Source organism: Frankia sp. BMG5.23, from assembly GCF_000685765.2.
Classification (GTDB): Bacteria; Actinomycetota; Actinomycetes; order Frankiales; family Frankiaceae; genus Frankia; species Frankia casuarinae.
In genome coordinates this window covers 1-41,306 of sequence record NZ_JDWE01000040.1, presented here as the reverse complement: position 1 = coordinate 41,306, position 41,306 = coordinate 1, and the positions used below count along the sequence as shown (strand labels likewise).

General features: G+C 71.6%; 31 protein-coding genes and 1 pseudogene. 20 read left to right on the top strand and 12 right to left on the bottom strand.

What is annotated here, in order from left to right; translation table 11 throughout:
- From BMG523DRAFT_RS16345 to BMG523DRAFT_RS16320, 6 genes are all read left to right on the top strand, one after another.
- Positions 1-925, top strand: a 925-nt coding sequence (locus BMG523DRAFT_RS16345) for a GDP-mannose 4,6-dehydratase (RefSeq protein WP_043591510.1), incomplete at its 5' end; no start/stop codon positions are given.
- Positions 926-1,032: 107 nt separating this feature from the next.
- On the top strand, positions 1,033-2,220 hold the full coding sequence (gene wecB / locus BMG523DRAFT_RS16340) for a non-hydrolyzing UDP-N-acetylglucosamine 2-epimerase (protein ID WP_011435751.1): 1,188 nt from the start codon (positions 1,033-1,035) through the stop codon (positions 2,218-2,220).
- A gap of 21 nt (positions 2,221-2,241) precedes the next feature.
- The gene (locus BMG523DRAFT_RS16335) at positions 2,242-3,588 is read left to right on the top strand and encodes a nucleotide sugar dehydrogenase (protein ID WP_035958200.1); all 1,347 of its coding nucleotides are present in this window, start codon (positions 2,242-2,244) and stop codon (positions 3,586-3,588) included.
- Between the two features lie 135 nt (positions 3,589-3,723).
- The gene (locus BMG523DRAFT_RS16330; RefSeq protein WP_043591504.1) at positions 3,724-4,914 is read left to right on the top strand and encodes a glycosyltransferase; all 1,191 of its coding nucleotides are present in this window, start codon (positions 3,724-3,726) and stop codon (positions 4,912-4,914) included.
- Positions 4,915-4,980: 66 nt separating this feature from the next.
- On the top strand, positions 4,981-6,339 hold the full coding sequence (locus BMG523DRAFT_RS16325; RefSeq protein WP_023841689.1) for a glycosyltransferase: 1,359 nt from the start codon (positions 4,981-4,983) through the stop codon (positions 6,337-6,339).
- A gap of 272 nt (positions 6,340-6,611) precedes the next feature.
- Complete coding sequence (locus tag BMG523DRAFT_RS16320; protein ID WP_011435755.1) at positions 6,612-9,395, top strand: aconitate hydratase; 2,784 nt, start codon at positions 6,612-6,614, stop codon at positions 9,393-9,395.
- A 311-nt stretch (positions 9,396-9,706) separates the two neighbouring features.
- Here the strand turns inward: BMG523DRAFT_RS16320 and BMG523DRAFT_RS16315 are convergent, their stop codons facing one another.
- A complete protein-coding gene (locus BMG523DRAFT_RS16315; RefSeq protein ID WP_011435756.1) occupies positions 9,707-10,513 on the bottom strand; it encodes an inositol monophosphatase family protein in 807 nt (268 codons plus the stop codon).
- A 273-nt stretch (positions 10,514-10,786) separates the two neighbouring features.
- Between BMG523DRAFT_RS16315 and valS the strand changes: the two genes are divergently transcribed.
- Positions 10,787-13,462: a valine--tRNA ligase gene (valS, locus tag BMG523DRAFT_RS16310; protein WP_035941878.1), complete on the top strand. Its 2,676-nt coding sequence runs from the start codon at positions 10,787-10,789 to the stop codon at positions 13,460-13,462.
- A gap of 19 nt (positions 13,463-13,481) precedes the next feature.
- Here valS and BMG523DRAFT_RS16305 read toward each other — a convergent pair whose 3' ends face one another.
- The 3 genes from BMG523DRAFT_RS16305 to BMG523DRAFT_RS16295 all read right to left on the bottom strand — a co-directional run bounded on the left by BMG523DRAFT_RS16305 (position 13,482) and on the right by BMG523DRAFT_RS16295 (position 16,039).
- The gene (locus BMG523DRAFT_RS16305) at positions 13,482-14,864 is read right to left on the bottom strand and encodes a NarK/NasA family nitrate transporter (RefSeq protein ID WP_023841687.1); all 1,383 of its coding nucleotides are present in this window, start codon (positions 14,862-14,864) and stop codon (positions 13,482-13,484) included.
- A gap of 203 nt (positions 14,865-15,067) precedes the next feature.
- Positions 15,068-15,586, bottom strand: a complete 519-nt coding sequence (locus tag BMG523DRAFT_RS16300; protein WP_023841686.1) for a gamma carbonic anhydrase family protein — start codon at positions 15,584-15,586, stop codon at positions 15,068-15,070.
- Between the two features lie 126 nt (positions 15,587-15,712).
- Positions 15,713-16,039 (bottom strand): DUF4235 domain-containing protein, encoded by a 327-nt coding sequence (locus BMG523DRAFT_RS16295; RefSeq protein WP_043591502.1) that lies wholly within the window; start codon positions 16,037-16,039, stop codon positions 15,713-15,715.
- Between the two features lie 248 nt (positions 16,040-16,287).
- Between BMG523DRAFT_RS16295 and dut the strand changes: the two genes are divergently transcribed.
- From dut to BMG523DRAFT_RS16275, 4 genes are all read left to right on the top strand, one after another.
- Positions 16,288-16,878, top strand: coding sequence for a dUTP diphosphatase (gene dut, locus BMG523DRAFT_RS16290; protein ID WP_011435761.1), 591 nt, complete (start codon positions 16,288-16,290; stop codon positions 16,876-16,878).
- Positions 16,859-17,572 carry a DUF3710 domain-containing protein gene (locus BMG523DRAFT_RS16285; protein ID WP_011435762.1) on the top strand — a complete coding sequence of 238 codons (714 nt, stop codon included), beginning with the start codon at positions 16,859-16,861 and terminating at the stop codon, positions 17,570-17,572. Before dut ends, BMG523DRAFT_RS16285 begins: the two co-directional genes overlap by 20 nt.
- Positions 17,573-17,732: 160 nt before the next feature.
- Entirely contained in the window at positions 17,733-18,119 is a 387-nt protein-coding gene (locus tag BMG523DRAFT_RS16280) for an OB-fold nucleic acid binding domain-containing protein (protein ID WP_011435763.1), read from the top strand.
- 40 nt (positions 18,120-18,159) lie between these two features.
- Positions 18,160-18,855 (top strand): DUF3159 domain-containing protein, encoded by a 696-nt coding sequence (locus BMG523DRAFT_RS16275; protein WP_043591500.1) that lies wholly within the window; start codon positions 18,160-18,162, stop codon positions 18,853-18,855.
- Positions 18,856-18,884: 29 nt separating this feature from the next.
- Here BMG523DRAFT_RS16275 and BMG523DRAFT_RS16270 read toward each other — a convergent pair whose 3' ends face one another.
- Both BMG523DRAFT_RS16270 and BMG523DRAFT_RS16265 read right to left on the bottom strand, forming a co-directional pair.
- Positions 18,885-19,616 (bottom strand): TrkA family potassium uptake protein, encoded by a 732-nt coding sequence (locus BMG523DRAFT_RS16270; RefSeq protein WP_255353887.1) that lies wholly within the window; start codon positions 19,614-19,616, stop codon positions 18,885-18,887.
- A gap of 30 nt (positions 19,617-19,646) precedes the next feature.
- Positions 19,647-20,318 (bottom strand): TrkA family potassium uptake protein, encoded by a 672-nt coding sequence (locus BMG523DRAFT_RS16265; protein WP_035908790.1) that lies wholly within the window; start codon positions 20,316-20,318, stop codon positions 19,647-19,649.
- A 129-nt stretch (positions 20,319-20,447) separates the two neighbouring features.
- Between BMG523DRAFT_RS16265 and BMG523DRAFT_RS16260 the strand changes: the two genes are divergently transcribed.
- The 5 genes from BMG523DRAFT_RS16260 to BMG523DRAFT_RS16240 all read left to right on the top strand — a co-directional run bounded on the left by BMG523DRAFT_RS16260 (position 20,448) and on the right by BMG523DRAFT_RS16240 (position 28,089).
- Positions 20,448-22,454, top strand: coding sequence for an APC family permease (locus tag BMG523DRAFT_RS16260; RefSeq protein WP_011435767.1), 2,007 nt, complete (start codon positions 20,448-20,450; stop codon positions 22,452-22,454).
- Positions 22,455-22,513: 59 nt separating this feature from the next.
- The gene (locus BMG523DRAFT_RS16255; protein WP_035958210.1) at positions 22,514-23,917 is read left to right on the top strand and encodes a class I SAM-dependent RNA methyltransferase; all 1,404 of its coding nucleotides are present in this window, start codon (positions 22,514-22,516) and stop codon (positions 23,915-23,917) included.
- A gap of 301 nt (positions 23,918-24,218) precedes the next feature.
- Entirely contained in the window at positions 24,219-26,186 is a 1,968-nt protein-coding gene (gene dxs, locus BMG523DRAFT_RS16250; RefSeq protein ID WP_011435769.1) for a 1-deoxy-D-xylulose-5-phosphate synthase, read from the top strand.
- 245 nt (positions 26,187-26,431) lie between these two features.
- Entirely contained in the window at positions 26,432-27,430 is a 999-nt protein-coding gene (locus BMG523DRAFT_RS16245; RefSeq protein WP_051623898.1) for a lysylphosphatidylglycerol synthase domain-containing protein, read from the top strand.
- Between the two features lie 23 nt (positions 27,431-27,453).
- Entirely contained in the window at positions 27,454-28,089 is a 636-nt protein-coding gene (locus BMG523DRAFT_RS16240) for a hypothetical protein (protein WP_023841681.1), read from the top strand.
- A gap of 31 nt (positions 28,090-28,120) precedes the next feature.
- Here the strand turns inward: BMG523DRAFT_RS16240 and BMG523DRAFT_RS16235 are convergent, their stop codons facing one another.
- The 6 genes from BMG523DRAFT_RS16235 to BMG523DRAFT_RS16210 all read right to left on the bottom strand — a co-directional run bounded on the left by BMG523DRAFT_RS16235 (position 28,121) and on the right by BMG523DRAFT_RS16210 (position 35,145).
- Positions 28,121-30,268 (bottom strand): 3-hydroxyacyl-CoA dehydrogenase NAD-binding domain-containing protein, encoded by a 2,148-nt coding sequence (locus tag BMG523DRAFT_RS16235; RefSeq protein ID WP_011435772.1) that lies wholly within the window; start codon positions 30,266-30,268, stop codon positions 28,121-28,123.
- Positions 30,269-30,357: 89 nt separating this feature from the next.
- Positions 30,358-31,566: an acetyl-CoA C-acyltransferase gene (locus tag BMG523DRAFT_RS16230; protein WP_011435773.1), complete on the bottom strand. Its 1,209-nt coding sequence runs from the start codon at positions 31,564-31,566 to the stop codon at positions 30,358-30,360.
- Positions 31,567-31,814: 248 nt separating this feature from the next.
- On the bottom strand, positions 31,815-33,155 hold the full coding sequence (locus BMG523DRAFT_RS16225) for an HRDC domain-containing protein (protein ID WP_049760860.1): 1,341 nt from the start codon (positions 33,153-33,155) through the stop codon (positions 31,815-31,817).
- A 173-nt stretch (positions 33,156-33,328) separates the two neighbouring features.
- Positions 33,329-33,982, bottom strand: coding sequence for a DUF3000 domain-containing protein (locus BMG523DRAFT_RS16220; RefSeq protein WP_011435775.1), 654 nt, complete (start codon positions 33,980-33,982; stop codon positions 33,329-33,331).
- A 137-nt stretch (positions 33,983-34,119) separates the two neighbouring features.
- Complete coding sequence (locus tag BMG523DRAFT_RS16215; protein WP_023841679.1) at positions 34,120-34,371, bottom strand: hypothetical protein; 252 nt, start codon at positions 34,369-34,371, stop codon at positions 34,120-34,122.
- A gap of 288 nt (positions 34,372-34,659) precedes the next feature.
- The gene (locus tag BMG523DRAFT_RS16210; protein ID WP_083494844.1) at positions 34,660-35,145 is read right to left on the bottom strand and encodes a DUF3817 domain-containing protein; all 486 of its coding nucleotides are present in this window, start codon (positions 35,143-35,145) and stop codon (positions 34,660-34,662) included.
- Between the two features lie 302 nt (positions 35,146-35,447).
- Here BMG523DRAFT_RS16210 and hemE point away from each other — a divergent pair, with 302 nt between their 5' ends.
- The 4 genes and pseudogenes from hemE to BMG523DRAFT_RS16190 form a co-directional block, all read left to right on the top strand.
- A complete protein-coding gene (gene hemE / locus BMG523DRAFT_RS16205) occupies positions 35,448-36,557 on the top strand; it encodes a uroporphyrinogen decarboxylase (protein ID WP_011435777.1) in 1,110 nt (369 codons plus the stop codon).
- A gap of 101 nt (positions 36,558-36,658) precedes the next feature.
- A complete protein-coding gene (gene hemG, locus BMG523DRAFT_RS16200; protein WP_011435778.1) occupies positions 36,659-38,074 on the top strand; it encodes a protoporphyrinogen oxidase in 1,416 nt (471 codons plus the stop codon).
- A 51-nt stretch (positions 38,075-38,125) separates the two neighbouring features.
- Positions 38,126-38,821 carry a hydrogen peroxide-dependent heme synthase gene (gene hemQ / locus BMG523DRAFT_RS16195; protein ID WP_011435779.1) on the top strand — a complete coding sequence of 232 codons (696 nt, stop codon included), beginning with the start codon at positions 38,126-38,128 and terminating at the stop codon, positions 38,819-38,821.
- Positions 38,822-39,747: 926 nt separating this feature from the next.
- Positions 39,748-41,306, top strand: a pseudogene (locus BMG523DRAFT_RS16190) (sugar transferase); the annotation flags it as partial.

Genomic DNA, 41,306 nt, shown 5'->3' with positions numbered 1-41,306 from the left:
TCTGACGGATCTTCCGTCGTTGATCGGGGCGGTGGAGATCTCGCAGCCGGACGAGGTGTACAACCTGGGGGCGATCTCGTTCGTGGGGTTGTCGTGGAAGCAGGCGGAGCTGACCGGGGAGACGACGGGGATGGGGGTGCTGCGGGTTCTGGAGGCNTTGCGGATCGCGGGTGGTAACGACATGTCGGGGGTGCGGTTCTATCAGGCGTCGTCGTCGGAGATGTTCGGGAAGGTGCGGGAGACGCCGCAGCGGGAGTCGACGCCGTTTCATCCGCGGTCGCCGTACGGGGTGGCGAAGACGTTTGGTCACTATCTGACGGTGAATTATCGGGAGTCGTACGGGGCGTTCGCGTGTTCGGGGTTGTTGTTTAATCACGAGTCGCCGCGGCGGGGGATCGAGTTCGTGACCCGGAAGATCTCGCGGGCGGTGGCGCGGATTTCGTTGGGGTTGCAGGACTCGTTGTCGTTGGGGAATCTGGAGTCGCGGCGGGACTGGGGTTTCGCGGGGGATTACGTGGAGGCGATGTGGCGGATGCTGCAGCAGGACGCGCCGGACGATTATGTGGTGGCGACCGGGGAGACGCACAGTATCCGGGAGTTGTTGGATGTGGCGTTCGGGCGGGTGGGGATCTCGGACTGGTCGGGGTTCGTGCGGCAGGATCCCCGGTTTTTCCGGCCGGCTGAGGTGGATGTGCTGGTGGGGGATTCGTCGAAGGCGCGGGAGGTGTTGGGGTGGAAGCCGCGGGTGGGGTTCGAGGAGTTGGTGGCGATGATGGTGGACGCCGACGTCGCCACCGAGACGGAATCGGCCGCGCGCGACGGGCTCGCGGCCCCCGCCGGGCGGGCTGGGGCGGCCCGTCCCGCCGGGCCTACCGTCGTCGACCAGCCGCGCGGCGGATCGGATCGTTCCGGGGTCCGCTCGTGACCGGCGTACCTGCGGGTGGTGAGCCCGTCGCCGGTGTACCGGTGGATGGTCTGCCCGCGCCGCGGGCTCCACTCGCGGCCGCGCGCCGCCGGTCCGGACCGGTCCCGATGCTCGCCGAGTCCGGGCTCGCGCCGAGGCCGCACGCGGTGGTCGTGGCCGGGGCGCGGCCGAACTTCATCAAGATCAAGCCGATTCTGGACGCCCTCGACGCGGAGGGTTTCCGGACCACGCTCGTGCACACCGGACAGCACTATGACGAGGCGATGAGCGAGGTGTTCTTCGCCGATCTCGGGCTGCGCCCCCCTGACCATCACCTCGCGGCCGGATCGGGCTCCCACGCCGTGCAGACGGCCGCGGTCATGACGTCGTTCGAGCCGTTGCTCGACCGGCTTGCCCCGGAGATCGTCGTCGTGGTCGGCGATGTCAACTCAACTCTGGCCTGTGCGCTCGTCGCGGCGAAGGCGGGCGTGCCCGTTGCCCACGTGGAGGCGGGACTGCGTAGCGGTGACCGGTCCATGCCCGAGGAGATCAACCGTGTTGTCACCGACCACGTGTGCGACCAGCTGTTCGCGACCTCACCGGACGCGGTGGAGCATCTGTACCGGGAGGGCCTGCCCCCCCGGGCGGTCCATCTCGTCGGCAACGTCATGGTGGACACCCTCCTGGCGTGCCGGGACGAGGCGCTGGGCCGGCCGACGCTGACCGAGCTCGGCCTGCACCCGGGCGGGTACGGCCTGGTGACCATGCACCGGCCCGCCAACGTCGACGATCCGGACGTGCTCGCCGGGCTGCTCGGGGCGCTCGGGGAGATCGCGGTGCGCTGCCCGCTGGTCTTCCCGGCGCATCCCCGTACGGCGGCGCGGCTGGCCGGGATGCTCCCTCCGGGGGTTCGGCTGCTCGGACCCGTGGGCTATCTCGACTCCCTGGCGTTGCAGGCCGGGGCGCGTCTCGTGCTCACCGATTCCGGCGGCGTGCAGGAGGAGTCCACCGTGCTGGGAGTACCATGCCTGACGCTCCGTGACTCGACGGAACGTCCATTGACTGTTACCGAGGGTACCAACCGGGTGGTGGGTCGGGACCGGAGGGTGGTGGTCACGGCCGCGTTCGACACCCTGGAGCGGCCGCCTGCGCCCCGGCGTCCGGCCTTGTGGGACGGCCACGCCGCCCGCCGCATCGCGCGAATTCTGGCCCGGGTGGTCGCCCCCCCGCCGGAACCGGGCCGTCCGGGCGCACCGGATCCGGCGATCCGTCCGCCGACCCAGGACACAGCTAGCCACCTACCTCTCTCTATGTAAACAATCTGACACACTATGTGTATGACTTCGAAGAAGCTGGTGGTCGTCGGGCAGGGATACGTCGGTCTCCCGCTCGCGATGCGGGCGGTCGATGTGGGTTGGCGGGTCGTCGGGGTGGACGTGGACGAGAGCCGTGTCGCCCGGCTGGCCGCCGCGCGGTCCTACGTCGAGGACATCCCCGACAGGCAGCTCGTGGCAGCGTTGGGGTCGGGCCGGTACGAGCCGACGTCGGACTACGCCCGCGCCGCGGCGTTCGACGTCGCGGTGATCACTGTCCCTACCCCGTTGCGGGAGGGGGCTCCCGACCTGTCCTACATCGTGGGCGCGGCGCGCAGCCTCGCGCCGCTGGTCCGGCCGGGCGTGACCGTGATCCTGGAGTCGACGACCTATCCGGGGACGACCGAGGAGCTGTTCGCCCCGCTGCTCACCGAGGGTTCCGGTCTGCACCCTGGTATCGACTTCCATCTCGGCTACTCGCCGGAGCGGATCGATCCGGGTAACCGGGTGTGGAACCTGGTGAACACCCCCAAGGTCGTCTCCGGGGTGCACGAGGACTCCCTGGCGGCCGTGAGCGCCTTCTACGACACCGTGGTCGAGCGGACGGTTCCGGTCGGCTCGACCCGGACCGCCGAACTCACCAAACTGCTGGAGAACACCTTCCGGCATGTCAACATCGCGCTGGTGAACGAACTGGCGATGTTCGCGCACGAACTCGGCGTCGACGTGTGGGAGGCGATCGACGCGGCCTCCACCAAGCCGTTCGGGTATCTGCGGTTCACTCCCGGCCCGGGGGTCGGCGGCCACTGCCTGCCCATCGACCCGTCGTACCTGTCCTGGCGGGTGCGCCGCAGCCTCGGCCGCAGCTTCCGATTCGTCGAGCTCGCCAACGACATCAACGACCACATGCCTGACCACGTGGTGCGGCGGGTCACCGAGATGCTCAACACCCGGCGACGGTCGGTCGCGGGCAGCCGCATCCTGCTGCTGGGACTCGCCTACAAGAAGAACACCGGGGATGCGCGCGAGTCGCCCGCGACGCGGGTGGCCACCCTGCTCGCCGACCTCGGTGCCCACGTGCGAGCGGCGGACCCGCACGTCGACGCGGCCCGGCTGCCGCCCCGGGTGACCCTGGTGGAGGTGGATGCGGGAGAGCTTGCGGCCGCGGATCTGGTGGTGCTCCTGGTCGACCACGACGCCTTCGACCGTGACCAGGTGGCACGGCATGCCTGTGCGGTCCTCGACACCCGGCACTGGCTGCCCACGCACGACCGGGGCCGCCGGCCGGTGGCGGCAGGCGGGGGACACCCGCTGATACCGGCGCAGGTCGCGCGGCACGACGAGCTTGCGTTCGCCGTGGAACCCCTGTGACCCCCTCCCACCTTCTGACGCCATCCCACCCTCGCGGCGTCCCGCATCTTCCCGTATCTTCTCGTATCTTTATGTAGTTGAATGATAACTGAAAATTATCGTCATCGAGAGGGTGCGGGCGGAGGGGCGGGTGCCATGCGGGTCGTCGCCACCGACGCGTGGTTCCATCACCGGCCGAGTGGGTGGCGGCGCCGGGGCCCGATAACGGTGCTGAAGGTGCTGAACCGGATGGAGCGCTCCGGCATTCATCCGGGGGCCGTGAACCTGCTCCGCCGCCTCGACCAGGACGAGTTCCGGCTGTTGTTCGCGGTGACGTCCGGCGCGGCAGGAGCGTTCGACGGTGAGATCCGGGCGCTCGGCGGCGAGGTGTACCACTGCCGGGCCGACTGGCGCTTTCCATGGTCCTTCCTGAGGCTGCTGCGCCAGGTACGCCCGGACGTGGTGCAGGCGGAGGTGGTGCAGGCGGACGTGACGATCCTCTCCGGGGTGGTCCTCGCGCTGGCCCGGCTCGGGGGGGTTCGGCGCCGCGTCGCCTACCTCGCCGATGCCCCGGACCGGCACGGCGACAGCCTGGGCGGCCGGGTGCGGCGGATCGTCGGCCGGTTGCTGCTCGACCGGTTCGCCACCCATCTGGTCGCGGTGAGCGAGGCGGTGATGCGGGGTCTGTGGCGGGAGAACTGGCGGCTCGACTCCCGTTGCCGCGTCATCTACCACGGCGTCGAGCTGGAACCGGTCGGCGTCGCCATCGCGGCCCGCCGCCGCGCGGAGGAACTCGCCGAGGACGATCAGGAGCTTGTCACCATCGTCCACGTTGCCTGCCCGGATTCGGCGAAGAGCCGGGACCGGGCCGTGGAGATTCTCGCGGCGCTGCGGGGGCGGTCTGTGAACGCCCGGCTCCTCTTCGTGGGTCGTCAGGATGCCTCCGAGACGGCCCGGCTGGTCGCGCTGGCGTCTCGACGTGGCGTCGCTGACCACGTCGAGTTCATCGGCGAGGTTCTTGAGATCCCACGCCTGCTGGTCGCGGCCTCGCTGCTGCTGGTCACCTCCCGCCACGAGGGCCTGACCGGCATCGTGCTCGAGGCCTGCGCGGTCGGGACGCCCGTGCTCTGCGCGGACCTGCCCGGGGTCGACGAGATCGCCCGGCTGCTCCCCGGCGTGACGATCCTGCCGCTGCGTATCTCCGACGCGGTCTGGGCCGACACCGCCGAGATGCTCACCGCCGTTCCCCCGACCATTGATCAGCGCCGGGAGGCGATGCGTCTGCTGCGCCGGTCCCCGTTCACGATGGAGCACTGGCAACGCGACATCACGGCGGTGTGGTGGTAGCCGGCGTCCCCGCCCGTCCGGGTACCGCCACCGTCCGGCCACGACCAGGAAGGACGACCGCCCACGATGAAGATAGTCACCTTGCTCGAGGCGGGGGACGGCCCGCGGTGGCCCGTCGCGCACGCCGTAGCCGAAAGGGAGAGCGGGGACCGCGTCATCGTCCTGATGCCCCCGCCTGACCACGTCGACAGTCCACTGGCCCGGGAGTTGACCGCGGGCGGCGTGGAGGTCGTCGCGAGCCCCGTGCCGCACCGGGGAGCGTCGATCCGCCGTCAGGCCGGTGGGATTCTCCGGCTGCGGGCGGAGCTGGCCGCGCTCGGGGCGGACGTCGTCCACTACCACCACTACGCCTCGGCGGTGGCCGCCCGCCTCGCCACCGTGGGCACCACGATCACCCGCGTGTACATGGTCGCGAACCCTCTGCACCTGGACCACCCGCTGATCCGGCCGGTCGAGCGGGTGCTCTGTCGGCTCGATCACCTGCTGATCGCGCCGACCTCCGACGTCCGGTGCCGCTACGCCGCGCTCGGCCAGCCGGTGCGCCGCCTGCGCACCGTGTCCTACGGCGTGGATCTGGACCGGTTCACGCCGGCGGACGACCGGGAGCGCCGGGGGGTCCGGACGGATCTCGATCTGCCCGAGAACGGGTTCGTGGCGGTGCGGGTGGCGCACTTCCACCCGCCCGGTCGTCTTGTCCATCCGGGCCGGGGGGTGGCGGGCCACGAGGTACTGCTGGCGGCCTGGTCGCGGTTCGTCGAGCTGGGCGGTCGCGGCACCCTGATCCTCGTTGACGGGGCTCCCGAGGGCGGGGAGGACGTCGCCGGTCGGCGCAACGAGGCCGCGGTCCGTTACCGCGAGCGGGTCCGGGTCTGGGCCGGGGCGCTTCCCGGCGCGGCGGCGGTGCGCTGGGTGCACGGTGTCCGCGACGTGCGGCCGTACTACGCCGCCGCCGATGTGAACGTGGTGTCCTCCTGGGTGGAGGACTACGGCGCCATCGGGGTGGCGTCGGCCTGCGGGGTACCGACCGTGGCGACGCGGGTCGGGGCGATCAGCGAGCTGGTGGACGACGAGACCGGCTGGCTGGTGGCACCCGGCGACGCGGTGGCGGTGGCGGAGTGTCTCACCGACGCCGCGGCCGGCCGGCGGACACCCGCCGCGCGCGACCGAGGCTTCGCCGCGCGGGCACGGGCCGAGAAGCTGCTGGATCGCCGGTCGTTGAGCCAGGACGTCGTCGCTGCCCTGCACGAGGCCGTGCGCGGCGCGCGGTCGTGGCACGCGTGCTCCGGCCCGGGCCGGAGCGTGCCGGGATGCACCGGGGACCGAAAGAACGAGTTCACCCGCAGGTGGGGTGATTATTGCCGAACATTCCGCCGTTGTGGGCAGGGGCCGCCGGCAGCTTCCGCTACTGTTAGCAGTGTTAAGTAATTGCTGGAGTCGGGCGTGACGACCTTGTTCGGGAGGCCCTGGCGGTTCCCGCCGACCCGGAGGGTCGGCGGGGTCACAGCGTCGCGGGCGCGGTGCGAGACGCGCCGGAATGCCAGGATGGGACGGAGCTGGCCGAGGCAGGCAGGCGCCGGATGCGTGCCCACCCGGGGCCGTGGGTCCGGTGTCACCATGGTGCGGCCAGCCGGGCGGGGCCATGGGAGCGAGCCCCGCCGCTCGCGGGTGGCGGGCGGCGGGCGACGAGGAGGAGAACGATGGACACCTTCGGCAGTACCGGATCGCTCGTGGTGGGTGATCGCACCTACACGATCAGGCGGCTGGACGCGGTGCCCGGGGCCGATCGACTCCCCTACAGCCTCAAGGTGCTGTTGGAGAACCTTCTGCGTACCGAGGACGGCGCGAACATCACCGCGGACCACGTCCGGGCGCTGGCGAACTGGGATCCCTCGGCCGCCCCCAGCCAGGAGATCCAGTTCACGCCCGCCCGCGTCATCATGCAGGACTTCACCGGTGTGCCGTGTGTGGTGGACCTTGCCGCCATGCGGGAGGCGATGGCCGCCCTCGGCGGCGACCCATCGAAGATCAATCCGCTGGCCCCCGCCGAGCTCGTGATCGACCACTCGATCATCGCCGACCACTTCGGCCGGCCGGACGCGTTCGAGCTCAACGCGGCGCTGGAGTTCGGCCGCAACCGGGAGCGTTACCAGTTCCTGCGCTGGGGTCAGGAGGCGTTCGACAACTTCACCGTCGTCCCGCCGAACACCGGCATCGTGCACCAGGTCAACCTGGAGCACCTCGCCCGGGTCGTCTTCACGAAGCAGACGGCCGATGGGACGCTGGCCTACCCCGACACCCTCGTGGGCACGGACAGCCACACCACGATGATCAACGGTCTCGGCGTGCTCGGCTGGGGCGTCGGCGGCATCGAGGCCGAGGCCGCCATGCTCGGCCAGCCGGTGAGCATGCTTATCCCCACTGTGGTGGGCTTCAAGCTGACCGGCGAGCTGCCGACGGGCACCACCGCGACCGACATGGTGCTCGTCATTACCGAGATGCTGCGTCGGCACGGCGTCGTCGGCCGGTTCGTCGAGTTCTACGGCGACGGCGTGACGAACGTCCCGCTGGCGAACCGGGCGACCATCGGCAATATGAGCCCCGAGTACGGCTCCACCTGCGCGATCTTCCCGATCGACGCGGAGACACTGAACTACCTCAGGCTGACCGGCCGTCCCGCGGAGCTGGTGGCGTTGGTCGAGGCGTACGCCAAGGAGCAGGGCCTCTGGCACGACCCGAGCCGCGAGGCCGCTTACACGACCACCCTTGAGCTGGACCTGTCCACCGTCGAGCCGTCGCTTGCCGGGCCCAAGCGCCCGCAGGACCGGGTGCCGCTGGCGAGCGCGAAGCAGGCCTTCCGGGCGGCGTTGGTCGACTACGCCCAGCCCCTGGTGCTCACGAACGGCGGCGCGGACGAGGCGGATGCCGAGTCCTTCCCGGCCTCCGACCCGGCGGCCGCATTCGCCGACAAGCCCTCCGACGCCCCGATCTCGGTGAACGCCGTGGTCGGGGACGTCGCCGCCCGCCCGTCCAACCCGACGGCGGTCACCCTCGCCGACGGCACGGGCGTCGAGATCGACCACGGCGCCGTCGCCGTCGCGGCCATCACCTCCTGCACCAACACGTCCAACCCGCAGGTCATGATCGGCGCTGCCCTGCTGGCCCGCAACGCCGTCGAGAAGGGGCTCACCCGCAAGCCGTGGGTGAAGACCACCCTCGCGCCGGGCTCGAAGGTGGTCATGGACTACTACGAGCGGGCGGGGCTCGTGCCCTACCTGGACAAGGTCGGCTTCAACCTGGTCGGGTTCGGCTGCACCACCTGCATCGGTAACTCCGGGCCGCTGCCGGAGGAGATCAGTGCCGCGGTGAACGACGCGGACCTGGCGGTGGTCAGCGTGCTGTCGGGCAACCGCAACTTCGAGGGCCGGATCAACCCCGACATCAAGATGAACTACCTGGCGTCCCCGCCGCTGGTGGTCGCCTACGCGCTGGCCGGCACCATGGACATCAACCTCGACACCGACCCGCTGGGCACCGGCACCGGCGGGGAGCCCGTCTACCTGCGTGACATCTGGCCGAGCGAGGCCGAGGTCGCCGCGGTCGTCGGCGACGCCATCCAGTCCGAGATGTACGAGTCCGACTACGCCGACCTGTCCGGTGACGAGCGCTGGCGTTCGCTGCCGCTCGGTGATGGCGGGGAGGTGTCGCGGACGTTCGCCTGGGCGCCCGACTCCACCTACGTCCGGCACCCTCCGTACTTCGAGGGGATGGCGGCGAAGCCGGAGGCCCGGACCGACATCATCGACGCCCGGGTGCTGGCGGTGCTCGGCGACTCGGTCACCACCGACCACATCTCCCCGGCTGGTTCGATCAAGAAGGACTCGCCTGCCGGCCGCTACCTCACCGAGCACGGGGTCGCGCCCGCCGACTTCAACTCCTACGGGTCGCGGCGCGGCAACCACGAGGTGATGATCCGCGGCACGTTCGCCAACATCCGGTTGCGCAACCGGCTGGCGCCGGGCACCGAGGGCGGCGTCACCCGGCACCTGCCAGACGGCGAGCAGCTGGCCATCTACGACGCCGCGCAGAAATACGCCGCCGAGGGTGTGCCGCTGGTGATCCTGGCTGGTAAGGAGTACGGCTCGGGTTCCTCCCGGGACTGGGCGGCGAAGGGTACCTCGCTGCTCGGCGTGCGGGCGGTCATCGCCGAGTCCTACGAGCGCATCCACCGGTCGAATCTGATCGGTATGGGCGTGCTGCCGCTGCAGTTCCCCGCCGGCGAGTCGGTGGAGTCGCTCGGCCTGACCGGGGAGGAGACGTTCACCATCACGGGCCTCGCCGAGGTGGACGAGAGGACCCCGCCCATCACGGTACGTGCCGGCGACAAGACCTTCGAGGCGGTCGTGCGGATCGACACCCCCGGCGAGGCGGAGTACTACCGCCACGGCGGGATCCTGCTGTACGTCCTGCGCTCGTTGCTGTAGCCCACGACCGATGATCCGGGGCCGGCGGGTTCGCTCCCTGCCGGCCCCGCCCGCCGGTCCGCATGCCGCGCGCCCCCGTTCCCGTTTCCCGGACTGAGAAGCGACACGCCGTCAGCGGTATCAGTTGGGGAGGAACACCGTCATGCCCGGACAGTGGGACGCCACCGTCAAGTCGGTCTACGCCGTCGACAGTGGTACCTCGGGATCCGCTCCCGCGGCGGTCTCAGTCGGGCGCTCGTCGCAGCCGGAATCGACGACGTCGTGCCCTGGCCGTGAGCGGGGCCGGTGGTGGGCTCGCCCGGTCGGGGACCTCAGTCGCGGTCGGCGGGGGGATCCTCGGCGAGCAGGGCGGTCAGCGCCGGGAACAGGGCCGGCGGGGCGGCGACGGTGAGATCTTCGCCCGCCGGGCGGCCGTGCAGCCCACCGACCCGCAGCCCGGCCTCCACCGCCACCAGGCCGCCGGCGGCCTGGTCCCAGGGCTTCAGCCCACGCTCGTAGTAGGCGTCGACGAGGCCGCCGGCCGCCGCGCACAGGTCCAGCGAGGCCGCACCCATCCGACGGAGGTCGCGCACCCGGGGCACCACCCGGCTGGCGACAGCGGCCTGCGCGGCCCGGCGGGACGCCGTGTAGCCGAAACCCGTTGCGACGAGGGCGCCGGCCAGCGTCGTCACCGTGGAGCCGGTCAGCGGTTCCCCGTCCCGGTACGATCCGCCGCCCCGCGTGGCGGTGTAGGTCGCGCCCAGCGCCGGGGCGTGCACAACCCCGGCGACGACCTCCCCGTCGACCTCGGCGGCGATCGAGACCGCCCAGTTGGGCAGCCGGTAGAGGAAGTTCACCGTCCCGTCGAGCGGGTCGACGATCCAGCGCACCCCGGTCGTGCCGGCGGAGTCCGAACCCTCCTCGCCGAGCAGTCCGTCGCCGGGGCGCAGTTCGGCGAGCCGCCGGGCGACGAGCGCCTCGGAGGCGCGGTCGAGAGCGGTCACGACGTCGGTGGGAGACGACTTCGTCGTCTCCGCGGCCACGGTGCCCTCCCGGCCCCGCGCGAGCAGGTCACCCGCCGCACGGGCGATCGTCAGCGCAATGGCGAGCAGTTCGTCCGGGTCTGGCAGGTCGCTCATCGTCCGGCGCTCCAGGGATCGGCACGAAGTGGGGATCGGCACGGGAGTACGGTCCGTTCAACGGTTCATCCTGCCAAGACGGCCGGTCGTGTACTCCCCATGGAACGTGAGAGGTGTCACGTCCGTCGACCTCTTCCGCTTCCCGTTTCCGTTCCGTTCCGGCTCCGGCTCCGGCCCAGGGGCGCCTGCCCGGGCCGGAACCTCGCCGGTCCGCCGACCGGGGGACCTCGGCGGTCGATGACCACGATCGAGGCGCCCGTAGGATCGTTACTTGTGGTTGCGACAGACGGTACGGAACGGTCCACCCGCGCGGTCCCGGCGAAGCCGAGCCTGGACGGCATCGAGGCGCGCTGGTCGACGGTATGGCAGGACGAGGGCACCTACGCGTTCGACCGGACGGTCGACCGCGGGCAGGTCTACTCCATCGACACCCCGCCGCCGACCGTCAGCGGTTCCCTGCACGTGGGGCACGTCTTCTCGTACACCCACACCGACCTGATCGCCCGCTACCAGCGGATGCGGGGTCGCGAGGTCTTCTACCCGATGGGCTTCGACGACAACGGGCTGCCGACCGAGCGCCGGGTCCAGAACTACTTCGCTGTCCGCTGCGAGCCGTCGCTGCCCTACGACCCGGGTTTCACTCCGCCGGACAAGCCCGGCAAGGAGCAGGTCCCGATCTCGCGACGCAACTTCGTCGAGCTCTGCGAGCGGCTGACCCTGGAGGACGAGAAGGGCTTCGAGCAGCTCTGGCGCAGGCTGGGGCTCTCCGTCGACTGGTCGTACACCTACGCGACGATCGACGCCCGGTCGCGGACCGTTGCGCAGCGGGCCTTTCTGCGCAACCTCGCTCGGGGGGAGGCCTATCTTGCCGAGGCCCCGACGCTGTGGGACGTCACCTTCCGTACCGCGGTGGCCCAGGCCGAGCTGGAGGACCGGGACCGCCCCGGCGCGTACCACAGCCTGGCCTTCCCCCGGTCGGGCGTCTCCGCCCCGAGCAGCGGGCTGGACCCGGCGGGCTCCGGGGATCTGGCGGGCTCCGGGGATCTGGCGGACCCGATTGTCATCGAGACGACCCGTCCCGAGCTGCTGCCCGCCTGCGTCGCCCTGGTCGCCCATCCGGACGACCCGCGTTACCAGTCGTTGTTCGGCGCCACGGTGCGGACCCCGCTGTTCGACGTTGAGGTCCCGGTGGTCGCGCACCGGTTGGCCGACCCCGAAAAGGGATCCGGCATCGCGATGATCTGCACCTTCGGCGACCTCACCGACGTGACGTGGTGGCGCGAGCTGCGGCTGCCGGCGCGTGCGGTGATCGGCCGTGACGGCCGGTTCATCCCGGACCCACCGGGCGCCGTCACCTCCGCGGCCGGCCGGGAGCGGTACGCCGAGCTCGCCGGAAAGACCGTGCACAGCGCCCGGGCGCGGATCGTCGAACTGCTCGCCGGGTCCGGCGCGCTGCTCGGCGATCCGCGGCCGATCACCCATCCGGTCAAGTTCTACGAGAAGGGCGACCGGCCGCTGGAGATCGTGACGACCCGCCAGTGGTACCTCCGCAACGGCGGGCGGGACGAGCCGCTGCGGGCCGCGCTGCGTGGACGCGGCCAGGAGCTGCGCTGGTACCCGGACTACATGAAGGTCCGCTACGAGAACTGGGTCGACGGCCTCAACGGCGACTGGCTGATCAGCCGGCAGCGGTTCTTCGGCGTGCCGTTCCCGGTGTGGTACCCGCTGGACGCCGCCGGTGCGCCGCGGTATGACGCGCCGATCGTGCCCGACGAGGCCTCGCTGCCGGTCGACCCGTCCAGCGACGTCCCGCCCGGGTACGCCGCCGAGCAGCGGGGCGTGCCCGGCGGGTTTGCCGCCGACCCCGACGTGATGGACACCTGGGCGACGTCTTCGCTCACCCCACTGATCGCCAGCGGCTGGGAGCACGATACCGATCTGTTCTCCCGGGTCTTCCCGATGGACCTGCGTCCGCAGGCGCACGAGATCATCCGGACCTGGTTGTTCTCGACGGTGGTGCGCACCCACGCCGAGTTCGACGTGCTGCCCTGGTCGAACGCGGCGATCTCCGGTTGGATCCTCGACCCGGACCGTAAGAAGATGTCGAAGTCCAAGGGCAACGTGGTGACCCCGATGGGCCTGCTCGAGGAGCATGGGTCGGACGCGGTCCGTTATTGGGCGGCGTCCGGGCGGCCGGGTACCGACACCGCCTTCGATGTCGGCCAGATGAAGAACGGCCGCCGGCTCGCCATCAAGATCCTCAACGCCAGCCGGTTCGCGCTCGGTCTTGCCGTGACCCCCGACGCCGGGGTCTCCGACGCCGAGGTCTCCGACGCCGGGGCGGCCCCCGCCCCGGCCAGTGAACCGCTGGACCGTGCCCTGCTGGCCGCCTTGGCCGACGTGGTCGACGCCGCCACCGCGGCCTTCGACGGCTACGACTACGCCCGGGCCCTCGAGGTCACCGAGTCGTTCTTCTGGCGGTTCTGTGACGACTACGTCGAGCTTGTGAAGGGCCGGGCGTACGGCTCCTCCGGGGCGGCGGGCGCGGCCTCCGCGCACACCACGCTCTCGGTGGCCCTGTCAGCGCTGCTCCGGCTGTTCGCCCCGGTCCTGCCGTTCGTCACCGAGGAGGTCTGGTCCTGGTGGCGTCCCGGTTCGGTGCACCGGGCGAGCTGGCCGGACGCCGCCGAGATCCGCAAGCTCGCCGAGGGCGCCCGCGTGGAGCTCCTCGGTGCCGTCGGGGCGGCGCTGTCCGGTGTCCGCCGGGCCAAGTCCGAGGCGAAGGTGTCGCAGAAGGCCGAGGTCGCGAGCGTCCGGATCAGCGGCGAGGCCGACCTCGTCGCCCTCGTCGAGTCGGTGGCCGCGGACCTGCGCAGCGCCGGCAGCATCCGGGAGCTCACGCTGAGCCCGACCGGCGGCGAGATCGCCGTCGCCGTCGAACTGGCCTGAACACCGGGCACAGCCGGGATCAGATGCCGGCAAGACGCCTGGCCGAGGGCCGCAGATACACGAACCAGGTCACCACGAAGCACAGCGCGTAGAAGGCGATGAAGGAGATGTACGCCGCGTTGCCGGTCCGGTAGCTCAGGAACGACTGCCGGAAGGCCAGGTTCACCAGCACCCCGCCGAACGCGCCGATCGCGCCGGCCAGGCCGATGAGGGCTCCGGACAGCCGCCGGGCCGAGTGCTGCGCCGCGACCGGGTCGCCACCGGCGTCGATGCTGGCCTGGGCCTTCGCCCGGAAGATCGCCGGGATCATCTTGTACGTCGACCCGTTCCCGACGCCACTGAAGACGAACAGCGCGATGAACCCGACCAGGAACAGAGGAAGCGACTCCGTCAGCGAGGCGACGAGCACGATCGCGGCCGCGGCCGCCATCGCCACGAAGTTGACGAAGGTGACCTTCGCTCCGCCGACGCGGTCCGCCAGGATGCCGCCGGCCGGGCGGATCAGCGAGCCGAGCAGCGGACCGAGGAAGGTCAGGTAGGCGGCCTTGATCGGGGTGCTGAACTGGTCGTGGAACTGCACCTGGAGCACCTGGCCGAACGCGAAGCCGAACCCGATGAACGACCCGAACGTGCCGATGTAGAGCAGCGACATCACCCAGGTGTGACCGTCACGGGCGACGTCGCGCATCGCCCCCCGGTCGTTCTTCGCGCTCGACAGGTTGTCCATGAACAGCGCCGCGCCGAGCGTCACCAGGACGATCAGCGGGATGTAGACGGCAAGGACGACCCGGGGGTGGTCCTTGCCGGCGGTGGCGAGGACGAGCAGGCCGACAAGCTGGATCGCGGCCACCCCCAGGTTTCCGCCGCCGGCGTTCAGCCCCAGGGCCCAGCCCTTCAGCCGCTCCGGGTAGTAGGCGTTGATGTTGGTCATCGAGGAGGCGAAGTTACCGCCTCCGACCCCCGCGACCGCGGCGACGATCAGCAGGGTGGGGTAGGAGACGCCGGGGGAGAGAACGACGGCCGCGAGGATCGTCGGCACGAGGAGCAACGCCGCGCTGAAGATGGTCCAGTTACGCCCCCCGAACCGGGCGACGGCGAAGGTGTAGGGGATCCGCAGCGCACTGCCGACGAGCGCGGGCAGCGAGGTCAACAGGAACTTGCCGGCCGGGTCGATGTGGTAGGCCGGTCCGAGGAACAGGACCGTCACCGCCCACAGCGACCAGATCGAGAACCCGATGTGCTCGGCCAGGATCGAGAAGATCAGGTTTCGGCGGGCGATGCGGGAACCGCCGTTGTTCCAGAAGGTGCGGTCCTCGGGCCGCCAGTCGTCGATCCAGTGGCCGCGTCGGGACGGACCGGTCACGGTGCCGGTAGTCGGGACGCCTTCCAGCGTGGCGCTCATAGATGATCCTCCGAGGTGCGGGTGATGCCACGACGGTAGGAACGCGCCGTTACGTGGCGCGGCGTCGGCTGTGACACTCTCTGAGACATCCGCTCACCTGGGTGGGGACCCAACGGTGAGACCTCGGGCGCACCGGCCGTCGGGCCGTCGGCGGACCCGCCGGGAGGGCTGGGCGAGGCGTGGGTGGCCCGGCGGTCGACCGGTCAGTCGATCCGGCGTAGCTGCTCGCGGTAGTGCTTGCCGTTCGCCACGTAGATCGCGGCCCCGGCGGCGAGGGCACCCGGGGCGACGGAGTCCGGCAGGATCTTCGCCGGCACGCCGAGCGCCCTCGCGCCCGGCGGCACGACCGTGCCGCCCACGACGACCGCGCCCGCGCCGACCAGCGCGCCCCGGCCGATCCGGACCCGGTGGAGTACCACCGAACCGGAACCGACCAGGGCGCCGTCCTCGACGACACAACCCTCCAGGTGAGCCAGATGCCCGACGGTGCAGTCGTCGCCCACTACCGTGGTGAGCTCCTCGGTGGCGTGGATCACCGTGCCGTCCTGGATGGACGTGCGGGCACCGATCTCGATCGTCCCGTAGTCGCCACGCAGCACCGCGCCCGGCCACACCGTGGACTCGGGCCCGATCGTCACCGTGCCGATGACCGTCGCGTCCGGATGGACGTAGGCCGTGGGATCGATGGTGGGGACGGCGTCCCCCAGGGCGTACACGGCCATCCGAGCCTCCCGCTGATCGCGACGCCGCCGATCCGGACGGCGCACCGGTTGATCCCATCGTGCCTGGAAAGGAGCAGCCGGGTACCCCGGAGAGCGGCTCGTGGTCGGTGCTCGTCGGTCACGCGTTCAGTCCTCGGATGCCGTCCGCTCCTCGGAGAAGGAGGTCTTCGGGTGGAGCATGCCGGGCGGCGGTGAACCCGTCGCCCGGGCCCATCCGCGCGCGGCCGCGCGCTCGGCCGCCAACCGGCCGATCCCGATCGCGAGACCCGAGATCGCCGCCCAGGCGACGGCCTCCGTCCAGGCGGTGTCCGGGTCCGCCGGGTTGGCCGGCGGGTCGGACTTGCGTACCTTGCGGTACAGGGCGTTCACGACTCGGCTCGCGGCCATGCCCGCGAGCGCGGTCGCCCCTCCGCCGACGATCTTCCATCCCAGCTTTGACGCTGCTTTCGCCACCCCACACCTCTCGTTCCTCGGCGAGGACCATGTCGGTCCGCCCGCCCCCTGCTTACCCCGACCGGCCTGCTTGGCCCCTCGGATCGTCTTGGCCTCTCGGATCATCTGCTATCCGATCACGCCGGGATACGCCCGCCGGAGTCCGGGGCTTGCTGCGGCCCGTCGGACCGGCAGGCCGATGGCGGGACGAGGGCCATGGCCTAGCGTGGGGGTCACGCCCGGACCGGGCACCCTCGACCAGGAGAGCCATGACCGCCACCGATCCGACGACGCCCACCGCCCCGCCCACCGCCCCGCCTCCCGCGTCCGCGGTGCCACTCGCCGTGCAGCCCGCGCCCGCCGTACCGGGTCGGGTGGAGATCCTCGTCCGCCGGTCGGACCGCGAGCTGGCGCTGCCGGCGTACGCCCAGCCGTCGGACGCGGGGGCGGACCTGGTGACGGCCCAGGACGTGACGCTCGGCCCGGGGGAGCGGGCGACGGTCGGAACCGGTCTGAGCATCGCCCTGCCGGCCGGGTACGCGGCGTTCGTCCATCCGCGCAGTGGCCTGGCCGCGCGGCACGGCCTGTCCGTGGTCAACGCCCCGGGAACGGTGGACGCCGGTTACCGTGGAGAAATCAAAGTCGTTCTGATCAATACCGACCGATCTGACACGATCATCCTGCATCGGGGCGACCGGATCGCCCAGCTGGTCGTGCAGCGCGTGGAGCACGCCGTGTTCCGGGAGGTCGATGAGCTGCCGGCCTCGGTGCGCGGAAGCGGCGGGTTCGGCTCCACGGGGGGTTTCGGGTCCGCCGGGGGGGCAGGAAAGGAGACCACCGGTGTTCGGACGAGGACGTAGGGAGTTCGACCGTCGCGGGGCCTCCGAGATGGACGTCCCCGAGAAGGTCACCTCGCGGGGCTCGTCGGAGCCCGATGGTCCCTACGACATCGCGCAGGCACCCGATGACGACGTGCATCGCCTCGATCTCGGGTCGTTGCGGATTCCGGCGCTCGACGGCATGCAGGTGCAGTTCCAGGTCGAGGAGTCGACCGGCAAGCCGCTGACGGTGCTGGTGACCGACGGGCGCAGCGCGATGGAGCTCTCCGTCTTCGCGGCGCCGAAGAGCCGGGGCCTGTGGGACGAGGTGCGGGCCGAGATCCTGGAGACCATTCAGGGGGGCGGTGGGTCGGAGGCGGACGGTCGCTACGGCCCCGAACTGCGGATGAGCTTGCCGACCGGGCGGCCGGGCGAGACCGTGCCGGGCCGGATGATCGGTGTGGACGGTCCGCGCTGGTTTCTGCGGGCGGTGGTGACTGGCGCGGCCGGACAGGATCCGGCGGCCGGCCCCCTCCTGGACGCCGCGTTGCGCAATCTGATCATTTCTCGTGGTGACGGCGCGATGCCGGTGCGGGATCCGTTGCCCCTGAGGCTGCCTAAAGAGATCACCGATCACCCCGATCACCCCGATGGTTCCGGCGGACCGGTCGCCTCGGCGACCAGCGGACGGCCCGAGATGCCCGTGCGCGGTGCGCGTATAGCCGAGATCCGCTGACCGCCCTGTGCCCGGGGTCCCCGCATTGCGCCGAAGGCGCCATGCGGGGCGGGCACATTGAGTACCGGTCATGCGTTGCATGAGACGTGTTGAACGTGCTGGACGTGCTCGAGCCGCAGTTGCTTGCGCCGAGTCGCCGGCGAGCCGGATCGGAGGAGCCGTGGGCGAGTCACGCGGCTGGTTGGGGCGCAAGCTCCACAGACTGACAGCAGGGACGAGCGAGCTCGACGCCGAGGACCTCCAGGCGGCCTCGGCGGCGGCGGGTGCCGCCCCGATGAGCGGCTGTCGTGACCGGGACGAGATCTGCGTCGCGGGTACCATCCAGGCCGTGACGGTACGTGCGCGGTCGGGTGCACCGGCCCTGGAGGTCGACATCTACGACGGTAGCGGCACCGTCACGTTGGTCTTCCTCGGCCGCCGGGACATCCCGGGCCTGCGGGCTGGCGCGTCGGTCAAGGCCTCCGGGCGCGTTACCGTGCAGGAGAACCGTCCGATCATCTTCAACCCGCGTTACGAACTACTCCCCGTTCCGTCGGCGAGCGCCTAGGTCGGCGGGTCCGCCCAACCCGACGGGATCCCAACCAGACATGCCACGTACGCCATCTCCCGACACGCCGCCGATGACGATGTCCGAGGCCATCGGCGGCCCACGGGGGATCATCGACAGCTCCGTGCCCACCGTGGCGTTCGTGACGGTGAACGCCGAGGCCGGACTGACCGCCGGCATCGCGGTCGCCATTGCCACGGCGGCCGCTCTGCTGGCGCTGCGCATCGTGCGCCGTGAGCCGACCCAGCAGACCTTCTCGGGGTTGTTCGCCGTGGCGGTCGCCGCATTCGTGGCCTCTCGTACCGGGAATGCGAAGGGGTTCTTCCTGCCCAGCATCGCGAAGAACGCGCTCTGGGGGGTGGTGGCCCTGCTGTCGATCGTCCTGCGCCGGCCGGTGGCGGGGTATCTCATGGCCGGTCTGGACAGCCGCTATGCGAGCTGGCAGCGGGTACCCTGCCAGCGGCGGGCCGCGGTGTGGGCGACGGTGGTCTGGATCGCTGTGTTCGGTGTGCGGTTCGTCGTGCAGGGGGTGCTCTACCTCGCCGACCAGCCCGGCTGGCTGGCCGCGGCCAACATCGCCCTGGGACTTCCGCTGTTCGGTGTCGCGGTGTTGGCCAGCTTCGCCATCGTCCGCCGGATCGCACCGCTGCCCCCCGCCGCCACCGACTCGACGGTCGTGGCCGGCGAGGTGCTGGCCGAGGACGCCCCGCGCGGCGAGCGGCGGCCTGCCGGCTGACCGCCTCCGCATCGCCAGCCTGTCGCGCGTCAGCCCGGCGCGCCCGCGCCTGCCGGCGCCTGACCGAGCAGCACAGCGAGCTTCTCCTCGGCCTCGGCATTTGTCGTGACCGCGAGAATCTCGTCGCCGTCTTCCAACGTGGCGTCGGGCGAGGGAACGACCGCCCGTCCGTCACGCAGGATCACCACCAAGGCGCTGTCCGCCGGCAGGGTGATCTCGCTGAGCCGCTGGCCGATCACCGGCGCGTTCTCGGCCAGCGTCAGCTCGACGAGGGATGCATCGCTCTGCCGGAACCGCATCAGCTGGACGAGGTCGCCGACGCTGACGGCCTCCTCGACCAGAGCCGTGATTAGGCGCGGCGCGGACACCGCCACGTCCACCCCCCACGACTCGGTGAACAGCCACTCGTTCTTGGGATGGTTGACCCGCGCCACTACCCGGGGCACGCCGAACTCGGTCTTCGCGAGCAACGAGACGACGAGGTTCACCTTGTCGTCCCCGGTGGCGGCCACCAGGACGGTGTACTCATTCAGCCCGGCCGCGTCGAGTTGGGACAGCTCGCAGGCGTCCGCGAGCAGCCACCGGGCCTCCGGTAGCGCGTCGGTCCGGATCTTCTGCGGATCCCGCTCGATGATGAGCACCTCGGAGCCGTTCTCCAGCAGTTCGGCGGCGATGGACCGGCCGACCTTGCCCGCCCCCGCGATCACCACCCGGCGCACGCTCATCGCTTCTCCTCTTCGCGCGGCATCGTCTACCCGGATCTACCCGGATCTGCCCAGATCTGCCCGGATCTACCCGGAGTCCTTGCCGTCCGGCCCGGTGCGCAGCACCGTGTCCGCCTCGGAGGCGTGCGCCTTCGTCACCGCCACGTGCACCACGTCACCGTCCTGGACGAGGGTGCGGGCATCGGGCAGGACACCCTCGCCGAACCGGGTCACGCAGGCCACCCGTACCCCGGCGGACTCCTCCAACTCCCGGATCCGGCGGCCCACCCAGGCGGGTCCGGGTGGGATAGCGGCCAGCAGCACCGAGCCCGACGGGTCGGACCACTGCGGCGTGACAGCGTCGGGTAGGAGCCGGTCGAGGATCTGGTCCCGGGTCCAGCGCACCGTGGCGACGGTGGGGATACCGAGCCGCTCGTAGACCTCGGCCCGGCGGGGATCGTAGATCCGCGCGACGACCCGCTCGACCCCGAACATCTCGCGGGCCACCCGGGCGGCGATGATGTTCGAATTGTCCCCGCTGGAGACGGCGGCGAACGCGGCGGCCTGCTCGATGCCCGCCTCGATGAGGGTGTCGCGGTCGAAGCCCATCCCGGTGACCCGCAGACCGGTAAAATCCTGCGGTAGCCGCCCAAACGCGGCGGGGTTCTGGTCGATGATTGCCACTGAGTGGCCGAACCGTTCGACGCTGCGGGCAAGCGCGGAGCCGACTCGGCCGCAGCCGAGGATCACGACGTGCACAAGGGTTGAGGGTAGTCCGATCCGGGCTGACCGGCGCAGGTCACGTGGCCGGATCTCCGGATACGGAGTATCTGTGTGCCACGTCACACTGATACTGAACTGCGTGGCTGGCGTCGGTAGCATCGCCGCGTGGCGCTCACGGACCGCCTCAAGCGCGGTTTCGTCGGTCGACCGATCGGGAGCGACCGGCTTGGGGAGACATTGCTCCCTAAACGCATCGCTTTGCCCGTCTTCGCGAGCGATGCCCTTTCCTCGGTGTCGTACGCGACCGAGGAGATCCTGCTTGTCCTGTCGCTGGGTGGGCTGGCCTTCTACCACATCTCGCCCTGGCTTGCTGGAGCCGTCGCCATCCTGATGCTGACGGTGGTGGCGTCCTACCGGCAGAACGTGCACGCCTACCCGAGCGGCGGCGGCGACTACGAGGTCGTCTCGGTCAACCTGGGCCCGCGGGCCGGCCTGCTGGTGGCCAGTTCCCTGCTGGTTGACTACGTCCTCACGGTCGCGGTGTCGGTGTCGGCCGGTGTCGCGAACCTGACGTCCGCTATCACCGGGCTCGCCGCGCACAAGGTGCTCCTCGCGGTCGTCATCGTCGTCCTACTGACGATAATGAACCTGCGTGGGGTGCGCGAGTCCGGCACGGCGTTCGCCATCCCGACCTACGGCTTCGTGCTCGGCATCTTCGTAATGATCGTCACCGGGCTGGTCCAGGCGGCCGTCGGTCATCCGCCGCGGGCCGAGAGTGCTGGGTACCAGGTGGTCGCCGAGCGTGACTACGCGGGATTCGCCCTGGTGTTCCTGGTGTTGCGGGCGTTCGCCTCGGGATGCACGGCGCTCACCGGGGTCGAGGCGATCAGTAACGGGGTGCCCGCGTTCCGGAAGCCCAAGAGCCGCAACGCCGCGACCACCCTGCTGATGCTGGGGCTTATCGCAGTCACGATGTTCGGCGGCGTCACCGCGCTGGCTCTGATCTCCGACGTGCATGTCGCTGAGCACACCGGGGACCTGATCGGCGCCAGTGGTGAGCAGCGGACCGTGATCGCCCAGGTCGCCGCCGCCGTCTTCGGGGACGGATCGCCCGGCTTCGGCTACATCGCCGTCGTCACCGCTCTCATCCTGATGCTGGCGGCGAACACCGCCTTCAACGGCTTCCCGGTGCTGGGTTCGATCCTCGCCCGCGACGGCTACCTGCCGCGTCAGCTATACACCCGCGGTGACCGACTGGCCTACTCCAACGGGATCGTGCTGCTCGCCGGCTTCGCGATCCTGCTGATCGTCGTGTTTGACGCGCAGGTCACCGCCCTGATCCAGCTCTACATCCTCGGGGTCTTCATCTCGTTCACCCTCAGCCAGACCGGGATGGTGCGGCACTGGGCACGCATCCTGCGCTCGGACGACCCGGCGGCGTCCGATCCGGCCGCCCGCCGGCGGATCCGCCGGTCTCAGGCGATCAACTTCTTCGGCGCCTGCCTCACCGGCACCGTGCTGATCCTCGTGCTGGTCACGAAGTTCACCCACGGTGCCTGGATCGTCTGTCTGGCTATCCCGATCATCTTTCTCGGGATGCGGGGGATCAGGGCTCACTACGACCGGGTCGCGGTCGAACTCACCCCGGAACCCGGGCCGCCGACCCTGCCCTCCCGGATCCACGCCGTCGTCCTCGTCAGTAAGATCCATGCCCCGACACTGCGGGCCCTGGCCTACGCCAAGGCGTCGCGGCCGCACAGCCTCGTCGCGGTCACGGTCGCCGTCGACCAGGCGGAGGCCGATCGGCTCCGCAAGGCGTGGACGGAGCGGGGGATCACCGTCGATCTCGTGGTGCTGGCCTCCCCCTACCGGGAGGTGACCCGCCCGGTGCTGGACTACGTCGCCCGGATCAGGCGGGAGAGCCCCCGCGACGTCGTCGCCGTCTACGTCCCGGAGTACGTCGTCGGTCACTGGTGGGAGCATCTCCTGCACAACCAGAGCGCGCTGCGGCTCAAGGCCCGGCTGCTCTTCCAGCCCAGCGTCATGGTCACCAGCGTGCCCTGGCAGCTCGCCTCGTCCAGGCTGGCCGAGCAGCGGTTCGAACGAACCGGGGCGGGCGCGGTGCGACAGGGCCGGGCCACGCTTCCCGGCCCGTTGGAGCGGAAGCGGTGAGTCGACAGCGTCGGCCCGCGCGATCGCGCGTCTTCGGGGGCACCGCACGGCAGGCCCGCGTGCCGGGGATCGCGGTCGGCTCGCTGCTCGACCTCGACGTCGGGCCGGTGGCCCACGGCGGCTTCTGCGTCGCCCGCTCGGGCGGTCGGGTGGTGTTCGTCCGCCATGCCCTGCCCGGCGAACGGATTCGTGCCCGAGTTACCGACGCCTCCCACGAGCGGTACTGGCGGGCGGACGCGGTCGCCGTCCTGACGCCCTCGCCGGACCGGGTGGTCGCGCCCTGCCCGCACGCCGGTCCAGGGTTGTGCGGGGGGTGCGACTGGCAGCATGCCGGCCTCGCGGCGCAGCGGCGCGGTAAGGCCGAGGTCGTGGCCGACGCCCTTCGGCGGTTCGGCGGCCTCGACGCCCGGGTCAGCCCCGCGCACGCCGGGTCCGGCCTAGGGACGGCGGCCGAGGCCGGACCCGGCGCCGAGCCGGCGCTGGAGGTGCTGGTCGAGGCGGTGCCCGTCGGCGGTCCGGAGCGGCTGACCGGATCCGACCGGCCCGGTGGCGCCGACGACGGACTGGCGTGGCGGACCCGGATGCGCTTCGCGGTGACGGCCGGCGGCGAGGTCGGGCTGCGGGCGAGCCGCTCGCACGAGGTGGTGGCGACGCCGGACTGCCGCATCGCCCACCCCCTCGTCCTCGCGGCGCTCGCCGGCCGGCGGTTTCCTGGGGCCGACGCCGTCGAGGTCGCGGCCAGCCCGGCGACCGGGCAGGTGGCCGTGGCGGTGCATCCCGCCGGTGCCGGGACGGTCGTCAACGACGAGCACGCCGGGACCGGCGAGGATCCCGGGGAGGTCGGAGCCCCCGGGGAGGTCGTCGAGGTGGTGGGGGGGCGGAGGTTCCGGCTCGGGCCGGAGGTGTTCTGGCAGGTCCATCCGGCGGCTCCCGGCGTGCTGGTGGACGCGGTCCGCGAGGCCCTGCGTCCCCGAGCCGGGGAGACCGCGCTCGACCTGTATGCCGGGACGGGCCTGTTCGCGGCGTTCCTCGCGGAGGATGTCGGCGCCGCTGGCCGCGTCATCGCGCTGGAGTCCGACGCCGCGTCGGTCGCGGCCGCGGCGAACAACCTCGCCGATCTGCCATGGGTCTCGCTGCGGGCGTTGCGGGTGACGCCGGCTACCGTTCGTGGGGTGGTCGGTACGGGCGGGCCGGCCGGCCGGGTCGATCTCGCGGTGCTCGACCCGCCGCGCACCGGGGCGGGCCCGGCGGTGGTGGCCGCGCTGCTCGCCCATCGCCCCCGCGCGGTCGCCTACGTCGCCTGCGATCCTGTCGCGCTGGGTCGGGACCTCGCCGCCGCGGCGGCCGCGGGCTACGACCTCGTCGTGTTGCGCGCCTTCGACCTGTTTCCGATGACCGCCCACGTCGAGTGCGTGGCACTGCTCGAGCCGCGCGGCGCGGACCGGAATCCGAACCTGGTGTGATTGCGTCGGTACCAGAAGTGTCGCCGGAAGGCCGTGGACTCCACTTCCGGCCGCTCCCGACACGACCTGGTCGTGCCGGCGTGTCGCCCGCGCGCCACGCCGACAGAGTGTGTGCATCCGCGTACTCGGATCCGGACCAATAGTGGACAACCGGGGAGGTGGATTCTACCGCGATCAGGCCTATTGCCTGACGGTCTACGAGGAACTCACATGTCGGGTGCCCGTCTGCAAGGGGCCAGACGGGCTGCGTAGACTTTGCCGGACCCGGACCGATCCCCTTTCGGGAGAGGGAGTTCACGCCGTGTCGCTTCTGTCCACGATCAGTAGTCCGCAGGACGTCAAGCGCCTCGACCACGAGGAGCTCGCCACCCTGGCGGCCGAGATCCGTGATTTCCTCATTCACGCAGTCGCGCGTACGGGAGGTCACCTCGGGCCGAATCTGGGGGCTGTCGAGCTGACGTTGGCAATACATCGTGTGTTTGATTCGCCATTCGACCGCATCCTTTGGGACACCGGCCATCAGTCCTATGTGCACAAGATTCTGACCGGCCGGGCGGACGATTTCTCCGGGCTGCGCCAGCGGGGTGGCCTTTCCGGCTACCCCAGCCGGGCCGAGTCCGAGCACGACATCATCGAGAATTCGCACGCCTCGACCGCCCTGTCCTACGCCGACGGGCTGTCGCGTGCCTACGCGCTGCGTGGTGAGGACCGGGCCGTCGTCGCCGTCGTCGGTGACGGCGCCCTGACCGGCGGGATGTGCTGGGAGGCGCTGAACAACATCGCCGCCGACGACCGGCCCGTCGTCATCGTCGTCAACGACAACGGCCGCTCCTACGCACCGACGATCGGCGGCCTCGCCGACCACCTCGCCGCGCTGCGGCTGGCGCCCGAGTACGAGCAGGTCCTCGACGTCGTCAAGCAGGTCCTCGGCCGCACCCCGCTGGTCGGCCCCCCGCTGTTCGACGCGCTGCACGGCATCAAGAAGGGCATCAAAGACGTCGTCCAGCCGCAGGGCATGTTCGAGGACCTCGGCCTGAAGTACGTCGGCCCGGTCGACGGCCACGACGTCGTCGCGGTCGAGTCGGCCCTGCGCCGGGCTCGGGATTTCGGCGGGCCCGTCATCGTCCACTGCGTGACCCGCAAGGGCTTCGGCTACCCGCCGGCGGAGCAGGACGACGCCGACAACTTCCACGGCGTCGGCATCATCGACCCGGCGACCGGCAAGCCGGTGTCGACGTCGAAGACCATCAGCTGGACGAGCATCTTCTCGGACGAGATCGTGCAGATCGGTTCCGAGCGGCCCGACGTCGTCACGCTGACCGCCGCGATGCTCCAGCCGGTTGGTCTCGGCGCCTTCGCCAAGGCCTACCCGGACCGGGTGTTCGACGTCGGTATCGCCGAGCAGCACGCCGTCACCTCGGCCGCCGGGCTCGCGATGGGTGGGCTCAAGCCCGTCGTGTGTCTCTACGCCACGTTCCTCAACCGCGCGTTCGACCAGGTCCTGATGGACGTCGCCCTGCACCGCCAGCCCGTGACGTTCGTGCTCGATCGGGCCGGCATCACCGGGGAGGACGGGGCGTCGCACAACGGCATGTGGGACCTGTCGTTCCTGCAGGTCGTCCCGGGGCTCGCGATCGCCGCCCCGCGGGACGCGCCGACCCTGCGGGCGGAGCTGCGTGAGGCCGTGGGTGACACCGACGGCCCGACCGTCGTGCGTTTCCCCAAGGGCAAGGTCGCCGTGGACGTGCCGGCGATTGACACGGTCGGCGGGGTGGACGTGCTCTACCGTTCGCCGAAGGTGGCCCAGCGCCGCGAGGTGCTGCTGGTCTCCATCGGCGCGATGGCCGCCACCTGCCTGGAGGTCGCGGAGCGGGTCGCGAGCCAGGGCATCGGCATCACCGTTGTCGACCCGCGGTGGGTCAAGCCACTGGACCCGGCGCTGATCGATCTTGCCCGCGCCCACGACCTCGTCGTCACCGTCGAGGATAACGGCCGGGTCGGCGGGGTCGGGGCGGCGCTGGCCCAGCTGCTGCGCGACGCCGACGTTGACGTGCCCCTGCGGGACTTCGGCATCGCCCAGCGCTTCCTCGACCACGGCAAGCGGGACGAGGTCATGGCCGAGGTCGGGCTTGCCCCGCAGGACCTCGCCCGCAAGGTCGTCGAGGCCGTCGCGAAGCGCCAGCCGGCGATCGAGGACGACCCGACCTCGCCCGGCGAAGCGGCCCCGGCGGGCGAGCGGGCCGGCGAGGCCATCGGCGACCAGCGCTGACCGCGGCGCGCTGACCCCGGTGCTCTGACTCGGGTGCGCTGATCCCGGTGCTCTGACTCGGGTGCGCTGATCCCGGTGCTCTGACTCGGGTGCGCTGATCCCGGACGCACCCGGGTGCCGCCCGGTCATCGGGGTCCGACGGGCAAGGACCCGCCACCGTGTCGGGATCCGCCACCGTGTCGGGATCCGCCACCGTGTCGGGGCCCGGCGCGGTGGCGGCCCGACCGCCGTCCTAGGCTGACCAGGTGGGTGAGCACACCGTGTCGGCGCGCCAGGGCGCCGCCTCCCGCCGCCGGGCTGGGCACGGCCCACGCTGGTGGGCCGTGCGTGGTGCGCTTCTGGTGGCCCTCGGGCTACTGGTTCTCGCCATGGTCAGCCAGTGGAACGAGATCGAGGAGTCCGTCCGCTCGCTCACCGTGGGCGGCGTGGTGGCCTCGGGTGTGGTCACCGTGCTTGCCGTCGGTACCACCGTGTTGTCCTGGCGGGCGTTGCTGGGGGGGTTGGGCGCCGCGCTTCCCCTGCGGGCCGCTGTGCGGATCTTCTTCGTCGGGCAGATCGGCAAATATATCCCGGGCAGCGTGTGGCCGGTGCTCGCGCAGATGGAGCTCTCCCGCGACCACGGCGTCTCCCGGCCGAAGGCGGCTTCGGCGAGCCTGGTCGTGTTGGCGCTCGCGGTGCCGAGCGGGGGGCTCGCCGCGGCGGTCACCCTGCCGTTCGTCTCCGCGCAGGCGCTCGCCGACTACTGGTGGGCGCTGGCGGTCGTGCCCGTCTTCGTCGTCGTGCTCTGTCCCCCGGTGCTGTCCCGCCTGCTGGCGCTGGCATTCCGGCTGCTGCGCCGCCCACCGCTGACCGAACCGCTGCCCCCGCGGGCCGTCGCCGCCGGAGCCGGCTGGTTGCTGCTCAGCTTCTGCTGCTATGGGGTGGCGACCTGGCTGCTCGTCCGGGATCTGCATCCGGCGGTCGGTGGCGGCCGGCTGTTGCTGCTCTCCCTCGGGGCCTATGCCCTGGCCTGGACCGCCGGATTCCTGGTACTGGTGCTGCCCGCCGGGGCGGGGGTGCGGGAGGCGGTGCTGGTGCTGGCGCTGGCGCCGGCGGTCGCCAGCGGGTCGGCGACCCTGGTCGCGTTGGTGGCGCGGCTTCTCGCCACGATCGCCGACCTGGTCTGGGCGCTCGTCGGTGTCGCCCTACGGCAGCGGGGTGCTCGGCTGTTGTGTACTGATGATGCGATGCAGGAGCGAATGTGAGGAAAGTGGGAGGAGGGTGGGGGGTGCACCATGACCCGCAACGGCCACCCGGGTGGCCCCCGCCCGTCCCGCCGATCTCGTGGGGCGGCCCCGGGTGGCCGGGCGGGCCGCCGGCACCCCGCCGTAGTCGGGCCCGGTGGCTGATCCCGCTCGTCCTCGTGCTCGCCCTCCTGACCGGCGCGGGCGGAACCGGTCTGTTCCTGCTCCTCCGCTCCACCGACGGCCCTGCCAACGCCGTCCGCGCCTACCTGATGGAGGTCAGGGACTCGCGCTACGAGGCCGCTTACGTCCGCCTCTGCCCGTCGGTCCAGGAACGCCGCCCAGCGTCCGAGTTCGCCATCATCATGCGGGCTCTGGACGATGTCCAGGGCGGTATCGCCTCGTTCGCCGTGCGAAGAGTGCAGATCCACCGGTCCGTGGGTTCCCCGACGGTCCGGGAGGTTCAGGTCGACGTCCGGCGCGGCAGCGCCGCGGCGAGCCACGAGACGTACCAGGTGGGAAAGGAATCCGGAAGCTACTGCCTGCTGACGCCCGGCGCCCCGTTCTCCTTGGACCCGTCGCTGCCCCCGGATCTTCAGCAGCCGGGCCCGTTCGATGATTCCCCCGGCGATGGCCGACGCGGCGGTGGCGACGACGAGCCACCGGTCCGCACGGCCTGACCGGCGCCGATGGTCAGGGCGGCCGATTGGATCAGCGCAGGGTGGCGACCCCCGGCGGGGCGAAGCGCTGCCCGGTGACGGCCTCGCTGATGCCGCTACGGTCCAGGTAGGGCGTGATGCCGCCGAGGTGGAACGGCCAGCCGGCGCCGAGGATCATGCACAGGTCGATGTCGGCGGCCTCCGCGACGATCTTCTCGGTCAGCATCAGATGGATCTCCTCGGCGAGCGCCCGCAGCGCCGCCTCGCGTACCTCGTCCCCGGTCAGCGGGGTGGCGGCCGGGGACGGCGTGAAGATGAGCGCGGCGGCGTCCGGGTCGACGGTCTGGACGCCGTCCGGGCCCGTGGTGTAGACGCCGCTCCGGCCCGCCTCGACCAGCCGGGCGAGAGCCGTCGGCCGCCGGAACCGGTCCGGGAACGCCGCGTGCAGTGTCTCCGCGACGTGCAGGGCGACCGGCGGCCCGACGAGGGCGAGCAGGGTCATCGGGGACATCGGCAGCCCCAGCGGATCGAGGGCGTGGTCGGCCTCCTCGAGCGGCGTACCGCCCTCTGTCGCGCCGAGCACCTCCCCGAGGAACCGCGTCAGCAGCCGGTTGACGACGAACGCCGGGGCATCGGCGACCAGGACCGCGTTCTTCTTCAGGTTCTTCGCCACGGCCAGCGTCGTCGCGATGGTGGCGTCGTCGCTGCGGGCAGCGCGGACCACCTCGACCAGGGGGAGGACCGACACCGGATTGAAGAAGTGCAGCCCGGCTACCCGTTCGGGATGATCGAGCCCAGCGGCCATCTCGGTGACCGACAGCGCCGAGGTGTTCGTCAGGAGCACGGCCGTGGGCGCCACGACGGCCTCGAGCTCCGCGAGCACGGTCCGCTTGACGGCCAGGTTCTCGAAGACGGCCTCGATGACGAGGTCCGCGTCCGCGAAGGCGTCCTTGGTCAGGGATCCGGTGACGTTCGCCTTGTAGCGGTTCGCCTGGTCGGGGGTGATGCGGTGGCGCAGCAGGAGGTTGTCGACCTCCTGGTGGACCCCCGCGACCCCGGCGTCGAGCCGGGCCTGGTCGATGTCGGTGAGCACCACCGGCACCTCGAGCCGGTGCGCGAACACGAGGGCGAGCTGGCTTGCCATGAGGCCGGCGCCGACCACCCCGACCTTCGTCACGGGCCGGGCCAGCGCCGGGTCCGGCCCGCCCACCGGCCGCTTCGCCCGCTTCTGCACGAGGTCGAAGGAGTACAGGCTGGCGGCGAGTTCGTCGCTGACGGACAGATCGGCGAGGGCCTCGGTCTCGGCCGCGTACCCGGTGGCGCGGTCGGCGGTCTCGGCGAGCGCGAGGAGGTCCAACGCCCGGTAGGCGGCCGGCGCGGCCCCGTGCAGCTTCGCGTCGGCGAGCGTCCGGCCCCGTGCGATCGCCTCCGCCCAGCCCGCCCCCCGCTCGACCGGCGCGCGGGCGGCCACCGGGTCGACATCGCCGCGCAGCACCTGGCCCACCCAGCGCAGCGCCTCCGCCAGGAAGTCCGCCGGCTCCAGCAGCACGTCCCCGAGACCCAGCTCGAACGCCTGCCGGCCGCGCAGCATGCGGTTCTGGCTGAGCGCGTTGCCGATGACGACGGACACCGCCCGTTCGGCGCCGATGAGGTTGGGCAGCAGCTGGGTGCCGCCCCAGCCCGGGACGAGGCCGAGGAAGACCTCTGGGAAGGCGAGTGCGGGAATGCCGGCGGACAGCGCCCGGTAGTCGCAGTGCAGGGCCAGCTCCAGCCCGCCGCCCAGCGCCGCCCCGTTGACGAGGGCGAAGGTCGGGACCTTCCGGTCACCCAGGCGACCCTCACCCACCCGGGCGAAGGCCTCGTGCCCGAGGCGGCCGAGCGCCGCGAGCGAGGGGCGGATCCGCTCCGGGTCGGTGAGCGATGAGCGGAAGGACAGGTCCGCACCCACGCTGAAGATGAACGGCTTGCCGGTGACGGCGATCGCGGCGACCGGCGGGTCGTGCGCCTCGATCTCGTCGACGGCGGCGAGCAGGGACCGCAGGCCGGCCGGGCCGAAGGTGTTCGGCCGGGTGTGGTCATGACCGTTGTCGAGGGTGATCAGGGCGACGGGCCCGGCCACCTCGGGCAGCCGCGCGTAGCGGACGTGGGCGGCCGTGACGACCTCGCCCGGGAAGGACAGGGTCACCTCGTCGATGGTCATGGATCTCCCCTCGGTTCCGCCGCGGGCCCGGTCGTGTCGGACGGGTCGTCCCGGGTCGGTCGTCGTGCCTGCTCGGTCGTCGTACCTGCTCAGTTGGCCGCGGCGTGGTGCGGATTCGCCCAGATCGTGGTGGCGCCCATGCCGAGACCCACGCACATCGCCGTCATGCCATAGCGCACCTCGGGATGCTCGGCGAACTGCCGGGCGAGCTGGGTCATCAGGCGCACCCCGCTGGACGCCAGTGGGTGACCGAACGCGATGGCCCCGCCGTACGGGTTGACCCGGGGATCGTCCTCGGCGATGCCGAAGTGGTCGAGGAAGGCCAGGACCTGCACGGCGAAGGCCTCGTTCAGCTCGAACAGGCCGATGTCGTCGATGGTCAGGCCGGTGCGGGCCAGCGCCTTCTCCGTCGACGGGATCGGCCCGACGCCCATCACCTCGGGGGGGACTCCGGCGAACGCGAAACCCACCAGGCTCATCTTCGCCGGCAGGCTTAGCTCGGCCGCCACCTCGGCGGCGGCGAGCAGGCAGCCGGTGGCGCCGTCGTTGAGCCCGGCGGAGTTGCCCGCGGTCACCCGCCCGTGCGGCCGGAACGGCGTGCGCAGCCCGGCGAGCCCCGCCTGCGTGGTGTCCGGTCGCGGCGGCTCGTCGACGGTGACGAACTCCCAGCCCGTCTCGACGTGCCGGGCGGCCACCGGGACGAGGTCGGGCTGGATCTGACCGTTCGCGTACGCCTTGGCGACCTTCTCCTGGGAGGCCAGAGCGAAGGCGTCCGCCCGCGATTTGGTGATCTTGGGGTACCGGTCGTGCAGGTTCTCGGCGGTCGAGCCCATCACCAGCGCGGAGGTGTCCACGAGCCGTTCGGCGACGAACCGGGGGTTGAGGTCGGCGCCTTCGCCCATCGGGTGGCGGCCCATGTGTTCCACCCCGCCGGCCACGGCCACGTCGTAGGCGCCGACGGCGATCGACGAGGCCGTCGTGGTCACCGCCGTGACGGCGCCTGCGCACATCCGGTCGATCGCGAAGCCCGGCACCGTTTCCGGCAACCCGGACAGGATGGCGGCGACCCGGCCGATGGTCAGGCCTTGATCGCCGATCTGGGTGGTGGCCGCGATCGCCACCTCGTCGATCCGCTCGGGGGGGAGGGAAGGATTGCGTCGCAGCAGCTCCCGGATCACCCGCACGATCAGATCGTCGGCACGGGTCTCGGCGTAGACGCCCTTGGCCTTCCCGAACGGGGTTCGGACCCCGTCGACGAACACGACGTCGCGTACGAAGTTTCTGGATGATCCGAACACGGGACCTCCCGACCCGCGGCCGCCACCGACCGCCGGTTCGTCGCCGTCGAACGTCGGCCGTTGTCCGAAACCCGGTTCCAGGGCCTGGACAGCCAGCCGGCACCGGCGCGGATACCGCCGGCACGGCTAGCCTACGGCAGCGGTTACCAGCCGGTAGACATCCCGGAGCCATGGATGCCGGATGCCCGGGGAGGCCGATGCCGTGATGCGCCGGTCCGTCCCTGGCCTACGACCCGCGGATCCGGTCGTCAGCCCGCCGGCTCGGCTGCCGGTTCGGCCGGTTCGGCCGGTTCCGTCGGTTCGGCCGGCGGCTCGGCGAGGACGGTGAGCAGGGGAGCGGCCGTCAGCTTGATCTGCCAGGGGCGTGCCCCGCCGGTCCGCAGCGCCCCGGCGACGGCCGTGTCCGTCAGGGGATTCGGCGGGGACCAGGCGAGCCGCCGGGACAACGCGGGCTCGAGGAGGTTTTCCACCGGCATCGTGTGGGCGGCGGCGAGGGCGGCCAGCGCGGCCCGCACCCGGGCCAGCCGCGACGCGGCCACCGGGTCGCGCTCGGCCCAGCGGTTGGGCGGCGGCAGACCGTCGCCGCCCGGTCCGGCCGGGGCGGGCAGCTCCTCCTCGGGCAGTGCGGCGGCGCCACGCAGGGCGTCGAGCCAGACGTTCGCGGTGCGGCGGATCCGTGGTCCGGAGAAGATGGGCAGCCGGACCAGCGCGGCCGCGTCGGTGGGGGCGTTCAGCACGGCGTCCATGATCGCGCTGTCCGGGAGGACGCGACCCGGCGCGACGTCACGGGTACGAGCTAGCCGGTCCCGGGCGGTCCACATCGCCCGGACCGCCGCCAGCTGGCGGCGGGACCGGGCTCGGTGGATCCCGCTCGTCCGGCGCCACGGCTCGGCCCGTGGCTCGCGTGGCGGGGCCGCGACGATCGCGGCGAACTCCTGCCGGGCAAACTCGATCTTGTTCTGTTCGATCAGCTCCGCCTCGAGCGCGTCGCGCAACTCCACCAGCAGCTCGACGTCGAGTGCCGCGTAGCGCAGCCACGGCTCGGGAAGCGGGCGGGTCGACCAGTCCGCGGCCGAATGGCCCTTCTCCAGCCCGTAGCCCAGCACCCGTTCGACCATTATCCCCAGCCCGACCCGTTCGTAGCCCAGCAACCGGCCGGCGAGCTCCGTGTCGAACAGCAGACTCGGCCGCAGACCGAGCTCGGACAGGCACGGAAGGTCCTGGCTGGCGGCGTGCAGCACCCATTCGACCCCGCCCACCGCGTCCTGGATGACGCTCAGATCCTCGAGCGCGATCGGATCGAGGAGCAGCGAGCCCGTGCCCCGCCGTCGGATCTGGACGAGGTAGGCCCGCTGGCTGTACCGGTAACCGGACGCGCGTTCGGCGTCGAACGCGACCGGCCCGATGCCGGCCGCGAGGCGTTCCGCCGCCGCGGCGAGTTCCGCGGTGTCAACGATGACGGGGGGTACCCCGTCCGCAGGGATGAGCAGCGGGATGGGCTCATGAGCACCGGTGCTGGGCTGTACCTCCACCTCTGCGCTGACACCCCCGCTGACCTGCTGTGTTGATTCAGGAACCGTCGACGTCACGATCGGTGATCGTACGTCTGAATCCTGACGGAGGTAGCCGTGTCCTACAGCGAATCGCGTTATTTATACGCTTTGTAACGACGTGGTAATGGGAGGTGTGCGCGGTGGAAGGTCGGCCGCGGCGCGCGGTGGGTGGTGCGGTGCTGTCCGTCCGGCGGGCCGGTGTGACGCGGTCAACTCCGGCGAGTTGGTAGCGTGATGACTCCGGACAGTTGTGGGGGAAGCCCGGCCATGGCCGCGAGCAGGTCCCCGAACGCGAGCAGGTGGGCGACCGTCGCCGAGGCGCTCCAAGGCAGCCGGCCCTGCGTGTCCGGCCCCGCGGGGCCGCGGTCGGATGCGAGGGCGGTCTCCGCCCAGTCGGGTGACCAGGAGCAGCGCAGCTCCACGTCGAAACTGTCCCCGTCGGCCGCGAGCACACCGAAGCGTTGTGACGCGGTGGCCGTGACCGTGCCGCCCAGGGCGCGCACGCCCGCGCCGTGCGCCTCCAATGATTCCCGCAGCCACGACCAGGCGACCTCGGCGAGCAGGGGATCGCCGGCGATCTCCCGGTCGATGCTCGCGCGGGCGTAGCAGACGATGCGGGCCGTGCCCTGCCAGGCCGGCTGTCCCTGGGGATCCATGAGCAGGATGAGCCGGCCGGCCGCGGTGTCGGCCTCGTCCCCGGTCAGCCCGCCGGCCAGAGCGAAGGAGAACGGCGCGACCCGGGTGGGTGCCGCCACCTCGTGCACCGCCACCTCCGGGCGTAGCCGCGCGATCCCCGCGCGCAGGGCGTCGGTGACCGCGAGGAAGATCGGAGGGCTCGCCTCGGATGACTGCGCGACCCCCATGACGGCAACGGTAGGACGTCGGTCGTGATCATGCTGGCCAGACGCCGGAGCGTACGGGTTCGGTCCCGTTGCGTGCGGGCGGGAACCGGTGAGCCGGTGTCCGGAGTACCCCGGCTGAGGGGCGGAACTGTGCAGGCTCACGCCGGGATCCGCGCGGCGGCACGATCGCGGCCGCGGAGATCTCGGACTGCGGGGGTCTCGCGCACGGGCCTCGGCCGGGTCGTCGGCCGCTCCGCGGGGGCCGGCCCGACCAGCACCGCGGTGCCACAGGAGGTGCAGGCCCACTCCGGGCAGTCGTCACCGTGCCCGTCGGAGCACGGAGGTTGCTCGAAGATGCGCTCGTCGCGGCATGCGATGCAGACGAGAACGATGTGATCCTCGGCGCTCATCCGGACCTGTTCCACTCGACCACCACTCCCCGCGCACGTCTGCCCGTGATGCGTCCCGTTGGATCGTGGTGGGCGCATAACCACGGATCGCGCGCCATTCGCCACGGCCGGAGGGAGAGGAACGCGGGATGACGCGCACCCTCTACCCCAATTCCGACCGGACTGACGGTGCCACGGGACGAGCGGATGTCCGTGCATTCTCTCCGGCGTGTCGCGTGAGCCCGTCTCGGGGCGGTGCGGGGCGGATCGCCCGGTCTGTGGGCCGGTGGGGTCGGGCCGGCCCCAGGCTCAGCCCGCCTGGCCGGCCGGCTTCGAGGTGGGGCGTGCCGGCTCCGCGTTGCCCAGCCGGACGGCGTCGCCGCGCAGCCAGTGCCGCTCGACGAAGAACGGGGCGACAGGCAGCACCGCGGCGATCAGCGCGAGTACGGTCCGCTTACGGCGCCAGCGCCCGACCATCGAGAGGTAGCCGATGAGGGCGCAATAGGTGAGGAAGAGCACGCCGTGGATCGGGCCGAGGATCCGCACGCCGATCGGGTAGCCGGCACCGTATTTGATCGCGGTCGCGACGAGCAGCAGAAGGAAGGACGACGCCTCGGCGAGCGAGACGACGCGGGCCAGGGCAAGGGGCTGGAAGGCGCCGCTCGGGGCACGACCGGTCATCGGTGACTCCTCGTCGTAGCAGATGGCGTCGTAGCAGATGGCGTCGTAGCAGACGGTGTAGTAGCAGACGGTGTAGTAGCAGACGGCGTAGCAGATGACACTGAGGTGTTCCACTGTTCGGGCGCCTTGGCGCTCCGGGACCCGGGACGCGCCGTGGCCGTGCCACGGCGACCGCGGGATTCGTCACGTCCGCTCGATCGTTCGTCCCCGTCCGCCGAGCGCCGCCTCGACGGGCGGGAGCGCCCGACACCGGCTGAACCTGGAAGTTCTTCTACTCAGAGTAGAAGATAGCGGATGTGCAACGTTCCGGTTCGTACTCCCCGGTCCTCGCCGCTGGGAGCCGTCAGGCCCGTGTGGTGGCCCATCCCGCTACGGCCGTCCTCCCACACCTCCCACAGGCGTGCAACGATCGACCCATGCCTGTCCTCCACGTTGACGCGCGACCCGGATCCGGGCCGGGTGGCGTCTCGCCCCCGCCGAGCGGTGCAGCGCTCGCCCGGCGGCCCGGCCTGGCCGACACCGCGCCCTTCCTGCGTGCCTGTCGACGGGAGCACCCCGGGACCACGCCGGTGTGGTTCATGCGTCAGGCCGGGCGGGTCCTGCCCGAGTACCGGGCCCTGCGCGCGGGAGTCGCCATGCTCGACTCCTGCCGGGACGCCGAGATGATCACGGAGATCACGCTCCAGCCGGTACGCCGGTTCCGGCCGGACGCGGCGATCTTCTTCTCCGACATCGTGGTGCCCCTGGTCGCGATCGGCCTCGACATCGACATCGTCGCCGGGATCGGACCGGTGGTGGCCGAGCCCGTGCGGGACGCCGTCGGGCTCGCCGCGTTGCGTGCACTGGAGCCGGACGACGTTCCCTACGTGGCCGACGCGGTCCGGTTCCTGCTGGCCGAGCTGGGTTCAACCCCGCTGATCGGGTTCGCCGGGGCGCCGTTCACCCTCGCGAGCTACCTCATCGAGGGCGGACCGAGTCGCGACCACGCCCGCACCAAGGCGTTGATGTACAGCGAACCGAAGCTCTGGCACGCCCTGCTGGCCCGGCTCGCCGACATCACCACCGCCTTCCTGCGCGTCCAGGTGGATGCCGGTGTTGACGCGCTGCAGCTGTTCGACTCCTGGGCCGGGGCGCTGGACGAGGCGGACTACCGTCGCTACGTCGCGCCGCACAGCGCTCGGGTGCTGGCGGCCTTCGCCGGTGAGGTGCCGCGCATCCACTTCGGTGTGAACACCGGTGAGCTGCTCGCCGCGATGGGCCAGGCGGGTGCGGACGTCGTCGGCGTCGACTGGCGGGTCCCTCTCGACGAGGCCGCCCGGCGGATCGGGCCCGGTCATGCCGTGCAGGGAAACCTCGACCCGACCGCGGTCTTCGCCCCCGAACCGGTGCTCGCCGCCAAGGTGCGCGACGTCTGCGCCCGCGGGGCCGAGGCAGAGGGGCACGTGTTCAACCTCGGCCACGGGGTGCTGCCGCAGACCGATCCGGGCGTGCTCGCGCACGTCGCCGACCTTGTCCACGGCGGATGATCCACGGCGGATGATCCGCCTTCATCGGGCCGGTTCACTGGCACCGGCCCGATGGTGAAAGCTGGCGGGCGGCACCACTCAACGTGAAGGGCGGCAGGAACGTGCGGGTTGTGATCGTCGGTGGGGGTATCGCCGGGCTCTCGGCCGCCCGCGCCTTGGCCGGGCACGCCGAAGTGACCGTCCTCGATGCGGCGGACCGGGTCGGTGGCAAGCTGCGTACCACCCCGATCGAGGGTCTGGACGTCGAAGAGGGCGCGGAGTCCTTCCTCGCCCGGGTTCCCGACGGACTCCGCCTGGCCCGGCAGATCGGGCTCGGGCACGAGATCGTGCATCCGGCCACGACGTCAGCCTCACTGTGGATCCGCGGCCGGCTGCATCCCATCCCCCCGAACACCCTGCTCGGAGTGCCGACCGACGTCCTCGGCCTGCTCCGCTCGCGGGTGCTGTCCCCGTGGGGGCTGGTGCGGGCCGCCGCCGACCTGGTGCTGCCGCGGACGCGTTTCGCCGACGATCCGACCGTCGGTCGCTACGTCGGCACGCGGGTCGGGCGCGAAGTCGTCGACCTGCTGGTGGATCCGCTGCTCGGGGGGGTGTATGCGGGCCGGGCCGACGCGCTGTCGCTGCGGGCGACCGTGCCCCAGCTCGTCCCCATCTTCGCCGAGGACCGCTCGCTGCTCCTCGGCGCGCACCGGGTGCGGGCCCGTACCGGACCCGCGACGACGACCTCGACGGCGCCGCTGTTCGCCACGCTTCGGGGGGGGCTGGGCTCCTTCGCGGCGCGAGTGGCGGCGCAGTCCGGCGCCACCGTGCGCACCGGGGTGCTCGTCCGCTCGATCGCGAAGACCGCGGGCGGCTGGCAGGTCAACTGTGACCGGGTGGGCGGCGCGGACGCCCTCGGGCCGTTCCAGGCCGACGCCGTGATCCTCGCGGTGCCTGCCGGGGTGGCCCGCGCCCTGCTGGCGCCGCTGGCCCCGCATGCCTCCGCCCCGCTTGCCGGCGTGCCCTACGCCTCGGTCGGCCTGGTGACGCTGGTCTACCGGGACGCCGCGCCGCCACCCGGCAGCGGATTCCTCGTGCCCGCCCGGGCGGGCACCGCGGTGAAGGCGGCCACCTTCCTGTCCGCCAAGTGGCCGCACCTGGGCTCCGACCGGCTCACGGTGGTGCGGGCGAGCATCGGCCGCGCCGGTGCCGAACAGGACCTGCAGCGCGGGGATGTGGAGCTCGCCGGGGTGGCGGCGGCGGAGATCGCGCAGATCACCGGCCTGTCCGGTCGGCCGGTAGCGACCCGGGTGAGTCGCTGGGGCGGGGCGCTCCCGCAGTACCTGCCGGGTCATCTCAACCGGATCGCCGCGGTGCGCCGGGGGCTTCCAGCGGGGATCGCCCTCGCCGGCGCGGGATACGACGGTGTAGGCATCCCGGCCTGCATCCGGTCGGGGGAGACCGCCGCGCACGCGGTGCTGAGGGCTACCCGGACGGCGCAGGGCAGTCCGGCCGATCCGGTGGGCCCGGGAATCTGATCACGTGCACCGGCCCGGACCGCGTCCGGCCGCCGGTGAAGGAGGCTGGGAATGTCGGAGTCTACGAAATCGGCCCGCGAACTCAACGCGGAGCTGCTCTACACGGGATGGTCGGTCTTCGCGGCCGACCGTCCGCTACCCGCCGAGCGGACCCCGCTGATCGACGAGGCGACCGCCCTGCTCGACGGGGCGCTGGCCAAGGACGTCTACACCCGCGGTGTCTACGAGATCTCGGGCTACCGGGCCGATGCGGACCTGATGGTCTGGTGGACGAGCCCGGACCCGGACCTGCTGCAGGAGACCTACCAGCGGTTCCGGCGGACGGCCCTGGGCGGGCACCTGCGTCCGGTGTGGTCGGCGGTCGGCCTGCACCGGCCGGCGGAGTTCAACCAGAACCACATCCCCGCCTTCGTCCGGCGGGAGGACCCCCGCGGTTATCTCTGCGTCTACCCGTTCAACCGCTCGCTGGAGTGGTACCTGCTGCCGGACTATGAACGGCGCGGGATGCTAGCCGAGCACGGGATCATGGGCCGGGAGTACGAGGACGTCCGGGCCAACACGGTGGCTTCGTTCGGACTGGGCGACTACGAGTGGCTGCTCGCCTTCGAGGCGGATGAGCTGCACCGGATCGTCGACTGCATCCGGCACCTTCGGGCCAGCGCGGCGCGACGGCACACCAGGCTGGAGACGCCGTTCTACACCGGTGCCCGCAAGCCGCTGGCGGACGTCGTCACCGCCCTGCCCTGAGGCGGCTGGCTGCCGGGTAGACCGGCGGAGGACCGGGACGGCAGCCGGCGCCTGCCTGGGCGCCCCCACCCGTCCGGCAGGCGCCGACCGTCCCGTGACTGTGCTCACCGGCCTCACCCGGGCGGCATCACTCCAGGTGACATCAATCCCGGGGACATCACCCCGGCGATATCACGTCGGCGACGTCGCACGGGGCGCGCCGGATCGCACAGCCCCACCCCCCGGCGCCCGCGGGGGCGGGCAGCCGACGGATCCCGAGTCGAGACCCGCGATCCATAACGCAGAGTAGCATTATCGCCGCTGTTTGTGTGCGCAGTGTATGCGTCAGGCGTCCGTGGGTCGATGGTGTCCGTCATGTCCGCATCGGTGGGCGGACTTGGAAGGTTCGTCGACTCGGAAGGTTCGTCATGGCGGTCGCTGCCCGACGACCGCATCTCTGTTACTGTGAGTCGCCATAAACGCACGGATCACGCCATCGCCACGGTCGGCGGTCGGGGCGCCACGCCGCCATCGCCTGGCCGGGCCGCTGGTAAATCGTCTTGGCGCAGCCGGTAACGTTGCCCCCGTGACCACGGAGCGCCACCCGTGTCGGCGTCCGGTACTCCAGTTCGCTCCGGTGTGTGCCGACACACTCCAGCGGGACCTGGATGATGCGTGCGTTCGGCTCGTCGTTCGGGATGGCCCACAGTCAGTGGCGGGGGGAAGATCGCTGGAGGTCCGGTCGATGTACCACCGAGGGATGAATTCGTGGCTGTCTGAGCGAGGGGTGCCGCGGGCCGCCGAACGGGGAGGACGATGACACCTCCGGGCCCGCTCGGATCCTCGTTCGGGCTCGGGCACGTGCCGGCGCCACTGGGCCAGTCCATTCGGCCGGGTCCGGTCGGTGTCGTCAACGCGCACCGTCGCGGTGCTGGGGGGGACCACGAGTGACGGAGACGGTGTCCGGCGGCACGCGCGCGACCGCTGGGTCGAACTTCGTTCCGCGCACCCGCGGCGGGCAGGGGATGCCGTTCCCGCCGGACGCGCCGGCGGGAACGGCCGGCCGGCCCGCCGGCGCACCGCCGAGCCGCACGGCCACCGGGCCCGGCGGGCGGCACAGCGCGGGGCGGGTGAGCCCGGCCGCCGTCGAGACGGGCGGCTACCGCGCTCAGGTGACCTGGGAACGGCGTTACGTCCGGCTGCTTGTCCTGTTCGACGCGGCCGCCTGCGTGGTGGCAGCGGGGCTCGCGTATTTCGTGCGATTCGGCGACCTGGTCGACTTCGGCACCCAGCCGGTGTCCTCCAAGCCGTACATCCTCATGACGGTTCTGCTGCCGCTCGCCTGGGTGCTGGCGATGTCCCTGAACCGGGCCTACGAGAGCCGGTTCCTCGGTGGCGGGTCGGAGGAGTTCCGGCGGGTGGTCAACACGGCGGCCCGGTTCACCGCGGCGGTGGCCATCGCCTCGTACGCGACGAAGGCGGAGATCGCCCGTAGTTACGTGCTGATCGCCTTCCCGGCCGCGACCCTGTTCTCCATGGTGGGTCGGGTCGTCGGCCGCGGCCTCCTACACCGGATGCGCCGGGCGGGCCGCTGCCTGCACCGGGTGCTCGTGGTCGGGGCCGGGGAGTCGGCTGCCACCCTGGTCCGGCTGGCCCAGCGGGATCCGACGTCGGGTTGGNCGGTCGTCGGTGTCGTGCTCGACCGCTCGCCCGGCCGGCACAGTCACGACTCCCCGGAACGCAGTGGGTTCGACCTGCTCGGGGTGCCGATCGTCGGCACCTCGGAAACCCTGCACACGGCCATCCGGGCGACGTACGCCACCACGGTTGCCATCAGTCCGCAGATGGACGGCGAGACGTTGCGCCGGGTGCTGTGGACGCTGGAGGGCAGCGACGTCGACGTGCTGGTCTCCTCGGCGCTGACCGACGTGACCGGGCCGCGGATCTCGATTCGTCCGGTGGCCGGGCTGCCGCTGCTGCACATCGAGGAGCCGGAGCTCACCGGNNCNCGNCGGGNNATGAAGNNNNTNTTCGACCGNNGNGTGGCCGNNNNGNTNNTCCTGCTGTNCNCNCCGNTGNTNCTNGNNCTNGNGCTNGCGGTGCGCCTGACCAGNCGNGGNCCGGCNNTNTTCAAGCAGATCCGGGTNGGNCGGGGTGGTGAGCACTTCACNATGTACAAGTTCCGGTCGATGTACGTCGACGCGGAGGCGCGCAAGGCGGAGCTGGAGTCGCGCAACGAGCGGGCCGAGGGGCTGCTGTTCAAGATGCGTGACGACCCGCGGATCACCAAGGTCGGGAAGTTCCTGCGCAAGTGGTCGCTCGACGAGCTGCCGCAGNTGNTCAACGTNNNGNNCGGCACGATGTCGCTGGTGGGGCCGCGTCCGCCGCTGCCGTCGGAGGTCGCCCGCTACGAGGACGACGTGCACCGCCGGCTGATGGTGAAGCCGGGGCTGACCGGCCTGTGGCAGATCAGCGGCCGGTCGGACCTCGAATGGGACGAGTCGGT

What these genes read in the sequence shown, in the direction of transcription:
- wecB (WP_011435751.1), top strand. Translation starts at nt 1,033, where the DNA reads ATGCTCGCCGAGTCCGGGCTCGCGCCGAGGCCGCACGCGGTGGTCGTG.
- BMG523DRAFT_RS16335 (WP_035958200.1), top strand. Translation starts at nt 2,242, where the DNA reads ATGACTTCGAAGAAGCTGGTGGTCGTCGGGCAGGGATACGTCGGTCTC.
- BMG523DRAFT_RS16330 (WP_043591504.1), top strand. Translation starts at nt 3,724, where the DNA reads ATGCGGGTCGTCGCCACCGACGCGTGGTTCCATCACCGGCCGAGTGGG.
- BMG523DRAFT_RS16325 (WP_023841689.1), top strand. Translation starts at nt 4,981, where the DNA reads ATGAAGATAGTCACCTTGCTCGAGGCGGGGGACGGCCCGCGGTGGCCC.
- BMG523DRAFT_RS16320 (WP_011435755.1), top strand. Translation starts at nt 6,612, where the DNA reads ATGGACACCTTCGGCAGTACCGGATCGCTCGTGGTGGGTGATCGCACC.
- BMG523DRAFT_RS16315 (WP_011435756.1), bottom strand. Translation starts at nt 10,513, where the DNA reads ATGAGCGACCTGCCAGACCCGGACGAACTGCTCGCCATTGCGCTGACG.
- BMG523DRAFT_RS16305 (WP_023841687.1), bottom strand. Translation starts at nt 14,864, where the DNA reads ATGAGCGCCACGCTGGAAGGCGTCCCGACTACCGGCACCGTGACCGGT.
- BMG523DRAFT_RS16300 (WP_023841686.1), bottom strand. Translation starts at nt 15,586, where the DNA reads ATGGCCGTGTACGCCCTGGGGGACGCCGTCCCCACCATCGATCCCACG.
- dut (WP_011435761.1), top strand. Translation starts at nt 16,288, where the DNA reads ATGACCGCCACCGATCCGACGACGCCCACCGCCCCGCCCACCGCCCCG.
- BMG523DRAFT_RS16275 (WP_043591500.1), top strand. Translation starts at nt 18,160, where the DNA reads ATGCCACGTACGCCATCTCCCGACACGCCGCCGATGACGATGTCCGAG.
- BMG523DRAFT_RS16235 (WP_011435772.1), bottom strand. Translation starts at nt 30,268, where the DNA reads ATGACCATCGACGAGGTGACCCTGTCCTTCCCGGGCGAGGTCGTCACG.
- BMG523DRAFT_RS16220 (WP_011435775.1), bottom strand. Translation starts at nt 33,982, where the DNA reads ATGGGGGTCGCGCAGTCATCCGAGGCGAGCCCTCCGATCTTCCTCGCG.
- BMG523DRAFT_RS16215 (WP_023841679.1), bottom strand. Translation starts at nt 34,371, where the DNA reads ATGAGCGCCGAGGATCACATCGTTCTCGTCTGCATCGCATGCCGCGAC.
- hemE (WP_011435777.1), top strand. Translation starts at nt 35,448, where the DNA reads ATGCCTGTCCTCCACGTTGACGCGCGACCCGGATCCGGGCCGGGTGGC.
- hemQ (WP_011435779.1), top strand. Translation starts at nt 38,126, where the DNA reads ATGTCGGAGTCTACGAAATCGGCCCGCGAACTCAACGCGGAGCTGCTC.